Origin of the sequence: Limosilactobacillus ingluviei DSM 15946 (assembly GCF_001435775.1) — a bacterium.
Taxonomy (GTDB): Bacteria; Bacillota; Bacilli; order Lactobacillales; family Lactobacillaceae; genus Limosilactobacillus; species Limosilactobacillus ingluviei.
Genome location: NZ_AZFK01000076.1, coordinates 1 through 56,472, shown reverse-complemented (window position 1 = coordinate 56,472; position 56,472 = coordinate 1). Strand labels below are relative to the sequence as shown.

Genomic DNA, 56,472 nt, shown 5'->3' with positions numbered 1-56,472 from the left:
TCGAAACTAAGTGAGCGACCTTAAAGATTGCCCCACGAGTAGCCGCGTTATCTGGGAGGATAACGGAGCTGTTAATCTTGCCAAGGCCCAGCGCCTTAACAGTCCGACGTTGAGTTGGTTGGCGGTGGGCAGCACTCCGGATTAAAGTAACTTTAACTTTAGCCATGATATGTCCTCCTATTCTGCCAAGTGGTCAACAGAAACGCCACGCAACTTAGCAACTTCTTCCGCACTCTTCAAGGCCTTCAAACCTTCAAAGGTTGCCCGTACAACGTTGATTGGCGTGTTGCTCCCAAGCCGCTTGGAAGTAACGTCGTCAATCCCGGCGAGTTCCATAACGTTACGAACTGCACCCCCAGCAGCAACCCCGGAACCTTCAACAGCAGGCTTAAGCAAAATCTTACCACCGCCGTAAGTACCGATTACTTCGTGAGGAATCGTAGTACCTACTACTGGCACTTCGATCAAGTTCTTTTGTGCTGCGGCAGAAGCCTTCCGAATTGCTTCAGGAACTTCTTGGGCCTTCCCAGTCCCAAAACCAACGTGGCCGTTCTTGTCGCCGACAACAACCAAGGCTGCAAAACGCAGACGACGACCACCCTTAACAACCTTGGTGATCCGGTTGATGGAAACGACTTGATCTTCCAGATCCAACTTAGCTGGATCAATAAATGATGATGATGCCATTACGGGTTATTCCTCCTTTTCTTAGAATTGCAGACCGTTTTCGCGAGCAGCTTCAGCCAAGGCTTGTACCCGACCGTGGTACAGGTAGCCACCCCGGTCGAAAACAACAACGGAAATGTTCTTTTCAACCCCGCGCTTGGCAATCAAAGCACCAACGCCGGCAGCTTGTTCAGACTTGGTCTTGCCACTTACTTCACTGTCCAAAGTTGAGGCACTTGCGAGCGTCACACCCTTTACGTCATCAATCAATTGAGCGTAAATGTTTTTGTTGGAACGGTAAACACTTAAACGTGGGCGCTCTGCAGTACCAGAGATCTTCCCGCGAACGCGCTTGTGGCGACGTTGACGGATCTTGTTCTTATCTGGCTTAGAAATCACAATTTTCACCTCTATAAATTTATTTTATGATTAGTTAACTTGCTAGCAAGTAACGATTACTTACCAGTCTTACCTTCCTTAAGGGAGATGTGTTCGTTTTCGTAGCGAATACCCTTACCCTTGTAAGGTTCTGGTGACCGAACGGCCCGGACTTCAGCAGCGAAGTCCCCAACGGCTTGCTTGTCGATCCCGCTGATTTCGATCGTGGTGTTGTCAGGAACCTTAACGTCCAGATCCGCTGGCTTGTCCATTTCAACCGGGTTGGAGTAACCAACCGTCAAGATCAGCTTGTCACCCTTGAATTGGGCCCGGTAACCAACCCCGACTAACTTCATGGTCTTCTTGAAGCCGTTCGTAACCCCTTCAACCATGTTGTTGACGTTTGCCCGCGTCGTCCCGTGCAGGGCGCGCGTCTTGTTGTCTTCAGCGGAACGTTCAAACTTCACCACGTTGCCTTCAACGCTCATCTTAATCAATGGTGAAATTTCACGGGAAAGCGTACCCTTAGGACCCTTAACCGTAACCACGTCACCGGCTTGAGTAACTTCTACGTTTTCTGGCAGGTCAATTTCTTTGTAACCAATACGACTCATTTCTACACCTCCTAACCGTTAAATTTGATTACCATACGTAAGCGATGACTTCGCCACCGACCTTCTTGGCCCGGGCAACCTTGTCAGTCACAACGCCGTTGGACGTTGAGATAATGGCAATCCCTAAACCATTCAAGACCTTTGGCACAGCATCAGCCTTGACGTAAGAACGCAGCCCTGGCTTGGAAATCCGCTTCAAACCAGAGATAACCCGTTCGCCGTCCTTGCCGTACTTCAAGAAGACACGGATGATGCCTTGCTTGTTGTCATCTACGTATTCAACATCGCGAATGAAGCCTTCTTGCTTCAAGATTTCGGCGATGTCCTTCTTCATCTTTGATGCAGGTGCTTCAACTGATTCGTGGTGTGCCAAGTTGGCGTTCCGAATACGAGTTAAGAAATCTGCAATTGGATCACTCATAGACATCGTGTTTTTTCCTCCTTTTGTCGTTGATTTGTTTACCAACTAGCCTTCTTCATCCCAGGAATTTGACCATCATGGGCAAGTTCACGTAAGCAAATCCGGCATAAGTGGAATTTACGGTAAACTGAGTGCGGACGGCCACAACGTTCGCAACGCGTGTATTCTTGCGTTGAGAACTTGGCTGGACGGTTGCACTTAGCGATCATTGATTTTTTAGCCAATTGTGGAACCTCCTTTTACTTAGCGAATGGCATACCTAATTGTGCCAATAATTCGTGACCTTCTTCGTCGCTGTTAGCAGTCGTAACAATGACGATATCCAGCCCGCGAACCCGCTTAACGTTATCGTAATCAATTTCTGGGAAGATCAGTTGTTCCCGAACCCCTAAAGTGTAGTTACCGCGACCATCGAAGGACTTGTTGGAAACCCCACGGAAGTCACGCACCCGAGGCAATGAAACGTTGATCAGCTTGTCCAAGAAGTCATACATGCGTTCACCACGCAAGGTAACCTTGGCACCAATTTGCATCCCTTCACGCAGACGGAAGCCGGCGATAGACTTCTTTGCCTTCGTAATTAATGGCTTTTGACCTGAGATCAGACCTAATTCTTCGACAGCTTCGTCCAAGTTCTTGGAGTTTTGCGTAGCGTCACCAACCCCCATGTTCAAGACAATCTTGTCAATCTTTGGGGTAGCCATTACAGAAGAGTAGTTAAACTTTTCGATCAGGCTTGGGCGAACTTCATTTTCGTACTTAGCCTTTAAACGGTTTTCCATAATCTAGTTATTCCTCCTTCCCAGAAAAATTAGTCAATTTGCTTGCCTGACTTCTTGGCAATCCGAACCTTCTTGCCATCAACCACTTGGAAGCCAACCCGAGTTGGTTCGTTGGTGGATGGGTCAATCAACATCACGTTTGAAGCTTGAATTGGAGCTTCGGTGTCCACGATGCCGCCGTTAGGGTTCATGCTGGTTGGCTTTTGGTGCTTCTTAATCATGTTAACACCTTCAACGATCACGCGGTTTTCCTTTGCCAAGGTCTTCTTGATCGTGCCTTCCTTGCCCTTATCCTTACCGGTGATGACGCGAACCTTGTCACCTGTCTTTAAAAACATGTGGTAGTGCACCTCCTTATTTTCGGTAATCTTACAGAACTTCTGGGGCCAGTGAGACGATCTTCATGTAGTCGTCATCACGTAACTCACGAGCGATTGGGCCAAAAATACGGGTACCCTTTGGGCTCTTGTCGTTGTTGATCAAAACAGCTGCGTTTTCATCAAACTTGATGTAAGAACCATCCTTCCGGTGCAGACCGTGCTTAGTCCGTACGACAACTGCCTTTACAACGTCACCCTTTTTGACAACGCCACCTGGTGTTGCTTGTTTTACAGTAGCAACAATAATATCACCAATATTACCGGTCTTAACCCGAGAACCACCCAAAATCTTGATAACCAAGATTTCGCGGGCACCAGAGTTATCAGCGACCTTCAACCGACTTTCTTGTTGAATCACGGTTAATGTCCTCCTTCCATCTCTAAGTAAGAATTAAGAATACGAATGTGGTTAAGGTTTACAGGATAACGGCCTTTTCAACAACCTTAACAAGACGGAAACGCTTCTTTGCGGACAATGGCCGCGTTTCCATAATTTGAACGGTGTCACCTACGTGAGCTTCGTTGTTTTCATCGTGGGCGTAGAACTTCTTGGAGTACTTAACCCGCTTGCCGTAAATTGGAGCACTCTTGTAAGTGTCAATTACGACAGTAATCGTCTTGTCCATCTTGTCAGAAACGACACGACCTTGGTACACCTTACGTGCATTACGTTCGTCACTCATGCGCTAATCCTCCTTTTCGTATTCTTATTTGTTTAATTCTTGTTGGCGAAGAACCGTCTTAACCCGTGCAATATCCTTGCGAACGCTCTTAAGGCTTGCAGTGTTTTCCAACTGGCCGGTTGCTAATTGGAAACGTAAGTTAAACAATTGTTCCTTCAATTCCTTTTCCCGGTTCAGCAATTGCTCAGTGGTTAATCCATTCAGTTCTTGTACAAAATCTTTAGTCTTCATTAGATTGTCCACCTACTTCCTCACGCTTTAAAATCTTAGTGCGAACTGGCAGCTTTTGACCGGCAAGGCGAAGGGCTTCGCGGGCAACTTCTTCAGGCACCCCGGCAACTTCAAACATAACCTTACCGCGCTTAACTGGGGCAACCCAACCTTCGGGAGCACCCTTACCATTACCCATCCGGACACCAACACCCTTGCTAGTGTATGAAAGGTGTGGGAAGATCTTGATCCAAACCTTACCACCACGCTTCATGTGACGGGTCATTGCAATACGAGCAGCTTCGATCTGACGGTTAGAAATCCAGTGGGAATCCAACGCTTGCAGACCAAATTCACCAAAGCTAACGGTCTTGCCACCCTTAGCTTCACCACGCATGTGGCCACGTTGAACCTTACGGTGCTTTACACGCTTTGGTACTAACATGTCTTACTTCCCTCCATTCTTCTTTTCTGGCAGAACTTCACCGCGGTAGATCCAGGTCTTGATCCCGAGTTGACCGTAAGTGGTCCGGGCTTCATCCCAGGAGTAGTCGATGTCGGCACGCAGGGTGTGCAGCGGAACCGTCCCTTCAGAGTAGGATTCGATCCGTGACATATCTGCCCCGTTCAAACGCCCAGCAACTTGGATCTTGATCCCCTTAGCACCGGCCCGCATAGCGCGTTGGATAGCACCGCGCATTGCCCGCCGGAAGGCGATCCGGTTTTCAAGTTGTTCAGCAACGTTAACCCCAACCAAGTGAGCATCTAAGTCAGGCTTCTTGATTTCGATTACGTTGATGTGAACCCGCTTGCCAGTTAACTTGTTCAGTTCCAAGCGAAGTGCTTCAACTTCTGAACCACCCTTACCGATGACCATCCCTGGCCGTGCAGTGTGAATTGAAACGTTGACGCGGTTAGCAGCCCGTTCAATTTCGATGGTTGACACAGAGGCATCAGCAAGTCGCTTTTCGATGTATTGACGGATCCGGAGGTCTTCGTTCAAGTAAGCAGCGTAGTTCTTGTCTGCATACCACTTAGCAGTCCATGGACGAATGACCCCAACACGGAAACCATTAGGATTAATCTTTTGACCCACTATTCATTCCTCCTATTTTTCTGTAACAACCACTGTGATGTGACTGGTCCGCTTGTTGATTGGTGAAGCAGAACCCTTGGCACGAGGACGGAACCGCTTTAAGGTTGGTCCTTCGTTGGCAAAGGCTTCGCTAACAACCAATGAAGCCCGATCCAGGTCAAAGTTGTTTTCAGCGTTTGCAACAGCAGATTTTAATACTTTTTCGACGTCTGAAGCAGCACCGTTTGGAGTGAACTTCAGAATAGCAAAGGCTTCAGCAACCGTCTTGTTGCGAATCGTGTCCAAGACAAGGCGTACCTTGCGGGCAGAGATCCGAACCATCTTGGCAGTTGCCTTAGCTGAAGTAACGTTTTCAGCCATTTCTCAATTCCCTCCTTACTTCTTCTTACCAGTCTTCTTGTCGTCAGATGCATGACCATGGAAAGTCCGCGTTGGCACAAATTCACCAAGCTTGTGACCGACCATGTCTTCTTGTACGTACACTGGGACGTGCTTGCGACCATCATAAACTGCAAAGGTTAAACCAATGAAGCTTGGGTAAATGGTAGAGCGACGTGACCAGGTCTTGATGACCGTCTTCTTTTCACTGTCAGCTTGTGCTTCAACCTTCTTTAACAGGTGAGCATCAGCGAACGGTCCCTTTTTCAAACTACGAGCCATTTTTGTACCTCCTCTCGGGTAAGTTTAGATATTAACGAGTGTGTGGACCACGCTTGCGACCACGAACGATGAACTTGTTGGAACGAGCCTTGTGTGAACGAGTCTTCTTACCAACAGTCTTCTTACCCCATGGAGACAGTGGTGATGGTAAACCAACTGGTGCCTTACCTTCCCCACCACCGTGTGGGTGGTCGTTAGGGTTCATTACAGAACCACGAACGTGTGGCCGTTGACCAGCGTAACGTGACCGACCGGCCTTCCCCTTGATCAAGAGGGCGTGTTCGTCGTTCCCCATTGCCCCGATCGTTGCCCGGCAAGCAGCCAGGATCATCCGAACTTCACCAGATGAGAGGCGAACCAATACGTACTTTTCTTCCTTACCCAACAGTTGAGCAGAAGTCCCAGCGGCCCGGGTTAATTGACCACCCTTGCCTGGCTTCAATTCAATGTTGTGAATAACAGTCCCAACTGGGATGTTCTTCAGTGGCAGCGTGTTACCAACCTTGATGTCGGCTTCTGGACCGGATTGAACCGTCATCCCAACCTTAAGCCCCTTTGGTGCCAAGATGTAGGACTTGATCCCGTCAGCGTAGACGATCAATGCGATGTTAGCAGTCCGGTTTGGATCGTATTCGATTGCCTTAACCGTTGCTGGAACATCATCCTTGATCCGCTTGAAGTCGATGATCCGGTATTGACGCTTCGTCCCACCACCACGGTGACGAACAGTCATGTGACCGTAGTTGTTACGACCAGCAGTGTGCTTTAATGGTGCCAGTAATGACTTTTCCGGAGTCGTCTTCGTGATTTCAGCGAAGTCGTATCCGTTCATATTCCGGCGACCATTAGTGGTCCCTTTGTACTTACGAATTCCCACTGTGTTTTCCTCCTAACCTTTAAAAATTATTCGTTGTCATCGCTGAACAACTTGATTTCGTTGGAATCAGCGGACAGCGTAACGATGGCCTTGCGACGGCGCTTCGTGTAGCCGACAAACCGGCCTTGGCGCTTTTGCTTGCCCTTAACGTTCATGATGTTAACCTTCACAACCTTTACATCGAAGATTTCTTCGACCGCATTCTTAACTTGCGTCTTGGTTGCTCGTAAGTCAACGTCGAAAGTGTAGCGCTTAGCGTCCATGGCAGCAGTTGATGCTTCCGTAATTACAGGACGTAAAATGATGTCGCGTGCTTCCATTATGCGAGCACCTCCTCTACTTGAGAAAGAGCTGACTTAGTGATGACGATCTTTTGAGCATCGACAACGTTCAAGATGTTAACCCCGGCTGGAGTAACCACCGTCACGTTAGCCAAGTTCCGTGCAGACAGAGCTGCAAACTTGTCATCGTCAGTTACAACGATCAGCGTCTTTTCGTTGACGTTTAAGTTGTTTAATACACCGGCGAATTCCTTCGTCTTTGGTGCGTCAAAGTTCAACCCATCAACAACTACAAAGCTGTTAGCAGCTACCTTTTCCGTCAAAGCAGACTTGATAGCCAGTTGGCGAACCTTGCGTGGCAGCCGGTAGTTGTAGGAACGAGGGGTTGGGCCAAAGACGATCCCACCACCACGGAATTGTGGGGCGCGAATGGAACCTTGCCGAGCCCGACCAGTCCCCTTTTGCCGCCATGGCTTCTTACCACCACCGCGAACGGCAGAGCGGTTCTTAACGGCGTGAGTCCCTTGGCGCAACGAAGCGCGTTGGCGAAGAATAGCTTCGTATTCTGCGTTTTGGTTAACTTCAACCGCGAAGATCGCATCGTTTAATTCAACAGTACCGTTTTGGCTACCGTCTTGGTTGTATAATGCAACGCTAGTCATATCTTAACTTCCTCCTTTCTTAGTTGTTGTGTTGCTTGCTAAGGCTCTTCTTCGTGTTTGCCTTAACCGAGTTCTTAATCGTTACGTAGGACTTGTTTGCGCCTGGTACGTTCCCCTTGATCAACAGAACGTTGTTTTCCAAGTCAACCTTAACAACCTTCAAGTGTTGCATCGTCCGAGTGTTGTTACCCATCCGACCTGGCAACTTCTTACCCTTGAAGACGTGGTTGATGATCGCACCCAAGGAACCAGGACGCCGGTGGTAACGGGAACCGTGTGCCATAGGCCCACGCCGTTGACCATCTTTGTGAATGTTACCTTGGTAACCATGACCCTTAGTGACACCCGTAACGTCGACCGTTTCGCCTTCTGCGAATACGTCCGCCTTGATTTCGTCACCAACTTTGATGTCGTCTCCTAATTCTGCGTCGCGGATTTCACCGATGAAGCGCTTAGGATTCGTGTTAGCTTTTGCTACATGACCTTGTTCGGCCTTGTTGCTCAAGATTTCGCGCTTGTCATCGAAACCAAGTTGAACGGCGTTGTAACCGTCGTTTTCAACCGTCTTGACTTGCAGAACAACGTTTGGCGTTACATCAATAACAGTAACTGGAACCAATTCACCGTTGTCAGTGAAGACTTGAGTCATGCCGACCTTTTTACCTAAGATTCCCTTGGTCATGAGTACACCTCCAATTTAATTTGATTTTAGTTTATTTAATGTAGTTACGTTTAAAATTAAAGCTTGATTTCAATGTCAACACCACTTGGCAAGTCGAGCTTCATCAAAGCATCAACCGTCTTTGGCGTTGGGTCGATAATGTCGATCAACCGCTTGTGGGTCCGCATTTCAAATTGTTCCCGAGACTTCTTGAACTTGTGTGGTGAACGGATAACCGTGTAGAGAGTCCGTTCAGTAGGAAGCGGGATAGGACCTGAAATTTGAGCACCAGTCCGCTTTGCAGTTTCAACAATCTTGTCAGCTGATTCATCCAAAACGCGGTGTTCGTAAGCCTTTAAACGAATACGAATCTTTTGTTTTGCCATTGTATTCCCTCCTTCGTCAGATTTGAAATTTGACTAGCTCCGTGGAAATTACCGCCACATCCTGTGGCAAAGCAACCGGGTGTGTCGCAACCTTCCACTTCATTGCTTGACCAGCTAAACCGTTGGGGGAGTGGCTTTCTCGCCCCGGTCGTTCAGCACTTTTTCTATAATACTAGAAAGGGCGCGGGAGATCAAGGTTTTTTCGTCAAAAAAGTAAAAAACCGGTTTCGTGTCACTTAACCGCACAAAAAAGCAGGCCCCGGTTGGCCAACCGGCTAACCAAGCCCTGCTTAAAGCAAACTTCTACATATTATATGCACTTCACTATTGCAACTAAAGAGAACGCGCATAGGCTTCATCGTAGTCCTTGGTGCCCACAAAGACTTCGTGCGTGTATGGGTTGATCCCCAATTGCTTAGCCCGTTTAATGATGATCCCCAAGACGATCACGTTGACTGCCAAGGCAATGATCGCAATCACACCCATCGCCACCGGATCTGCCGCCCCTGGGTGCACCGCCGCATTCATCACGCCATCGCGGTACAGGACGGGCAAAACGGCAAATTTCCCGGTATCTTGGAACAGCGGGAAGACTTGAGCAAACATACACCAAATCGATAAAGTAAAGGCCCGGTTTTGAATCCAGCCCCCCTTGTTCCAAAACGCCGCGGCAAAGGTTGGCGCCAGCAACAGGGCAACCCCACAGTACCAAGCGTGGGTTGGCAAGTTGGCGTACGTGTACTCAAAGTTCCACAGATCATAAGCTAAGATAAACAGCCAGGTCATATCAGGCCACAACATATCTTGTTGATTCTTGGAAGAATAAATCGCCCACCAACCAGTCATACAGAAGATGTTTAAAATTCCCGCCAGACCATTGACGATGTTCCACCAGCCGCCATAGAGCCAGACGCCTTCAGAGGACAGCCACCATTGCGATTGGCCGTGTGCCAAGTGCATCAAGCCAGTGATGGCAGATTGGAAGTCACTCCCAACGGCAATTAAGATGTTGATCGCCACGATGACAAACGGGAAGCACTTAAACCAATGCGCTTTGCCCAACCACCAATCGTACTTTAACATCATAAATCCGATACAACCGGCCGTGGCTGCGTACAGTTTAGCATAGTGGAACCAACTGTTCATATGCACATAGGTTTGGTTGTGCAAAGCCCAACTTTGCCCCTGGGCGGCACAAACATAAATCGTAATAAAATAAACCGAAAGAATGGCTGGCAACACCAGGAAGAAGAAAATCCCCCCAGCCTTTGAGCGCCGCGCAATTTCATTGGCTAGTACCAAACCAACAAAGACCATCAACCAACCACAAAATTGCCACAGGGCCCCATCGCCATACACTTGGAATAACATTTTACTCACCCCTCCCCGTTTGTAAGCGTTTTCTTTATACTTATATTATAACAAACGTTAATTTGCGACGCGCGCTCTAATCGGCTACATTCGTCCTCAAGCAGAACAGATTAGAATTTTAATTTCAAATCGGGATAGACTTTGAACCACCCGCCAAGCGCGGTATAATAAAACCAACTTTTGCAACCGATTTCAAAGGAAGGTGTACGCAATGAGGATTAAACCTGTTACATTTGGTAAATCAGAAGTGGTCGCTAATCCGCTCGGCCTGGGAACCAATGCGGTCGGGGGGCATAATCTTTTTCACGCCCTTGACGACCACGCCGGTAAGCAACTGGTCGACGCGGCCATCGCCAATGGGATTAATTTATTAGATACTGCCTATGTTTATGGCTTAGGGCACTCCGAAGAATTGATTGGCGAAGTCATCCAACATCATCACCGCCCAGACTTGGTGATCGCTACCAAAGGGGCGCATGATTTCTCCAGCGGTGAAGAAGTCATCAATAATGACCCCGCCTTTTTGACCGCCCAAGTTGAAGCCAGCTTACGGCGACTGCAAACTGATTACTTGGATATCTACTATATTCACTTCCCTGATCATGACACCCCCAAAGCCGAAGCCGTGGGGGCTTTGCAACGCTTAAAAGAGCAAGGAAAAATCCGGGCGATCGGGGTCTCCAACTTCAGTTTGGCCCAAATTAAAGCCGCCAACGCCGATGGTTATGTCGACGTGGTAGAAGACGAGTTTAGCCTCTTGCACCAAGACCACCTGACTGATGGTCTGCTCGATTACTTGCATGACCACCAGATCAGCTTCGTGCCATACTTCCCCCTGGCGTCTGGTTTGCTGACCGGGAAGTATGATCACCTGGTGGAATTTCCGGCCGATGACATTCGCAGCCAGATTGCTGACTTTAAGGAGCCCCGCTTCAGCCAGATTTTAGCGGCAGTGGAGCAAGTCCGGCCAATTGCCGCGGCCCACAACGCCACCGTCACCCAGGTCATCTTGGCTTGGTACTTGCAAAACCCATTGATCAGCGCCGTGATTCCCGGGGCCAAACGAGCTCAGCAAGTCGAGGCCAACGCCCAAGCAATGAACGTTGCCTTAAGCGACGCCGAGTACCAGACGATTACTGCCGCCTTCAAGGGCTTCCAGGCCACCCGGGCGGGCAAGTCGCTTCAGGATCCCGATTAACACACAAAAAGAAGTTGGGAAAAAAGTCTTAAAAATTCAAAAGCGCTAGAAACCACGTTACTGAAAACGTTGATTTCTAGCGCTTTTTTTGTTGCTACTTGCTAAGATTTAGCCGAAAAGATAGTTTCTTAGGTTGTTTTCTATGCGATCAGATCAATAAATTATTGCACCGTCACACTCTTCGCTAAGTTCCGCGGCTTATCAACATCCAAGCCCTTACCCAAGCTGGTGTAGTAGGCCAACAGTTGCGCTGGTACGACACTTAAGAGCGGGGCAATCATTGGATCAACATCCGGCAAGATGATCGCATCGTCTTCCTTGGCTAAGTGGCGCGCAGCGATCGTTAAGACATTGGCCCCCCGGGCCGCCGTTTCTTCTAAGTTGCTCCGGGTCAAGCCGGCCGTACGGTCCTGGGTGATAATCCCGACCACCGGCGTGTCCTTTTCAATCAAAGCAATCGTCCCGTGCTTTAATTCGCCCGAGGCAAAGCCTTCTGCTTGCACGTAGGAGATTTCCTTTAACTTCAGCGCCGCTTCCAGGGAAACCGCCCAGTCAATCCCCCGCCCAATGTAAAAGGCATTGCGTGGCTTAGCCAGTGCATTGGCCGCAATTGCTTCAATCTCTTCCTTGCTGTCAACCAAGGCTTGCATCCCATTGGCAACCTTGGCCAATTCATCCTTGATATCAAAGCTTTGGGCCGCTTGATTACCCACAAATTCACCTAAGGCCTTGGCTAAGATCGCTTGGACCGCCACTTGGGCCGTGTAGGCCTTGGTGGAGGCCACGGCAATTTCTGGCCCCGCGTACAACAAGAGGGTGTGGGTAGCTTCCCGGGACAGGGTCGACTTATCAACATTGGTAATCGTCAGGCTTGGCCAATGATTTTCGTTGACGTGCACCAGCACTTCCCGGCTGTCCGCCGTTTCCCCACTTTGGGAAAGGAAAATAAAAAAGGGGTTATCACTCAACAGAGGTTGTTCATAAGCAAATTCGGATGAAATGTGAACCGTCGTTGGGACTTGTGCCAACCGTTCAAACAAGCGGGCCCCAATCAAGCCAGCGTGGTAGCTGGTCCCCGCCCCAATAATGTAGAGGTGGTCGGCAGCCTTCATTTGGGCCAACAGTTCGGTATTGATTTGAGGTTGGCCATCCGCCCCCAGGTATTCTTGAACCAGGCGCCGCATTACCGCTGGTTGTTCATCAATTTCCTTGAGCATGTAGAAGGGGTAAGCGCCCTTGTCGGCCGCATCCGGATCCATGTCGACCGTAAAGGTATCCCGGTGCTTTTCTTCATTCGTGAAACTTTCAATCGTCACGTGATCAGGCTTGACGATGACCAATTCATGGTCTTCGATTTCCATGAATTCATTAGTTTGCTTCAACATCGAAATCGCATCGGACCCCACCATGTTGTAACCTTGGCCAATCCCGACCAAGAGCGGACTCTTATTCTTGGCCACGTACAAGGTATCTGGTTGTTCGCGGTCCATCAGGGCAAACGCGTACGAAGAATCCCGCGAGATCAAACGCAAAACCTTTAACAGGGCCGCCTTGGTATCCATTTCGTAGGCGGTCACAAACTTGTCTACCAATTGGACAATGACTTCGGTGTCAGTTTGGCTCTTAAATTGAACATCACTTAAGTATTCTGCTTTAAGATCCTTGTAGTTTTCAATCACCCCGTTGTGAACCAAGTAGAAGCGTTGGTCCGCCGAGTATTGCGGGTGCGCATTGGCTTGGTTCGGTTCCCCGTGGGTGGCCCACCGGGTATGCCCAATTCCGGCTAAGCCTTGTACTTCAGGCGTTAAGGCCCCTTCCAAGTTGGCAATCCGCCCCGCGCGCTTAATCAAAAAATCATGTCCTGCTTGATCGTTAACGTAAATCCCAGCGGAATCATACCCCCGGTATTCCAAGCGCTTTAAACCATCAATCAGGATGGCGACTGACTTATCAGTCCCCGTAACCCCAACAATTCCACACATAATGCTTTTCCATCCTTTTCTATTGGTATAGATCAGTGCTCCAAACCAATTTGTTTAATTTAATCCACTAACTCTTAGTATATTAGTGGGTTTATTAACGCTTGTCAAATATTCTCCCTCTAATTGGTCTAGCGATGAATGGTCAGGTGGTCTAGGCGCTTGCCCACGAAAAAAGCGGGAAGGCCACTGCCTTTCCCGCCACATCGGATGGTTTTATTTAAATTCAGCTTCAGCGACCGCCGCAATCCGGCTGACGTAGTCGTGCACCAATTCCTTGGTTGGCGCTTCGGCCATGATCCGCAAGAGCGGTTCCGTCCCGCTTGGCCGCACCAAAATCCGGCCGTCACCGTTCATTTCCGTTTCCACTTCGGCGATAATCGCTTGCAATTGGGGATTGGTCATTGCCGCTTCCTTATCCGCGACCGTGATGTTGACCAATTCTTGCGGATAAGTGGTCACCTCGGCCGCTAAGTCCTTGAGCGTCCGCCCCGTGGACTTAACCACTTGCAGCAATTGCAAGGCCGTTAGCATCCCATCCCCCGTCGTATTGTGATCCAAGAAGATAATGTGACCGGATTGTTCGCCCCCGAGGTTGTAGCCGTGCTTGAGCATTTCTTCGACCACGTAGCGATCCCCCACCTTGGTCTTGACGCTCTTCATGCCGTGCGCTTCCAGTGCCTTGTACATCCCCAAGTTGCTCATGACCGTTGTAACGACCGTATCTTGCTTTAAGCGGCCGTTTTCTTCCATGTTCTTGCCGCAAATGTACATGATCTTGTCACCATCAACCAGCTTGCCTTCGTGGTCAACGGCAATACACCGGTCGCCATCCCCATCAAAGGCAATCCCCAGATCAGCTTGGTGTTCAACCACGGCGGCTTGTAAGCTGGCCGGGTGCGTTGAACCACAATCTAAGTTCGTATTCAAACCATCTGGTTGATCATGAATCGGAATCAAGTCAACATTTAGGTCAGCAAATAAATTGGCAATAAAGCCGCTCGTTGCCCCATTTGCCGCATCAACGACCACCTTTAACCCGGTCAGATCCGTAGCAATCGTTTGTTCCAAGAAGGACGTATACTTTAAGGCGCCTTCTTTATAATCATCCACGACCCCCAACCCGGCCGCGGCGGGACGGGGCAGTTCATCGGTGGGCGCATCCAAGAGCTGTTCAATTTCGTATTCTAATTCATCAGAAAGTTTGAAACCGTCACTCCCAAAGTACTTGATCCCGTTATATTCAATCGGGTTGTGCGAGGCCGTAATCATCACCCCAGCATCCGCTTCTTGGGCCCGGACCAAATAAGCTACCCCCGGGGTCGTCACCACCCCTAAGCGCAAGACTTCAATTCCAACCGACAAAAGTCCAGCAATCAGGGCACTTTCCAACATCTCCCCCGAAACCCGGGTATCCCGCGAGACTAAGACCTGGGGCCGTTTTCGATCAGAGTGCCGCGTCAGGACGTACCCCCCGGCACGCCCCACCCGAAAGGCCAATTCCGGACTTAATTCTTGGTTTGCAACCCCGCGAACCCCGTCGGTCCCAAAATATTTTAACTTCATTACGAATTTCCTCCAATTCAGCCCCCGCCAAACGACCGGCGGGGCAATTTAATTATTCTTCACTGTTGCTGCTGGCTTTAACGCTCGAACTAGTCTGCGCCTTACTGGTTTGGGTCTGATCAGCCGCGGCTGGGTCGGCCGCCGAACTGGCCGACGCCGAGGTCTCACTGGCCGCCTGGCTGCTGGTGCTGGTTTCACTGGCCGCCTTGCCCGCGTCAATCGGGACCGTCACGTTCAGGGTACTTGGCATGACGACCACGTTAACCGTCCGCCCGCGGCGGTCAATCGCCTGCAAGGTCACCTGGCGATGCAAATCACTGGTAGCATCCTTAGGCACATTCACCATGGCAATCACCTTGACCACCCGTTTAACCTCGCTTTTGGCCCCGGTGACTTGCACGGTATTCAAAGCGGCCTTGGGAGTGCCAACCCGATAGTTGCCATTCACCGTCTTGGCACTCAAGCGCACCTCGACTGGTTTGACCGTCGTCGTGCGCGGTTGAATGTTCACATCGATCGTTGTCGGATTAATCGTGGCGCGCAGCTCGGCGTTTAAGCCCGAAGTCTTCAATTTCACGGTATGCTTGCCACTGCCCAGCTCCCGCAGGTTGGCGTACACCTTAAAGTTTTGGGTATTGGTCGTCGTCGTCACCAACGCAGCTGGCCCACTGATTTTGACCTTCACGTATTGGGGATACCCCGAAACCACGTAACGCTGACTGTCAACCGTCAAATCCAACGGCATCTTCATCGTGACGGTCTTATTAGACATTAACGCCGTCGTATTGCCATCCCGTGTTGTTTGCCGCAAAAAGCCATCCTTGCTGCCATTGACGTACATAAACAGCACTAAGGCCAAAATCAAGGAAATAATGCGGTAAAACCAGGTGCTGTTAAAAAAGCCCTTTTCTTGCTGTTTCACTTGCCAACCCCCTTGATGCGCGTCAACAAATCCGTCAATAAATTGCGGTTGCCAGCCTCTTCTTTATATAATTGCGCCCGCAAAAACTTCAAATAATTCTTTTGGGACATGTTGCGCAACAACTCATTATCCTTGGTCAGAGAAACTTCCCCGGTCTCTTCGGAGATTACAATCGTCAACGCATCCGTCACTTCGGAAATTCCCACGGCCGCCCGGTGACGCGTCCCGAGCTCCTTAGGAATCAGTTTACTGTCCGAAAGCGGTAGGTAGGCCGCCGCCACGGCCACCCGATTGTTTTTGATGATCACGGCCCCGTCATGCAACGGCGTATTCGGAATAAAGGTATTGATCAGCAGGGCCCCGGTGATTTCGGCATCCAGGGGAATCCCGGTCTCAATGTATTCCTCTAAGCCGGTCTCCATTTGAATCGCAATCAACGCCCCAATCCGCCGCTTGGACATGTACTGAATCGCTTGATCCAATTGCTTGATCATTTCTTCTTCAGCTTGGTTGGCGACCCGGTTGCGCGTCAACATCGTGCCCCGCCCCAGGTGCTCCAGCCCCCGCCGAATTTCGGGCTGGAAGATAATTACCATCGCAATTACCCCCCAGTTGATCACTTGGTCCATTACCCACGACACCGTTGATAAGCCCACGTACCACGAAATCAACTTGATGACGATAATAATCAAAATCCCTTTGAAGAGTTGCACCGCGCGGGTCCCCTTCAACAGCACCATCAATTCATAGATGACCAGCCAAATCACTAAAATATCAATCAGGCTGATTAAGTTTCGCCACGTGAGGAGTGTCGCAATCCAATCCATTCCACATTCCTCCCTGCTTAATTGTCTGCCCCATTATAGCACTTTTATTGGCCGGGCCAAACTGGGCTAATCACGACCGATAATCCGGACTTCCGTTTCCAAGTCCACGCCAAACTTGGCCTTCACGGTCGCTTGCACATGCCGAATCACCGCTAAGTAATCCGTGGCCGTCCCGTTCCCAATGTTGACAATAAAGCCCGCGTGCTTGGTGGAGACTTGCGCGCCCCCCACCGTGTAACCTTGCAAGCCGGCATCATGAATCAATTTTCCAGCAAAGTAACCCGTCGGGCGCTTAAAGACACTCCCACATGAAGGCAATTCCAACGGTTGCTTGGCCGCGCGCCGCGCATTCAGGTCGTCCATTTCGGCCTTGATCTGGTCAAAGTCCCCCGGCGTCAGTTGGAAATCAGCCGCCAAGACGACCAAGTTGTCGTCTTGCACCGCACTGTGCCGGTAGCCAAAGTCCAGTTCTTGGTTGGACAGGGTCTTGATTTCGCCGGCCGGAGTCAGGACCGTGGCTGACTTCACCACGTGCTTGGTTTCGCCGCCATACGCCCCGGCATTCATAAAGATGGCGCCCCCGACACTGCCGGGAATCCCGGCCGCAAATTCCAGGCCACTCAAATGATGGTCCCGCGCCACGATCGTCGTATCAATGTAAGCCGCCCCGGCTTGGGCCGTGACGATCGTATCATGAACTTCAATGTGCTTCATCTTGGTTAAAATCATGACCAACCCAGCAATCCCGCCGTCCTTGACGATTAAGTTGCTGGCGTTGCCCAACACCGTTAATGGAATCTGGTGGTCATGGACATAAGTCACAATTGCTTGCACTTGGGCCACTGTTTCCGGGAACACCAGCCAGTCCGCCGGGCCCCCCGTCTTGGTGTGCGTGTACTTGGCCAACGGTTCATTGGCCAATAAGGTCAAGCCCGCAAAAGTGTCTGCCGTTAATTGATAAGTCATGTCTCATTAATTCCTTTCTGTCTGTCACTACCCGCACAGGGCAGGATAAGTTTAACCGTTTCATTATATACCATTGCATCCGGTTTGCACTGGTCGGCACCGATGCTTTATTATTAAATTAACGCAATAAAAACGGAGGCGCCCACATGAATTTTATCGCCATTGATTTTGAAACCGCGTCCGGCAAGCGGTTCAGTGCCTGTTCCTTGGCCCTAACCGTGGTCCGGGACAGTCAAATTACGGATCAATTCTATACCTTGATCAACCCGCAAACGCCTTTTTTCTGGCGGAACGTGCAAATCCACGGCATCCATGAACAGGACGTGGCCAATGCGCCGACTTTTCCCGCGGTGTGGGAACACATCCACTCCTTTTTTACCCCGGAAAAACTAGTCGTTGCCCACAACGCCAGCTTTGATAACAGTGTCTTAAAGAACACGTTGGCCCATTATAACCTGGCTCCGGCGCAATACCTGACCTTGGATACATTGCGGACCAGCCAGGCCCTGTATCCAGAGCTGACCAACCACAAGCTCAATACGGTGGCCGATGCCTTGCAAATCGAATTGCACCATCATCATAACGCCTTAGATGATGCCCAAGCCTGTGCCAATATTTTATTAACCCAGGCGCGGCAATTTGGCCCCAAAAAATTAACCCCCTTTATCAAGCCGGTTCACTAAAACAAGAGTAGCGCTGGAAGGCCGCCCCTCCCAGCGCTACTCTTTTTTAAGGATAAACCATCTTGGTGGCCGGCTTGACCTGCCCATCGGCCGCCGGTTCCAGCAGGGTCCCGACCGTCTGAAAGCCAATATCTTGGTACAGCTTTTTCCCCCAGATATTATGATCAAACACCGTCAACATCAATTGGTCCAAGGTACTGTAATTTTCAAACCAGTACTGACCTTCTTCCATCAGCAAGCGGCCAATCCCTTGGTGCCAGTATCGTTTGGCAATTACCAGCCCCATTTCACCGACCCCTGGCGTGGCGGCTAGATTCATGATGGTTAACACCCCGACGATTTCTGGCCCCAAGCAGGCCAATAAAATCAAACAATCGTCGCGATCTGCCACCGCACTTAGCCGCACCGCTTCTTCAGCGACCGTGACGCGGTCCAAGCCGGGCAGCAAAATTGCGTCACTTTCCGGAGCAACGCCTTGCAAAAAGGCCAATAAGGCCGCCGCATCCGCGCGTTGTGCCAGGCGCATCGTGATTTCTGCTTCAGCCATGGAGCCATTCCTCCACCACGTGGGTCAGGCGCGTGCCATGGGGAACCACCGTTAACCGCCGCTCATTTTCCGTCGCAGTCCGGGTAAAGGTCAGGGATAAGTATTCGGTTGGCAATTCATCGGCCACAAATTGGGCCCACTCAACCACGCTGATTCCATCCCCATCAAAGTACTCTTCTAAGCCCAAGTCCTGGCCACCGCCCGCTTCCAAGCGGTAAACGTCCATGTGGTAAAGCGGCAAGCGGCCGCCTTGGTACTCACGAATGATGGTAAAGGTCGGACTCTTGATCATCTGTTGGATCCCCAGCCCGGCGGCCAACCCCTTCGTAAAGGTTGTTTTGCCCGCCCCCAGGTCACCATTTAAGACCAAAACGTCCCCAGCTTGCAACAGCGGGGCCAAACGGCGACCCAAGGCCATGGTTGCTTCCCGATTTGCTAATGCGATCTTCACGCCCGTCACCCTACTTAACCTGGGCCGCCGTAATCAAAGCGACCTTGTAGACGTCTTCTTCACTCGTGCCCCGGGAAAGGTCGGCAATTGGGGCGTTTAACCCTTGCAAAATTGGGCCCACGGCTTCAAAACCACCAAACCGTTGGGCAATCTTGTAACCAATGTTCCCCGCTTCCAGACTTGGGAAGACAAAGACGTTGGCGTGACCGGCAACCTTGGAACCAGGCGCCTTGAGGGCCCCCACTTCCGGAACAAAGGCCGCATCAAATTGTAATTCCCCGTCCACCGCTAAGGTTGGGGCTTGGGCTTGCACGAGCTTCGTGGCTTCGGCGACCTTGGTTACCATCTCACCCTTGGCTGATCCCTTGGTCGAGAAGGACAGCATCGCTACCTTCGGGTCTAAGCCGAAGAGTTCCGCCGTTTCCGCACTTTGTAAGGCCACCGCCGCCATCGTTTCCGCATCCAATTCGATGTTGATGGCACAGTCGGCAAAGATGTAGCGTTCTTCACCCTTTTGCATGATAAAGGCCCCCGAAATCCGCTTTTGGCCGGGCTTGGTCTTAATAATTTGTAAGGCCGGGCGTACCGTGGCCCCCGTTGAGTGAACCGCCCCTGAGACCATCCCGTCAACTTTGCCTAAGTAAACGAGCATCGTCCCAAAGTACGAAACGTCGGTCAACATTTGGTCAACTTCTTCCGGCGTGTTCTTCCCCTTGCGCCGTTCCAACAGGGCATCATGCATGGCTTGCTTGTCAGCCGCCGGGTAGGTCGCGGGATCCAAGATTTCAATCCCGCTTAAATCAAAGTTGTTTTCACTGGCCACTTGCTTCAGCTCAGCTTGGCTCCCCAATAAGACCGGGTCCACGACTCCATCGGCCTTCAGCCGCACGGCCGCCCCCATAATCCGCTTGTCACTACCTTCCGGGAAAACGATCCGCCGGCCTTGGCCCTTTAAATCTTGTGCTAACTTTTCAAAAATATCCATTGCAAAGACTCCTTTTCTTCCTACGCTTCACCATCAACGGTCGCTGGCAACTGCCAATCAATTGGCGTTTCTCCCATCGCCACCAAGGCTTGATTAGTCCTTGAGAACGGTCGTGAACCAAAGAAGCCCCGGTAGGCTGACAGGGGACTGGGGTGGGCAGATTCCAAAACCAGATTCGTGTCCAAATCAATCAACTGCTTCTTGCGTTGGGCTGCCTTCCCCCACAGGATGAAGACGACGGGTTGCGGCCGTTTGGACAAGGCCATAATTGCCGCATCGGTCAGCGCTTCCCACCCCTTACCTTGGTGCGAGTAGGCTTGACCGGCCCGGACCGTCAACACCGAGTTCAAAAGCAAGACCCCCTGCTCAGCCCACTTTTTTAAGTAACCGTGGTTGACCGGGGGATAGCCCAAGTCCGCTTGCAGCTCCTTATAAATATTTTGTAAGGACGGCGGAATCGCCACCCCCGGCAAGACGGAAAAGCTTAACCCGTGCGCCTGGTGCGGACCGTGGTACGGGTCTTGGCCCAAGATCACTACCTTAACCTGCGAAAACGGGGTCCACTCAAACGCCGTAAAAATGTGATGCATTTCCGGATAAATCGTCTGAGTGGTGTACTCGTGAACCAAAAAATCATGCAAATGTTGATAAGTTGGACTTTCAAATTGGGGCGCCAAGACGGGCCACCAATCATTATGAATCAATTGTTTCAAAATCATGCACCTCGCTTTTAATTTTAGCATACTTCTGCGCGGGACGGGAGAAAAGATGAAACCGCTGACAGGCTGTTCAAAATCAGCGGACACTGATAAAATACAAGGTAATCAGCCAATGAAAGGAGGCACTCCCGTGCGAACGCTCTACATGCGGGATCACGCTACTGATCGTCAACCAGCCACGGTGATTCACGATGAAAACAACCAAGCCGCCTACCTCTTAGCCGGTAAATGGGGCTTGCGGCAAGATGCCCTCTCCTTGTACAACATGCGCGGCGATCTGCTCGCCGAAGTCAGCCAACTGTCATTAGGGCTCTTGCCCAAGTTCGCCCTCTATGTCAACCACCAAAAAGTCGGCGTCGTTGGCAAATCCCTGGGCTTTGTGCGGGAAGTCGTCTACATCCGGGGCTTGAATTGGGTCATTGTCGGCAATGCCCTCACCAATCACTACCGCGTCTTCAAGGGCAGCCACCAGGTCTTTGCCATGGAACCCGCCGCTGAGACCGGTGCCTCTTTTTTGGCCATTACGATTAACCACCCCCAAGACGAACCCTTGGCAATCCTAGTGGCGTGCGTCTTGAACCACTGGGCCAAACGGCCGGATCCCCAGCCATTGCGCCGCAAATTCAAGTGGCGCCCCCAAGCTGAACCAGGCCTGTCAATGGGCACGACCCTCCGTGACTGTCACTGGCAAAAATTACACTAACTTAAACAACGGCGATTTCTCGAACTTGGAGAAATCGCCGTTGTTTGGTTAGTAATGCTTTAAAACGCGCTCGATTTGGCGTTCTTGTTCCCGCCGCTTGATATCATTGCGCTTATCGTACTCATGCTTCCCCTTGGCGACCCCTAACAAGACCTTGGCAAAGCCGTGCTTAAGGTACATCTTTAATGGCACTAAGGTCACTCCTTTAGTGGTGAGCGTTGCCCGCAGCTTTTGCAGCTCTTTTTTGTGCAACAAAAGTTTCCGGTTGCGCAAGGGATCGTGGTTAAAAACATTCCCATTGCTATACTCGTTAATGTGGACGTTCATCAGCCACAGCTCGCCGTTATGAAACTGGGCGTAGCCGTCCTTAAGTTGGACCCGCCGGGCCCGGACCGACTTGATCTCCGTCCCGGTTAGGACCAAGCCGGCTTCGTACGTCGCCGTGATCGCGTAATCATGGCGGGCCTTTTTATTTTGGGCCACTAAATTGGCATCTAACGCGGCTTTTTTCTTTTGAGCCATCGCTGAAACCTCCTTTCAACGTTGCAAGTTGGTTCAATTTAACGGTGACGCCGGCGCCGTTGCCCCGGCTCCCGATCCCCCTTGTGGCGGGTTTGACCGCGGTTGATTTGGTAACTGTTCCGATCCCCATTGTCCCGGCGCCGATCAGAGCGGGAATGATCATCATGCCGACGGTGATCACGCCGGTCATTGTTGCGCCGCCGGTTGCGGCCACCGCCGCGCCGGTCATCTTGGCGGGGCGCCCGCAACTTGGTAACGGGCGCTTCACCCGGGTTAACCAGTTCAAAGTCAACTTCGCGTTGGTCCTTGTCGACCCGCAACAGCTTTACCTTGACCGGCTGGCCAATTTGGAAGATGTGGTGGTTGCGCCGCCCGACCAAGGCCATGTGCTTTTCGATGTATTCGTAGAAATCATCTTGCATCGCGCTGATGTGGATCAGGCCTTCCACCGTATTCTCTAAGGCCACAAACAAACCAAACTTCATGACGGAAGACACGACCGCGTCAAAGGTTTCGCCCACGTGGTCTTCCATGTATTCCGCCTTCTTCATGCTGTCAACGTCACGTTCGGTGTCAATCCCGCGGCGTTCGGCCATGGAAGTATGTTCAGCGATTTCGCCCAACACCGGTTCGTACTTGGCCTTAGCCGCCGCATCGGTACCGTGTTCGGCGTACCAGCGAATTAAGCGGTGAACGGTGGTATCCGGGTACCGCCGAATCGGCGAAGTAAAGTGGGTATAGTACTTGGCGCCCAAGCCAAAGTGGCCGACTTCTTCGTCCGCATACTTGGCTTGCTGCATGCTGCGCAGCATCATTACCTGCACCATTTGCTCTTCGGGGGTCCCGGCCACGTCCTTTAAGACCTTTTGCAGCATCTTTGGCGAAGCAGCACTTAAGTCCCCCTTCATTTGGATCCCAAAAACTGACAGGAATTCCGCAAAACTCTTTAACCGTTCCGCATCCGGGGTCTCGTGGATCCGGTAGAGGAATGGGACGTGGAGTTTAAAGTAGTGCTCTGCTACCGTTTCGTTGGCAGCCAGCATAAAGGATTCAATCATCCGTTCCGACAAGCCCCGGTCGCGCAATTCAATGTCGATCGGGTGGCCGGTCTCATCCACAATAATCTTGGCTTCCGGTGCTTCAAAGTCGATCGCGCCCCGTTGGTGCCGGTGCTTGAGCAAGATCCGGTGCAAGTCGGCCATGGTTTCAAACATCGGCACTAATTCGGCGTACTGGGCCCGGGTCTTTTCATCGTGCGCCTCTAAGATCTTATTAACCGCCTTGTAGGTCATCCGGGCGTGCGAACGGATCACCGACGGGAAGATTTCTTCTTTGACCACTTCACCTTGCGGGTTGATTTCCATTTCACACGACATCGCCAACCGTTCTTCGTTCGGGTTCAAGGAACAAATTCCGTTTGATAAACGCTTCGGCAACATCGGAATGACCCGGTCGGTCAAATAAACCGACGTCCCCCGCTTATAGGCCTCTTGATCCAACGGCGTCCCCGGCTTAACGTAATGCGAGACGTCCGCAATGTGAACCCCTAAGTGGTAGTTGCCGTTTGGCAGTTGCCACGCTACTACGGCGTCGTCCAAGTCCTTGGATTCAATGCTGTCGATCGTGACCAAGGGTTGATCGGTCAAGTCGCGGCGGCCAACTTTTTCTTCGGGTTGCACCGTCAGCGGAATCGCGTTGGCCTGGTCCATTACTTCCTGGGGAAATTCGTGGGGCACATCGTGAGCGTAGACCACTGACAGGATATCAATCCCCGGCTCATCTTTGTCCCCAATCACTTCGGTTACGGCCCCGGTCATAATTTCGGGGGCCTCGTCACTCGGGTAATTGGTAATCGTAGCGGTGACGACTTCATTATCCTGGGGATTAAGGCCTTGGTCGGTCACGTAGAAGCGGTAATTGGTCAACTTCTTGTCCTTGAGGAGGATTTCCCCAATGAAGTTGCCCATCGTCAGGTGCTTAAATTCCCCCACCACGTGATCATAGTGGTGTTCAAGAATTTCGGTCACGGCCCCCTCTGGTCCCTGGTCCTTGGTCGGATCCCCGGCCCGCAAGATCTTTACCTTAACCTGGTCGCCGTTCAAGGCGTGGGCCGTGTGGTCCGGATTGACGTAAATATCCGGCAAATCATCATCATAAGCGACAAAGCCAAAGCCCTTCGGATTGGCGTGGAAGACCCCCACGATTTCTTCTTGTTGGGGAACCAGCTTAAATTCGCCCTGGTCCGTGACTTCTACCAAGCCTTCCCGTTCTAATTTGGCCAGGGCCTGGACCAAGGGGGTAAAATCATCTGCCGAGGCTTTTTTGATCAGGCGGCCAATTTTTTCTGCCGACAGACTGATCGTTGGGTTAAGACCCAAGACTTTTAAAATCTGTTCTTGTAAATCTGTCATTAAAGATTCCTCTCGGTTGTTCATTCATCATAAAAGGCCGTGACAACTGCCACAGCCTCTTCGTGCAATATTTCTTATGTTCGACGCGACGGCTAATGTGATGACGTGTAGATGATCGCCAGCGCCAAGATAAAGAAGAGCGCCCCCACGATGGTGGTGACAATCTGCATTACGGCTTCAAAGCCCCGCGCTTTCCGCCGGGAGAATAAATCCCCGGACCCACCGGTCAAAGCGGACATCGCATCATTATCAGTCTTTGCTGGCTGCATCATTACGCAAGCAATTAGGACCACGCAGTCGATCAAGAAGAGGGTCATTAACATTGAATATTTCCTCCTAATTTCAACCACAACATATCCTAATGATCATACCATATTTCTGGACGTTTGCCTAATTTAACTGCCAAAATTGGCACCGCCCACGAAAATCCCGTACAATGAAGATAGTTAGAAAAAAGATTGGAGGCTTTATTTTGACGACCATTTCAACCGGCCGTCTGCGCTTATTGACGGCCGATTTTGTCTTAATTTCTTTTATGCTCGGTTGTAATGAATTTATGATTGTCGGGAATTTATCCTTGATCGCCAATTCCTTTCACGAATCCTTGGCCCAGATCGCCTGGCTGGTGTCAGCCTTTGCCTGGACCTATGCACTGCTGACCCCGCTCATCACGATGGCCACCGCCCGCTTTGATCGCTTCAAATTGTTGCTGACCTTACTGGGCGTCTTTTTGGTTGGGACCGTAATCAGTTGCTGGGCGCCGAGCTTTAACTGGCTCTTGTTGGCCCGGATCTTAACCGCCTCGGTCGCCGGCTTACTGGAATCCTTGCTGCTGGTCATTGCTTATGATCTGGCGCCGAACCAAGCCAGTGGTTCCCAGATTGTGGCGTGGATTTACACCGGCTTTGGGATTGCCAGTGTCGCCGGGGTGCCGCTTGGGACCTTTATTGCCGCCCATTGGCACTGGCAAGCGGCGTTCTACCTGGTGACCGCCGTCACCGCCGTTGTGGCTGTGGCAACCGTCTTCTTGGTCCCCCACCACCTGCCCGGGACCCCCGGCAGCATCAAGGCCCAATTAAAACTGTTTGGCGACCGGCAAATTTGGCTGGGAATTGGGTTCGTGACCTTTGGGGCGGCCACCTTGTACGGTTACTACACTTACATTCGGCCCTTGCTCCAGGACACGCTGGGCTTTAGCGTCACTGCTTTGACCATCATTTTAGCCGTGCTGGGAATCTTAGACGTGCTCAGCAGTATTTTGTCGGGCCGGCTAGCGGCCAAAAACGGTATGAGGCGGCTGATCCCCGTCTACCTCCTGCAAATCAGCTGTCTGGCCCTCTTCGCGCCGTTGATGCGTAGTCAGCTCGGAGGGCTAACGGTGCTCTTGCTGATGGGCTTTTTGATCCCCCTCTTTAGTGCCCCGGCCCAGGTCCTCTTTTTGAACCGGGCCAACCAGGCCCACCCGGCGGCGGTCACCTTAGCCTCCTCATTAAACGCGATTTTCTATAACGTTGGCATTGCGATTGCCTCATTGAGCGCGGCCCAGACTTTAGAACACTTTGGTCTGCCCGCGCTCGGTTGGAACGCCGAATTTTACTGTCTCTTGGCCACCGGCTGCTTACTGTTACTGGTGCGCCAATTGAAACACACCGCAGCATAAAGCCCAACTGCCCCCGCCGGAGTTGTTCCGACGGGGGCAGTTGTTTATTTGCGGGCACTCTGGTGGGCCGCGGCGTTAATTTGCGCTTGTTCTTGCAAGTGCTGGGCCCCGGTTAATTGAATCACCAGGGTGTCACCAACTTGCAGCTTGGTATCCCCCCGCGGGACCAGTTGATCTTCTCCCCGGTACACCGCCAGAACCAAACTTCCCACCGGCCAGGCAAAGTCCTTGATCGCCATCCCGTCGAGCTGCGCCCCGGCAAAGATGGTCGTCGTCATTTGGGTCAAGCCACGCAATTTGGCGTGGGGCCGCTGGTGGATGAAGTTTTCAAACATCGCGTAGTAAACCGGCCGCCCCCCCAAAAGGTCATCGACCAAGTAGGCGATAATTGCGACCACCGCTAACGGCATCAAGTGCGCCATCGTCCCGACCATTTCGGTAATCAACAGGATCGCCGTAAAGGGCGCCTTAGAAATGCAGGCAAAGTAGCCCGCCATCGCGTAGATCACGTAATTAGGCAGGTAGTGCAGCGGGAGCAGCCCCAGCTGCGCCATCCCCGCGCTGTACACCGCCCCAAAAACTGCCCCCAAGGTCAGGATCGGCAAAAAGATCCCCCCGGGCAGCTCCGAGGCGTATGAAAGCATAGAAAAGACGAACCGCAGGACAAACAACCACACCAACCACAGCAAGCCGGGCTGCATTTGGGAGAGCCCCACAATCAATTCGTTCCCCCCACCCAGGGTTTGCGGCCAGAGCCAGGCAATCGGAATTACCAGGACAAAGGGAATCACCGGGTACCAAGCCGGCTTGAGCCACTTCAGCCGCCGCGTCCAGGCCCCCAAGTTTAAGATCACCAGCTGGTACAAGCGGCCCAAAAGCCCCAACAACAAGCCCAAGACCACTAATTGCCAGTACTGAGCCAGCGGAAAGACGCTTTCGTGCGGAACGTTTAAATCCGGTTTTAAGCCAAAGAATTGCATCGAAACTAGGTTGGCACACAGGGCACTGATGAAGACCGACAGCCAAACCAAGGGCGAAAAATTATGGTAAACCTCTTCGAGGATAAACATTGATGATGCAATCGGGGCATTAAAGGCAGCCGACAGACCCGCGGCCGCCCCGCTGGCAATCCCGACCCGGCGCTCAACCGGCGTGACCTGCCCATGTTCAGCAATCCCCTGGCCAACGGTCGCCCCCAGCTGGATCGAAGGCCCTTCCCGGCCCAAGAACAGACCAGAACCAATACTCAAGATCCCGCCAAAGAATTTCCGCCATAGCACTGGCCACCAGGCTTCTTCAAACTGCCCCATTAATTGACCTTCGACCTGAGGAATCCCGGAACCCTTGATGTTCGGATAGTGTTGGGTCAGATAGCCCAGCAGCAAGGCTAAAATGATTGAGCCCACCGTCCAGGGCAGCAAGCCCCACGGGTGATGGTGAAAGTAACCAAAGGCGGTCTGAACCCCCGTCAACCCCCATTGAATACTCAAACGAAAGAAACTCACCACTAGCCCTGTGACTAGGCCAATCATAATTGCCCGCCCGATCTGGCGGCTGTTACCGTAATTAGGACTGTAAAAGCGCCGGCGCTCCAATTGCATCACCTCAAAATTAATTTCCCTACCGAGTTTACCACGCTTTGCGGTGCTGCGGACGGTGAGAACGGTTGCAAATCCCCGTTATTCGTGAATTTCCAGCGGCAAGCCATCCGGATCAAAGAAAAAGGTCATTTTGCCGTGGGTAAAGGGATCGACCCGGATCGGTTCCGTTTCAATCCCCTTCGCCGTCAAGGCTTGCACGGTCGCCGCGACATCCGCCACGCGAAAGGCCAGGTGACGCAGGCCCAAGGCTTCGGGATACGAGGGCCGCTGGGGTGCCTCGGGGCGAATAAAGAGTTCGATTTCTTGGTCGCCGCAGGCCAGGTCCAGCTTGTAATCACCCCGATCGGGCCGGTAATTTTCCCGGATGAGAGTAAACCCTAGTAAATCAACGTAAAAATGCTTGCTTTTCGCATAATCGCTGCCAATGATGGCCAGGTGATGAATTTCATTAAACATCTTTTTTCCTCCAAAAAAGCAGCCCGCCCAAAAACGAAGGCCGACTGCTGATCATCATTAATTTTCCTTGCGCAAGTTGCCCCGGTAACGAATCAAGTAAACCGCCGTGGCCACCACCAAGACGGCCAACCCGGCAATCACCGAGACCCGGGTATCCGGATTCACAAACATGAAGGCCACAATTACCAACAGGGCCACGATCGCAAAGTAATTTGAGAACGGGTACAGCGGTAATTTAAAGGGGTGGTCAACCATCAGGTTCGGATTGTGCTTGCGGAACTTCAATTCCGCCAACAGAATCACAAACCACGGAATCATCCCTGGCAAGACCGACGAAGAAAAGACGATCACGAACAGATCTGACATCGACTTGTTTTGCGAAGCGGCAATCAAGTCAATGATAAAGCCAAGCAAAATCCCCCCAGAGATTCCTAAGATCGCCGCGTCTGGGACAATCCGCTTGGACAGGCGACCAAAGAGTTTGGGCGCATCGCCTTCGTGGGCCAATTTAAAGAGCATCCGACTGGACGAGTAAATCCCCGAGTTCGCCCCGGACAAGGCCGCCGTTAAAACCACGAAGTTAATGATCGACGCCGCGGCCGTGATCCCAACCTTAGCAAAGGTGGACACAAATGGCGAGCCAAGGGAACTGAGTTGGTTCCACGGGTAGATCGTAACAATCACAAAGATCGCCCCGATGTAGAAGATCAAGATCCGCAAAAGGACGGACTTGACGGATTTAACGACCGCTTTTTGCGGATTAGCCACTTCCCCGGCCGAAATCCCCAGTAATTCAATCCCCTGGTAGGAACCGACAATAATCGACATCGAGAAGAAGAAGCCGCTCACCCCACCGGTGAAGAAACCACCGTGGGACCATAGGTTGGAAAACCCGGTCGGATGGCCGCCGTTACCAAAGCCAAAGAAGATTACCAAGAGGCCCAGGATGATCATAAAGATGATCGTGACAACCTTAATCATCGCAAACCAAAATTCCAAGGAACCATATGATTTGGCACTGGCCAGGTTGGCTAATACCAAAAAGGCAATGATAATCAACCCCGACCAGAGGGGCGAGATCTGCGGCCACCAATACTTCAAGTATTCGGTCGCCGCCACCACTTCGGACATGCCGACGACAATGTATTCAAAGACGTTGGCCCACTTCGCGAGGTAACCCGCCAAGGGGTGCACGTATTCCGTCGCGTAATCCGCAAAGGACCCGGTTCCCGGATTTAAGTAGATCATTTCCCCCAAGGACCGCATCACGATATACAGCAACAGCCCCACAAAAGCGTAAGCTAGCAAGACGGACGGCCCAGTCCACTTAATGGACGCCGTCGAGCCCATAAAGAGGCCGACCCCAATCGCGCCCCCGAGGGAAATCATTTCCATCTGACCCGCCGTCATCGTCCGGCTAAGGGCTGGGGCCCCGATTTTATTCTTTGCCATTTTCTTTCCTCCTATTCGCTGTTGACCCTTGATCTTGGCGCAGATCCCCGTCAATCAGCACTGCTTAAAATTATAGGGGAAGCCATCTAAAAGTTCAATCAACGGCTTCTCATCGATTCTTAATTAAACTAAAAAGCGCCGGTGAGCTTTCAATAATGAAAGCCCCACGGCACTTTTAATTTGGATCGTTAACTGTTGATTAACGGTTTTCGATGTCTTGGCGAGCTTGTTCGCTCAAGTTGTAGAAGGAGTGGATCCCCTTGTATTGAGCCACGTCACCCAGGTTGTCTTCGATCCGCATCAGTTGGTTGTACTTAGCAAGACGGTCCGTCCGGCTCATGGAACCAGTCTTGATTTGGCCAGCGTTCAAGGCCACAACCAAGTCAGCGATCGTCGTGTCTTCGGTTTCACCGGACCGGTGGGAAACAACGGCCGTGTAGCCGGCTTCCTTAGCCATTTCGATGGCTTCAACCGTTTCCGTCAGCGTCCCGATTTGGTTCAGCTTGATTAAGATGGAGTTGGCAGCGCCCATCTTGATCCCCTTAGCCAAGTAGTCGGTGTTGGTTACGAAGAAGTCGTCCCCAACCAATTGAACTTGCTTGCCCAGCTTGTTGGTCAACGTTACCCAGTCGTCCCAGTTGTTTTCGTCAATTGGGTCTTCTACAGATACAACTGGGTACTTAGCGATGATCCCGGACAGGTATTCAATCCATTCTTCGGTGGTGTATTCTTCACCAGTGGACCAACGCAACTTGTACTTCTTGTCTTCGTCGTTCCAAAGTTCAGAAGCAGCCACGTCAAAGGCAATCGCCACATCCTTGCCTGGCTTGTAGCCAGCGTCTTCGATGGCCTTGATCAGGTATTGGAATGGTTCTTCGTTGTTGGCAAAGTCAGGGGCAAACCCACCTTCGTCACCAACAGAAGTTACCTTGCCGTCCTTTTCCAGTTCCTTCTTCAGGGCGTGGAAAGTTTCGGAACCCATCCGGATGGCTTCGCGAACACTCTTTGCCCCAACTGGCATGATCATGAATTCTTGGAAGTCAACCTTGTTGTCGGAGTGTGCCCCACCGTTGATGACGTTCATCATTGGCGTTGGCAAGACGTGCGCGTTGAACCCGCCCAAGTAGTTGTACAGTGGCACTTGGAGTTCGTCAGCGGCAGCCCGGGCAGCAGCCAGGGAAACAGCCAAGATGGCGTTGGCCCCAAGCTTGCCCTTGTTCGGCGTCCCGTCCAACTTGATCATAGCCTTGTCGATCGCGATTTGGTCAGTTACTTCCATCCCAACGATTTCCTTGGCGATGACGTTGTTAACGTTGGCAACGGCCTTCAACACGCCCTTGCCGCCAAAACGGTCCTTGTCGCCGTCACGAAGTTCAACGGCTTCGTGTTCACCAGTTGAAGCCCCGGAAGGCACGATCCCGCGGCCGACACCACCGGCTTCGGTGTAAACTTCGGCTTCAACAGTTGGGTTACCACGTGAGTCGAGGACTTCACGAGCGTAAATATCAGTAATTAATGACATTTTTTTCTCTCCTCTGGAATGGTTTGCATAGTATTTTTACTTACATTGTCCATTGTATTATTTTGTTCAGCTTAAAACAAGTAGGATTGCCCACCCGTTTTGGCGGAACCGCTACCATCGTTGATCTGATCGCCGCAATTTTCGCAACTTTTTTTACGGCGCTTACTTCACAGATCCTTGCGTGGCCCGTTGTTGGTAAAAACGTTCAATCCGGGTATCGGGGATCAACCAAACCACCGCCATGATGGTCAACAGCAAGTAGCTAACGGCCGGCCAGCCAAAGCCACTCAAGGTGGCCAAGAGGTACGTGGCCACGCTGAGCTTGCCCTTTAAATCGCGCCCAAACAAGGCCACCAACGCCGAGTCCCGACCGGCTTGGCGCAAGACGGCGGTCTGCAAAAGGTAATATGAGAGCGAACACATCAACAGCACGCCCCCATAAACCACGGTCGGCGCCGTCGCAAATAAATGGCTGCCCAGCCACTGGGTCGCCCAAGGCATCAAGGACATCCAAAAGATCCAAAAGAGGTTGGCCCACAAAATTTCCCCCGAGGCTTGCTTGAGCGCAGCCACCAGGTGGTGGTGATTATTCCAGTAGATTCCGACGTAAGCGTAACTGAGCAGGTAGGCGACAAAGGTCGGCGCGACCTGCTTTAAGGCCGCAAAGCTAGCCCCGGTGGGTTCGTGCAGCTCCAAGACCATGATCGTGATCACAATCGCCAACACCCCATCACTAAACACTTCCATCCGACTTTTCGGCATCATCTGTCACATTCTTTCCCTTCGATCTTATCAAGCGATTGATCGAGCATCAATTTTGACGTTTCTTGAAGATTGCCGGGAGCACATCGTTATTATTATCTTAACATTAACGAAACGAGGCTTACTTGCATGGAAACCATTCACTTGCCCGGGGGCCAACTGACCCTGGCACAGCTCAGCGCAATTTTTCAAACCATTCCAGTCGAATTTGACTTGCTTGACCAAGACGACATCATCCGCTGGTCCTCAATGAACGACCACCGCCTCTTTACCCGGACCGAAGCCGACCTGGGCAAGCACGTCTTAGCCGTCCACCCCAGCCATTCTAAGGCCCGGGTCCAGGCGGTCTTGGACCAGATGCACCACGGGGAGCGGCAGTCAATTTCGCTCTTGATTACCCACCACGGCCAGCCGGTCAACATCGCCTTTTACGCCCTGCACGATGACCAAGGCGCCTACCTGGGCTGCGTAGAGGTCACCCAACCCGTCGCCAACCACCAAGTCAAGGGGCGCTGGTGGCGCAACTTCAAGCAAATTTTTCGTCATTAACCGCTAAAGCGGGGCCAAAGCAGCTGTGCTCTGGTCCCGCTTTTTTCTACCCGGCGTGGTCAATCACCGTTTCACCATGCACGATCACCTGGCGCAATTCCCGGGCCGTAGTCTGATACATTAAGCGTTCAAACCGGTCCTGCGGGCTTTCGGCCGGCCGGGTAAACCTGTCGCTGACCACCTGCAGATCGGCCAAGCACCCCGCTTGCACCTGCCCGACTGGCAAGTGCAAGGCCCGGGCCCCGCCGAGCGTGGCCAAGTAAAAGGCCGTCGTCATACTGATGCGCGACCCCACGGCCCCGGCATCCTGAGTAGTCACCCCGTCGTTGCGCACCTGGGAAAGGGCAACGGCGTGGCGCAGATTATCGTACAGACTCGGGGAATAACCGCCGGAAATATCGGTTCCAAGTCCCACTTGATTGCCCGCCGCCAGTAATTCCTGCACCGGCAGTACCCCATTACCAAAGTAGGCGTTGGAAATCGGGCAGTGGGCCAAGGCACTCCCCCGCTCGCGCAGCAAGGCCTGGTCTTTTGGGGCCAATTGGGTCCCGTGGGCTAAGACCGCCTTTTCCGTCAACAGGCCAAAGTGGTCCAAGACAGCCGCGTCGTGCATCCCAAAGCGATCGATGGCGTACTGATGCTCCCAGTTGCTTTCACTGACGTGGGTTTGGATCGGCAGATCATACTGGTGCGCCAGGCGGCCTAAGCCGGCCAAGGCTTCATCGCTGCAGGACGGCACGAAGCGCGGGGTAATCACCGGCAGCGGGGCCAGGGGATTTTCCGCCCCGAGCTCTTTGAGTTGGTGGATAAAGCGTTCGGTCGCCGCCACCGCTTCGCCAGCCGAAGCATCGCGGTAGTAGTCCGGCGTCTGGTCGGGATTGTCCATGGCCACCCGGCCAATCGCCGCCCGCAGGCCTTGCTGCATGCATTGGCGGGCCAGCTCCAGGTTGGCGGCGGTATGAATCGTGCCAAAGAAGAGGACCGTCGTCGTCCCCTGGCTTAACAATTCATGGACCAGTTCGTGATAAACCCGTTTGGCAAAGGCCAGATCATCATACTTAGCTTCCAAGGGGAAGGTGTAATCATTCAGCCAGGCTGCTAACGGTTTGTCCAGGGCCAAGCCAGCTTGGGGCCATTGGGGCGCGTGGACGTGCAGATCAACAAAGCCGGGCCAAATCACTTGGTCGGCTGGCAAATGTTCAACCAAGTGCTGGACCTCCGCTGCTTTCAGCCGGGCCGCATAGGACGGATCAGCCGCCGGAGTCACCCGGTCAATCCGGCCGCTGGAATCAATTTCAATCAAGGCTTGGGGTAAGTAGGCAACTTCATTCGCATTTACGGGGGTGTAAGCATCCCCCACTAAGGCACGGGTAATCATTTCGAACTCCCTTCGTCATTTCCATTTGTGATTTGCTGGGCCACCGCCACCATTTGTAAAAAGACCGCCGGATCCAGGCTGGCCCGGCCAATCAAGACCCCATCGATATCGGACTGGGCCAAGAGCGCCGGTAGATTGGTCTGGTTGACACTGCCGCCATAGAGGATCCGGACCCGAGCGGCCGCTGATTCACCATACAGCCTGGCCAGGGTCTGGCGAATCAAATAACACCCTTCGTTCGCTTCGCTCGGGGTCGCGGCCGCCTTGCCGGCCCCGATCGCCCAACTGGGTTCGTAGGCCAAGGTCACTCGGGGCAGTTGGGCCGCAGTCACGCCCGCCAAGCCGGTCAGAACCTGACTGACCACCCACTGGACCCGGTCGCCTTGAACCTGGCGCTTCATCGTTTCATCCACGCACAGCAAGGGGCAGATCCCAGCTTGCAGGGCGGCGTGCACTTTTTGGTTGACGACGGCATCACTTTCGTAAAAGAGCCGGCGCCGCTCCGAGTGACCAAGGATGACGTGCTTAATGCCTAGCTCACGCAGAGCCACGGGACTGGTCTCCCCGGTAAAAGCCCCCTCATCTTGGTAAAAGCAATTTTCCGCCGCAATCTTAAGGTTGGTCCCCCGGGTGCGTTCCACCAGCGATTGCAAAAACAGGGTCGGCACCGCCAGTTCCACCTCCACCTGATCGGCCGGTGGCAACTGCGCCTTGATTCGATCAACGTAGGCCACCGCCTCGGTAATCGTCTTGTACATCTTCCAATTGCCAACAATTAACGGCTTGCGCATTCAATCGCTCCCTTCTTCGGCTTTTTACCAACGTTTTGATCTATTTTACCATAAACGTCCGGTTTGATTGTAAACAAAAAAGAGACGCTCTTTCAAGAGCGCCTCGCATTATAAAAAAATTACTTTTCAGATAAAGCCACGATCCCTGGTAATGGTTGGCCTTCCAAGTAAGTCAAGGAAGCCCCACCACCAGTGGAGATGTGCGTCAGCTTGTCGGCAATCCCGAGTTGCTTAGCGGCCGCCGTGGAGTCACCCCCACCTACGATCGTCGTAGCATCAGACAAGGTCCCGAGGAACTTACCGACTTCCAGCGTCCCCTTGGCAAAGTTCGGCATTTCAAAGACGCCCATTGGCCCGTTCCAAACGACCGTCTTCGCGTCGGCCAGGGTGTTCTTGAAGAGTTCAACGGACTTCGGACCAATGTCTAAGCCCATCCAGCCATCTTCAATGTCGCCTTCAACGACCTTGCTGTCAGCGTCGTTGGCAAACTTGTCGGCTACCACGTCGTCAACTGGCAGGACCAACTTGCCTTCGGCCTTCGCCAGCAAGTCCTTGGCCAAGTCGATCTTGTCTTGTTCAACCAGGGAGTTCCCCACCTTTTCGCCCTTAGCGGCTTTGAAGGTGTAGGCCATCCCCCCACCAACGATGATCTTGTCCGCCTTGGCTAACAGGTTGGTGATCACGCCGATCTTGTCAGAAACCTTGGCACCCCCGAGGATAGCAACGAAGGGGTGAACTGGGTTGTCCACGGCGTCACCCAAGAACTTGATTTCCTTTTCCATCAAGAACCCAGCTGCGGCCTTGCCAGGCATGTTCGTGGCAATCCCCACGTTGGAAGCGTGCTTACGGTGGGCCGTCCCAAAGGCATCGTTGACAAAGACATCCCCTAAGGAAGCCCAGTACTTGCCCAATTCAGGGTCATTGCCGGATTCATGCTTAACGTATTCACCGTCAATTACGTCTTCGTAACGGGTGTTTTGCACAACCAAAACATCACCGTCTTGCATTTGGTCAATGGCTTCTTCCAGTTGTGCCCCACGGGTTACCGGCACAAAGGTTACCGGCTTGTTGAGCAGGTTGGACAGCTTTTCAGCGACTGGCCGCATCGACAGGCCGGGCTTGTCTTCTTCCTTCTTGATCCGGCCCAAGTGGGAGAAGAGAATTGCCTTCCCCTTGTGGTCCAAGACGTACTTGATCGTTGGCAAAGCTGCCACGATCCGGTTGTCATCCCCAACGACTCCGTCTTTAACCGGCACGTTGAAGTCGACCCGCATCAATACCTTTTTACCTTCTAATTGAAGATCTGCTACGGTTAATTTAGCCATAAACTTGCTAACTCCTCTCTTTTTCAAAAAAGGTGGGCGGAGTCGCCTCCTCCCACCTTAAAAAATTTGCCCTTAGCCAACCATTACAGGGTAGCGAAGTGAATCAGGGTCCGGATCATGTTGGAAGTGAACCCGTATTCGTTGTCGTACCAAGCAACCGTCTTAACTAATTGCGTACCGTCTTCGGCTTCCATGATTTCCGTTTGGGATGGGTCAAAGACAGAACCAAACGTGGAGCCGATGATGTCTGAAGATACGATTGGGTCTTCAGTGTAACCGTAAGCTTCGTTGCCTTCGGTTGCCTTCTTCATTGCGGCGTTGATTTCTTCAACCGTGGTCTTCTTGTCCAGGATGGAAACCAATTCAGTCAAGGAACCGTCAACCACACCAACCCTTTGGGCGTGACCAGACAGCTTACCGTTCAATTCAGGGATTACCAGACCGATAGCCTTAGCAGCCCCAGAAGAGTGAGGAATCGTGTTGGTAGAAGCAGTCCGGTTGTTACGCATCTTCTTGCCACGAGGGCCATCCAAGATTGCTTGCGTAGAAGTGAAGGCGTGAACCGTCGTCATCGTCCCAACCTTCAGACCGAAGTCCTTGTTCAAGAAGTAAGCCATTGGGGCCAAGCAAGACGTCGTGCAGGAACCTGCAGAAACGATCTTGTCTTCTGCCTTCAGCGTGTCCAGGTTAACCCCTGGCACAACCGTTGGGATGTTACCAGCTGGGGCAGAAATCAGAACCCGCTTAGCACCGGCATCCAAGTGTGCTTGGGACTTTTCAGCTGAAGTGTAGAAACCAGTACATTCCAGAACGAAGTCAACGCCGTCGTTCTTAACCCAAGGAATGTTCTTAGCGTCGCGTTCAGCGTAAACTGGGTACTTCTTGCCGTCAACGATGATCCCTTCGTCGTAAGCAGAAACTTCACCTGGGAACTTGCCGTGCGTAGAGTCGTACTTCAGCAAGTAAGCCAACATGGAAGGAGTCGTCAAGTCGTTGATGGCAACAACTTCGATGTCGGAAGAGTTCAATTCGTGAATCCGACGGAAAGCCAAACGACCGATCCGGCCGAAACCGTTAATACCAATCTTAACAGTCATACTGTAAGTTCCTCCTTTTAGGAAAACAAATAATTAATGTACGAGTATTATTTTAACACGCTTGCTCAAAAAGTACAGTTTTTCACCCCGAATTCACCAGATTTTGTGAAAAAAGTACAAACGCGCCAGCCCCCGTCAATCGGGAACAAGCGCGTGGTTAAGCTAGTGGTAACGCTACCAAAACGTACCTTGTGATCAAGCTTCGGCACGTAATTTTTCGGCATAGGCATTCAGCTTGCGCAAACGATGGTTGACCCCTGATTTAGAGATTGGGCCGCCCGGCACCAAATTGCCCAGCTCTTTTAAACTGACCTCTTGGTGGGCCAGCCGGGCTCGGGCAATGTCTTGCAACTTGGCAGGCAAGCTGCTTAAGCCGACCCGGGCTTCAATCAGGCGAATATTTTCGACTTGTTTGTTGGAAGCCGTGGCGACCTTATCCATGTTGGCATTTTCGCAGTTGACCAGCCGGTTGACCGAATTGCGCATATCGCGCACGATCCGGATGTTTTCAAATTCCAGCATTGACGAGGTTGCCCCGATCAATTGCAAGAAGTTGGCAATCTTTTCGGCTTCTTTTAAGTAGACGATGTAGCCGCTGCGCCGGCTGGTCGTCCGGGCGTTGAGCCCAAACTGATTGATCAACTTGGCAATCATTTCATTGTGTTCTTCGTACAAAGAATAGATTTCCAAGTGGTAGCGTGACGTTTCCGGATTGTTGACCGAGCCGCCGGCCAAAAAGGCCCCCCGCAAATAGGATTGGACCATCAGGTCGTTTTTTAACATTCCGGTCGGCACCCGTTCCATAATCTTAAAGCCATCCAAAATCCCGAGGGTGCCCAAGATCTCTTGGACCCGGTAGCGCAAGCGCACCACGTAGGTATTGTTCTTTTTCAGTTTCATCTTGCGCCGGACGACGATTTCCGATTCCACGGCAAAAAATTCCTTCAACAGGGAGTAGATCCGCCGGGCAATCGCCGGACTTTCTGTTTGCACCGACAGGACCATTTGCTGGTTGGCAATCCCCAGGGACCCATTCATCCGGATCAAAGCCATCAGTTCCGCCTTGGCATTATCGGCGTGGACCTTGATCCCGGTTAATTCCTTTTTGACTTCACTGGCGTACGACATTTTGAATTCCTCCTTCGGGCTGGCAAATTCCCCGTCGTTGGGAACAAGATGGAAGCAAACTGCTCCAGCCCAATTGCTAAATTTTAGTGGACGTCATGGAGCCGGTTCATCAGCTCCGCGACGACTTTATCCCGGTCATGGAAGGCCCCATTGTCCCGCAGACGTAAGAAATTGGCCGAAATCACCCGGCAACCCTGCGCGCGCAATCCAGTAAAGTCGTGCTGAACGGGCTCAGAGATTTCATTCCACGCCTGAAAGTTAATGTAGTCTTCGGGGACCGGTTGAATGTTGACCAAGACCGTATCGATGAAGTGCTCACCTAAGTGCGCATTGATCACCCGGACGTGATCCGCATCGGTAAAGTGATCGGTCTCGCCCTTTTGGGTCATAATATTGCAGATGTAGACCACTTCCGCCTTGGATTCGCGGACGGCTTGCCCGACGTTTTTGATCACCAGGTTCGGCAAAATACTGGTGAATAAACTCCCGGGGCCGAGGACAATTTGGTCGGCATCGTGGATGGCTTCAATCACCGCGTGCATTGCCGCTGGTTCGTGTTGGTCAGCGTTGTTGGTCGGTGTCACCCAGACCCGCTGGATTTGCTTATGGGCCGCCGTAATTTCCGACTCCCCGCTTAAGGTCGTTCCATCGGTAAACTCGGCGTTTAAGGTTAACGGCTCGTTGGTCACCGGATAGATGTGCCCGCGAATGTCCATCATTTCGGCCAATTCCTGCACGGCTTGGTAGATGTCACCCTTCATTTCCGCTAGGGCCGTAATAATCAGATTGCCAATGGCATGGCCGGCCAAAAACTGGTCGGAGCTGTCAAACCGGTACTGAAAAATATCCCGTTCCAACTTTGGCAAGTTCGTCAAGGCCACCAGGGCATTGCGAATGTCGCCCGGCGGCACCACGTTGACGTAGTTGCGCAGGATCCCGGAAGACCCCCCGTCGTCGGCGACCGTTACCACCGCCGTAATTTCAATATCTTGGTCGCGCAAGCCGCGCAAAATGACTGGCAGCCCGGTCCCGCCACCGATCACCACCACTTTGGGTCGATGTCTCATGAATATCAATTCCTTCTAAAAATTTACTTGGCTTTGGCTACGTCCCGGTGATCCAGGTAAGTATTGTAGCCCGCTGCTTGTAATGCGTGATACAAACGGTTGGCAATCGTCACCGAGCGGTGCTGGCCCCCGGTACAGCCAATCGCAATCGTCAGACTGGACTTGCCTTCTTGGACATAGCCGGGCAAGGCCCCCTTGATCAAGGCCAGGAGGTGTTGGAAAAACTGCTGGGCTTGGTCAAATTGCATTACGTAGTCTTGCACCGGTTGGTCATTACCGGTTAAATGCTTTAACTCCGGCAAATAATACGGGTTGGGCAAGAAACGGACGTCCATAACAATATCGGCGTCCAAGGGCAGGCCATACTTGAAGCCAAATGATTCCACCTGGACGTAGAACGGCGTCTGCCCACTCCCGTCCCCAAAATACTCGGCAATCCGCAAACTGAGCTTGCGCGGGGTCAGCGCAGTGGTGTCAATCTTGACGTCCGCTTCACTGACCAGTTCGGCCATTAACTGCCGCTCCCGTTGAATGCCGGCCAAAACCCCATCGTGTTCAGCCAAGGGGTGGGCCCGCCGCGTTTCTTTATACCGCGAGACCAATTTGACGTCATCCGCGTCCAAAAATAAGACCTTCACGTTCAAATCGGGCAGGGCCCGCAATTTCGCCAGACACGGTAAAATCTGGGTATAAAAGCTCTTGGCCCGGGCGTCCATCACCATCGCCATTTTGGTAAATTCACCAGAGGCCTTGATGACCTTGATAAATTGCGAAGCCAAGCTGGGCAAAATATTGTCAATCACAAAGTAATTCTGATCTTCAAAGGCATGGACGGCGACCGTCTTGCCAGCCCCACTCATCCCCGTGATCACCACGACTTCAAATTGCTGTTCCATCATCCCACTCCTTACTTCGCCTGCTCAAAAACATACTTGAATATCATAGCATACCGGGCGTGTCATTTCACGGATTTTCAACTTACCCGGCCTTTTTTTCTACGGCAGCCGGTGGCCCGCTGCCAAGTAGAGGTCGTACCATTCTTGCCGGGTCAAGGTGACTTCACTGCCGGCGGCACTGGCCGTGATGTGGGCCGACGTCATCGTCCCAATCAAAACCTGGGCCGGCATCGGCAAGCGCAAAATCCAGGCCAGGGCGATTGCATTCTTCGTTACCTGATACTTGGCCGCTAAGCGGGCGAGGACTGCGTTCAAGGGCCCAAAGTCCGGCTGATCAATGAAGGTCCCGGCAAAGGTCCCGTACTGGAAGGGCGACCAGGTCTGCAAGGTCAGCCGCTTGGTCCGCAAGTATTCCAAGAGGCCATCGGTGGTCGCCGCCAGTTCGGTATTGACGTTGAGCCCATCATCAATCATTTGGGTGTGGCCAAGGCCAAACTGGAGCTGATCAACCAACAGGGGCTGGTCCACAGCCGCTTGCAACAGCTCGATTTGGCGAGGTTTGCAATTTGACACCCCAAAGTGGCGCACCTTGCCGCTGGTCTGCAGGACATCAAAGGCCGCCGCTACCTGAGTTGGTTCGACTAAGGGATCCAAGCGGTGAATCAAGAAAAAGTCCAGGTAGTCCACGTGCAAACGGCGTAAGCTCCCTTCGACCGCCGCGATCAGGTGCTGCTGGCTGGCCTCATAGCGGGTCAGGTGGTCAAATTCATCGGCAAAAATGCCCCCCTTGGACTGCAGCCAGATCTGCTCCCGCTCAACCCCCACATGGCGTAAGGCTTGCCCGAAGTGCACTTCGGACGACCCGCGGCCCAATTCGGGATCACGTCCGTAAATGTCGGCTGCATCAAAAAAGTTGATCCCGCTGGCCAACGCGGTTTGCAGCGCCTGATCACACTTGGGCTGGGCTAGATTCCCCATCCGCATAATCCCGAGGGCGACTTGAGAAATCCCCCCACCAACACCCGGCATCGTGATTGTTTTCATTGCTTTTTCCTCCTGCTGTTCTGCTTGTCCCCATTATAGTTGTTTTGCTGACGTTTGAATACGGTTACCGACGGCTCATGGGAAACGAATTAAAAAAAGCCGGGCACCGCCGCACGGGCGACTTCCCAGCTTAAAAACTAACTACGCTTGCTTGGCCCGGGCGGCATCGCGCGCCAACATCTGCTTGAGATATTGGCCGGTGTACGAGCCCGGCACTTGGGCCACGGCCTCCGGAGTCCCAGTAGCCACGATTTGGCCCCCAGCCTCGCCCCCTTCTGGGCCGAGGTCGATTAGGTAATCGGCCGACTTGACCACGTCGAGGTCGTGTTCAATGACTAAGACGGTGTTGCCGGCATCCACCAACCGCTGCAGCACCGCCAACAAGCGCTTGATATCGGCCATGTGCAGCCCGGTCGTCGGTTCGTCCAAAATGTAGAAGCTCTTGCCGTGGGATTGGCGGTGCAATTCACTGGCCAACTTCATCCGTTGGGCTTCCCCCCCTGACAGGGTTGTCGCCGGTTGCCCCAGGTGCACATAGCCCAGACCGACGTCTTCGATCGTTTGCAATTTCCGCCGAATCTTCGGAATCGCACTAAAGAAGTCGAGCGCTTCACTGACCGTCATCTCTAAGACATCGGCAATGTTTTTGCCCTTGTACTCGACTTCCAGGGTTTCAGAATTGTAGCGGGTCCCGTGGCAGACTTCACACGGGACGTAAACGTCGGGGAGGAAATTCATTTCGATCTTAATAATCCCATCCCCGTGGCAGGCTTCACAACGGCCCCCCTTAACGTTGAAGCTAAAGCGCCCCTTGGAATAGCCCCGCACCTTGGCGGCGTTGGTTTGGGCAAAGAGGTCGCGGATGTCATCAAAGACCCCGGTATAGGTCGCCGGGTTCGAGCGCGGCGTCCGGCCGATCGGTGATTGGTCAATATCGATGACCTTTTCAATATTTTCAATGCCGCTGACCGTTTGGTAGCGTCCCGGTTTGGCCGAATTATGATTCAGCTTTTGGGCTAAAATCCGCTTGAGAATTTGGTTGACCAACGTCGATTTCCCAGACCCGGAAACCCCGGTCACACAGATAAAGTCGCCCAGAGGGAATTGGACCGTTAAATCCTTGAGGTTATTTTCCTTCGCCCCGGTCACCGTAATGAAGTGGCCGTTGCCCGGCCGCCGGGTGGCGGGGACTGGAATCTGTTGCTTTCCGGCTAAATATTGCCCGGTCAAGGACTTGCGCGAGCGCATAATCTGCTTGGGAGTACCGGCGGCCATGACCTGGCCCCCCTTTTCCCCGGCCCCGGGGCCAATGTCAATGATGTAATCGGCCGCCCGCATCGTATCCTCGTCGTGTTCGACCACAATCAAGGTATTGCCCAGGTCACGCATCTTTTTTAAGGAGGCAATCAAGCGGTCATTATCGCGTTGGTGCAACCCAATCGATGGTTCATCCAAGACGTACATCACCCCGGACAGATTCGACCCGATCTGGGTGGCCAGCCGGATCCGCTGGGCTTCACCCCCCGACAGGGTCCGGGCCGCTCGGGAGAGAGTTAAATAATCAACCCCGACGTTTTGCATAAAGCTGAGCCGGTCGATGATCTCCTTTAAGATCGGCCGGGCAATTTCTTGTTGGGCCGGCGTCAAGTTCAGGTTGCTAAAGAAAGCCAGTTCCTGGCTGATCGGCAGGTCGCTGACCTCCCCGACGTTGCGGTCGTTGATCTTGACTGCCAGGGCCCGTTCATTTAAGCGGTAGCCGTGGCAGGTCGGACACGGCAATTCGGTCATGTACTTGCGCATCTGTTCGCGGGTAAAGTCGGAATTGGTCTCCCGGTAGCGGCGGCTGACGTTGTTGACCACCCCTTCAAAGGGCACGTCAACGTCCCGGACACCACCAAAATCATTCTCGTAGTGGAAGTGGAAGGTCGTATCCCCATTGCCGTACAGCAATTGCTTTTGTTGGACGGCGGGTAGCTGATCAAACGGGGTATCCAGGTCAATCCCGGCTGACGCACAGAATTGGGCCAGCATTTCTGGGTAGTACTTGGAAGAAATCGGGTTCCACGGTTCCAAAGCGCCCTGGGCCAACGTTTTGGTCCGGTCGGGGATCACCAGGTCTTCGTCAACTTCCAGCTTCAATCCCAAACCTTCGCAGGCTGGACACGCCCCAATCGGCGCATTAAAGGAGAAGAGGCGCGGTTCCAATTCGCCAACCGTAAACCCACAGATTGGGCAGGCGTACTGTTCAGAAAAGAAGAGCGGCGCTTCCCCAATCACATCCACGGTGACGTAGCCGCCACTCAACCGCAAGGCCGCTTCCAAGGAATCAAACAGGCGCGAGCGAATCCCGTCCTTGACCACGATCCGATCGACGACGACGTTGATCTGGTGCTGCTTGTTTTTATCCAATTCGGGCGCTTCTTCAATGTCGTAGGTCTCACCATCGACTTGGACCCGGACAAAACCGTCTTTTTTGATCTGTTCAAAGACCTTCTTTTGGGTCCCCTTCTTATTGCGCACCACCGGGGCCAAAATTTGCAGCTTGCTTCGTTCGGGCAGTTCCAGGATCCGGTTGACCATCTGTTCCGGGGATTGACTGGAAATCGGAATGTGATCGTTCGGGCAGATGGGAGTGCCGACCCGGGCCCACAACAGCCGTAAGAAGTCATTGATTTCAGTGACCGTCCCGACCGTCGAGCGCGGGTTGTGCGACGTCGTCTTCTGGTCGATCGAAATGGCCGGCGACAAGCCATCGATCGAATCAACATCCGGCTTGTCCATTTGACCGAGGAACTGCCGGGCGTAAGCCGACAGACTTTCCACGTAGCGGCGCTGGCCTTCCGCGTATAGGGTATCAAAGGCCAAGGAGCTCTTGCCCGACCCCGATAAACCCGTAATTACGACCAGTTTATTCTTCGGAATGGTTACATCAATGTTTTTGAGGTTGTGGGCCCGGGCCCCTTTAATCACAATCTTGTTGTTAGTGTTTGCCACGGTTGGTTTGTCCCTTTCCTTTCTGTTGTGCCGTTAATTCCATAATCGTATCCCGCAGGGTCGCCGCTTGTTCAAAGTCCAAGCGCTTGGCCGCCGCGCGCATCTGCTCAGTCAGTTCCGCCAGCATTTGGGCTTGGGCCGCGGCCGTTAAGCGGCCGAAGTCTTGGGCGGTAAATTCAGCCGACTGATCGGCTTCGGTGTCTTCCACCTTCTTGACCGCGGAAATCGCCTCTTGAATGGGCTTAATGATCGTCTTAGGGGTGATCCCGTGCTTTTGGTTATAGGCTTCTTGGATTGTCCGCCGCCGCTTGGTCTCATCAATGGCTTTTTGCATCGAATCGGTAATCGTATCGGCGTACATGATTACCGCCCCGTGGGCGTTTCGGGCGGCCCGCCCGATGGTTTGGATCAAGGAGCGTTCATTGCGCAAGAAGCCTTCCTTATCAGCATCCAAGATCGCCACCAAGGAAACTTCGGGAATATCCAGCCCTTCCCGCAACAAATTGATCCCCACCAAGACGTCAAACTTGCCCAAGCGCAGGTCGCGGATAATCTGGGTCCGCTCCAGGGTCTTAATGTCAGAGTGGAGGTATTTGACCTTCAGGCCGAGGTCTTTGAGGTAATCCGACAAGTCCTCAGACATCTTCTTGGTTAGGGTCGTCACCAGCACCCGTTCGTGCTTTTCAATCCGCTGGTTGATCTCCCCGACCAGGTCGTCAATTTGGCCCATGATCGGCCGGACTTCGACCGTTGGATCCAACAGGCCGGTTGGCCGGATGATTTGTTGAACGACCTGGTCGGTTTGGGCTTCTTCGTACGGGCCCGGCGTGGCGGACATGTAGATGACCTGGTGAACGTGCGATTCAAATTCCCCCAGGGTCAACGGCCGGTTATCCAGGGCCGAGGGCAGGCGAAAACCGTAGTCGATCAGCTGCTGCTTGCGGGCCTTGTCCCCATTGTACATCCCCCGCACCTGCGGCATTGTCTGGTGGGATTCGTCGACGACCAATAAGAAATCCTTGGGGAAGAAGTCCAAGAGGGTATACGGCGGCTCGCCCGGTTGCCGGCGGTCCATGTAGCGGGAATAATTTTCGATCCCGTTAGTGTAGCCCATCTCGCGCATCATTTCAATATCGTAGGTGGTCCGTTGTTTGAGGCGTTGGGCTTCCAAGAGCTTACCGGCCTTTTCGAACTTGGCCACCTGGGTATTCATATCCGCTTCGATTTCTGGCAGAGCGACGTCCATGATTTCCTCACTGGTCAAAAAGTGGGTCGCCGGGAAGATCGAAACGTGCTCCAAATCACCGATCACTTCCCCAGTCAAGGCATCGACTTCCCGAATCCGGTCGATTTCATCGCCAAAGAATTCGACCCGCAGGGCCTTTTCCTCCCGTGACGCCGGGAAGATTTCCACCACGTCACCGCGGACCCGGAACCGGCCGCGCTGAAAATCAATGTCGTTGCGGTCAAATTGAATCGTCACCAATTCACGCAGCAGGCGGTCGCGACTGATTTCCTGGCCAACCCGCAGGGAGACGACGTGATTTTGGTATTCGGCCGGCGACCCCAGCCCAAAGATGCTGGAGACGGAAGCCACCACGATCACATCGTTGCGTTCCAACAGCGAAGACGTCGCCGAGTGGCGCAGTTGGTCAATTTCATCGTTAATCGAGGCGTCCTTTTCAATGTAAGTATCACTGGACGGGACGTAGGCTTCCGGTTGGTAGTAATCATAGTAAGAAACAAAGTATTCCACCGCATTGTGGGGGAAGAACTTTTTCATTTCCCCGTATAATTGTCCCGCCAAGGTCTTGTTGTGTGACAAGATCAACGTGGGTTTATTGACGTTTTTAATCACGTTGGAAATCGTAAAGGTCTTCCCGGTCCCCGTCGCCCCCAGCAGGATCTGCGCGGGCTGGCCGGCTTCAATCCCTTTGGTTAAAGCGGCGATTGCTTCGGGCTGATCCCCGGTTGGCTGGTAGTCGGCGACCAGGTCAAACTGCTGGTCCGCTTGACGATAAATCATGGCATCAATCCCCCATTTTCACATCAGTATGCTTTGCTTTATCTAGTGTAGCACGCGAACGTGCTTTCCTAAAACAAATTGGCTGGTTGCAGCAGAAATTTCCCGGGAAATAAAAAACAGCCGGTCGCAACCAGCTGTTGGCTCAATTAGGCGAGCCAGACTTCGCCGACTAACAGCATCGCCCCAAAGACGAGCACGAAGACCACGACCGGCCACACAAAGCGGACCCAGTGGGAGTACTTCATGTCAAGCATTTGCAGGGTGGCCATCACTAACCCGGTCGGTGCCAAGAAGAGCATTGCGTACTGCCCTAATTGGTAGGCCGTGACCACGATGTAGCGTGGAATTTCGACCGTGTCGGCCAGCGGGGCCATAATCGGCATGGCTAAAACGGCCAGCCCGGATGAGGATGGCACGATGAAGCCCAGGACAAAGAAGATCAGCATCATCACAATGATGAAGAGCGAACCTGACATGTGTTCGACCAGTTTCGTCGATTGGTAAAGGATCGTGTCGGAAATGTAGCCGTTGTTTAAGACCAGGTTGATCCCGCGGGCCAACCCGATGATCATCGAAACCCCCACCAGACTGGCAGAACCGTTGGTAAAGGCATCCACGACCCGCTTTTCGCCTAGGCCGTTTTTGCCAAAGCAATTCAAGAAGATGATGATAATGGCGATTGTCAAGAAGGAGGCCGCCATGTTCGGGAAGCCCCAGCCCTTAGCCATCACACCCCAAATCATCATCGGGAAGGCGACGGCAAACAGGGTCAAGGTAATTTTCTTTTTCCAGTCAAAGGCTGGCGAAACGGCATCACTTTCCATCGACCACATCGCATCAAAGGCTTCATGATCTTCGTAGGTGTAAGAGAAGGTCGGATCGGCTTGGACCTTGCGGGCGTACCAATGCAAGTACAAGGTCACGAAAACCGCCGCTACGCCCAGCCCGATCACCCGGCCGAGCAAACCTTGGGTAAAGTTGGTCCCCGCGGCGTTGGAAGCAATCACTACGGAGAACGGGTTGATCGTCGAAAAGGTCGTCCCCACCGAACTGGCCAGGAAAATTGCCCCGACACAGACGATGGAGTCGTAGCCCATCGCTAAGAACACGGGAACCAGGATGGGGTAGAAGGCCACCGCTTCTTCTTCAATTCCACACAGGGTTCCCCCAAGCATCAGCAGGATCGCCACTAAGAAGACCAGGGCAAATTCGCGCCCCTTCGTCTTTTTGGTTAGGGCCATCAGCCCCGCTTCAAAGGAGCCTGATTCCTTAACGACCCCAATCAAGCCCCCTAAAACAAAAATAAAGATCATAATATCAACGGCCTGCATCGTCCCTTCTACCATGCTGGTAAAGACGCTATACAGGCTGGCGGGGTGCTGTTTGAGGCGTTGGTAGGTATTGGGAATCGAGACCGGCTTGGCAATTGCCCCGGACGTAAACTGATTGATGTCAATTTTGACGTTCAACTTATCCAGGGTCTTTTGCGTTGCCGGCAACGTTTCCTTGCTCCCGGTTGGCGAAGTAACTTGAAGATGATTATTAGTGTATTGCAGCTTGGAATAGCTCCCGGCCGGAACTACCCAGGTCAGCATGACCGCAATGACCGTCAGAAAGAATAGAATGGTGAAGGCGCCGGGCATCTTAAGCTTCCAGCGCGGCTTCGGTGCTGTGGAATCCATTGAAATCCCCCTCTCAAACTGTTAATTCCACTTCTTATTTTAGAAACCGCTTACAGGTTGCTTCTCGTTAGATAGCGCTTGTTCGTAAATTCACGCAAAATACTGGGCGAGCAGCGCTTTTGACTACTCCTAACTTCAAAAAACTTCAAAAAAAATCAAAACAAAAAAGTCAGGTCGCCCCGCAACCTGACTTGATTAATCATCAAATTAAGCAAAGATCGTGCAAATACTCCCGATCACGATCAGGGCAATTCCGGCGACCGTAAACTTCATTTCGTGGGCACTCTTGTGTTCATGCAACAACAAAATCCCCCCGAAAGTGGCAATAATCACGTTTAATTGGGTAAAGATGAAGGCCGTGTTGCTCCCCAGTTCGCGGGCCGCAAAGATGTAGGCAAAGGCCGCAATCCCCCAGGACAGGCCCCCAAGAATGTTAAGGTAATTTTCCTTTTGCTTCCAGTTAGCCCCTTTCGTGGTAATTGTTGCATACAAGGTTGCCCCAATAAAGATCCCTAAAACTTCCGGTAAAAAGACCCCAACCGGATCTTGATTCTTAACCAACGGCAAGTTCGGGAACGTCGAATAAATCCAGTACCCGACCGTCGTCATCAGCAAGAATAAAAAGTTCGCTGTAGTTACCTTCTTCTCTGATTGCCCATCGGAAACCGAGGTCATCAAAGCCCCAATGACCACAATGAGCAACGCAATAAACCCAATGATCAATGACTTAGCTCCAGCCCATTGCCCTAAGAACAAGACCCCGATAATCGAGTTCCCAACCAGTTGGAAGACCGTCGAGAGCGGAATCGTGTTAGAAACCCCCATCCGCTTAAAGGAAACGAATTGGCCCACTTGGGCGGTTGACCACAGGGCCCCACAAACTAATGAAAAGAGGAAGGCCGCTAACGATACCTGCGGGCGCATGATCAAAAAGGCAATGATGCCGACAATCGATGCCCCGGCCCCAATCCCAAAGGTTTGGTTTGCCGATGAACCACCAATCTTACCGGTAATGATTGGCATGAACCCCCAGCCTAACGCTGGAATCAATGCAATTAAATAAGCCATGTAAAAAACTCTCCTATAAAAAATCAATTCTCTCTTGTCCCGGTGCGGGACGCCTGGCTAAAACCGGTCGCAACCGGTTTTATCGTTTTAAAATTAAAAAGCGCCGGTTGTTACCAATCAGTGCTTTTTGAAAACGTTTATCATTTTACCGGAAGTGTTAATCGATTGCAAATCATTTATCGCTTTCATTCCCATTTTCATGGTTTTTCTTCACCCCGGTGTGGGGTGCCGATTGCCGGTCCGGGAAGAATAAGGTGAAGGTCGTGCCGTGGTTTAAGCGCGATGTCACGCGGATTTTCCCACCGTGGAGCTTCACTAATTGATGAACGATTGCCATGCCGATCCCCGACTCCCCATACTTGGTGCTCATCCGCGACCGATCAGCTTTATAGAAGCGTTCCCAGATGTGGGCGACCTGCTCGTCGGTCATCCCAATCCCGGTATCTTGGACGGTAAACTCGGTCCCATGCGACACCAAGCGGCCGCCGATCGTAATTGTCCCGTGGTCGGTAAACTGAATCGCATTTTGAATAATGTTGAACAGGATCTGGACAAAGCGGTCGTAATCCGCGTAGACCCGCAGCTCCGGCGGCGCGGTCACCACCAACTGGTTGTCCTTAGCTGCGGCTTTTTTGGTCAGTTGATCGCGGAGGTTGGTAATGACTGCCCCCGCGTCAAAGACCTTGCGATTCAAAGAAATCTGGTTGGTCCGGATCTTTTCGTAATTTAAGTTGTCATTGACCAAGCGGATCAAGCGCTTGGTATCGCGCTGCATCAGTTCAATGCTATGCTTCTTTTCGTCTTCGGGGATTACGTCGTAAGCCAAGCCCTCTAAAATCCCGTTAATAGTAGTTAAGGGGGTCCGCATCTCGTGGGCGGCATTCGCCAGGAACTGCTGGCGCCGCTCCTCTTGTTCCTTGATTTCCTCTTGGGATTCCTGCAGCGAACGGGCCATCACGTTAAAATTATGGCTGAGTTCGTCCAGTTCATCTTTTTGCCGGTTTTCGAGGTGAATATTGTAGTCCCCGCGGGCCACCTGGCGGGTCGCTTTGTTCATAGCGTCAATCCGCCGGGTCAAGGAGCGCGAAACAAAGAAGGAGATCACCAAAGCGACTAACACCGCAATTAAAAAGGAGATCAACAAGTCATTGATGATTTGATTCATATTTTCACGCATCGTCGAAGTAAAGGTGCCAATGGCTACGGCCGCGACTAGCTTTCCCTTGTAAAAGTAGGGTTTGATGACCGTTGTCATCTCGGGCGGAGCCACGAGCTTCTCATCCTTGGGCGAATGGGGCGTCGTTTGCTTGATGGTCACTTTTTTAGTAGTCTTAGCCACATTCGCCCGCTTTTGAATGGCTTGCCCCGTTTTAATCGTTTGCCACTCTTTTGCGCTGATGGTCGGAATATAATCAGGCTCGTTAGTGTAGCGCAAGGCGTGCTTGCCATCATAAATGGCAAACTTCACGTGCTGACGGATCAGCATCCGGGCCTTGGAGTCGACCTGGCTCTTTTCGATCCCGACAATCTGCCCGGTCTTTTTGTTAAAGATGATTTCATCATCATTGATCAAACTGTCCGCATTTTGCGACAGTTGCCGCCACGTATTCAAGTACACCGTCCGGTTGGTGATCCCGACAAACGAAATCGTCAACGTGGTACACAAGACCACCACGACCACCAGGATCCCCAACATTTGTCGCCATACTAAGCGCATCGGTTAACCCTCGATATCAGAATCATCAAACTTGTAACCCACGCCCCACACCGTTTGGATCACCTTGGGGCCAACTTTTTCCATCTTTTGGCGCAACTTCTTGATATGCGCATCGACTGTTCGTTCATCCCCGTAAAATTCATAGTTCCAGACTAATTGGAGCAATTGTTCCCGGGTAAAGACCTGCTTGGGTTTAGAAGCCAGGGCCTTCAACAGGTCAAATTCCTTCGGCGTCAGGTCGTGAATCTGCTTATCGTTTAAGAAGGCTTCCCGGGTCTTGACGTTCATCTTAAAGTGAGCGGTTTGGACGTCAAAATCGCTGGCAACCTTCGAGGCCCGTTGGGTGATTTGCCCCAGTTGAGCCCGCCGGTAAAGGGCCTTGATCCGCGCAATCAGCGTAATCGGTGAGAAGGGCTTGGTAACGTAATCGTCCGCCCCCATTTCCAAGCCCAGCACTTGGTCGGATTCGGAATCGCGGGCCGTCAGCATAATAATCGGCACCGTCGGGGAAACCCGCCGAATGTCGGCCGCCACTTGCATCCCGTCTTTTTTCGGCAGGTTCAAGTCCAAGAGGACGATGTCGATCGTTTCGTGGTCCTTTTCGTATACTTCAACGGCGGCTTCGCCATCGTAGGCAAATTCCGCATCCCACTTCTCCTTTTTAAAGAACATCCCCATCATTTCGCAGACGGATTGGTTGTCTTCAATCATCAGAATTTTCATGAATAATTTCCTCCGTTAGTAAATTTGCATCTATTATAACCAGGAAACCGTGATTTTTTAGTGAATTCCAAAAAGTTGAAATAAAGCTTAAACTTCTGTATACTGTTTGTAACCTAATTTTGGGGATGTTTTTTGGATTCGACGGGTATAGGTCGAGTTCTAATTGCGTTTGAAGGTGGCGCTTGTTAAAACGCTCAGTTTTTAAATTATAACTGCAAACAATAATTCACAATCCTACGCATACGCTGCCTAACCGGTAAGCATGCGTAAATCCGGCCGGGCTCGTCCATGGTGCGGTACCGGGTTTCATTAGCAGTGGACTTACGTTGGTGGCCTCAGCTGGTGGTCAGCAAAAGAGATCTTCCCAGCTCGCCTGCCATGTTAGCCTTGATTAGCGGCGCTTTGGCAGGTTAAATTCAAATAGTTGATCTATGAGCGTAGAGGTTAGGATGGCGATATGCTCGGACAGGGGTTCGACTCCCCTCATCTCCATTTTTAAAGCTTTCAGGAATGTTGAACGGTGGTTAAAACGCCGGTAGCTCAACATTCCTGTTTTTGTTTGAACAGGTAAAAACCGGATTTTACAACAAAAGTGCGGACAACATGGTAATAAAAAAGCCACCCCGCCGCAGCGTGATGACCATGAGAAACAGCGCATCGCAGCTACCTAACTACGAGCGCTGAAGCATTGCTTTTTGATTGTGGTACTATTTCAGCAGGGCTTTCACCACTCGCTTCAAAAGCCACTTAACGAGCCCACTAGGCGCGAACAAGATAACAACACACTCATGAAACATGGAAGGTACCTCCTTCCTACATAAGTCCGGGTCGTGACTCCCGGCTTAAAGTGTGCGTAGCTATTGTACATGTTTTTTTACGTGCTAGAATATGAGTAACAAGATAATTACACCAGTGTGCAGTTTGGCGTCGTGAACCAAACACCAGCTGGTCCGGGCCTCCTTTCAGGGGCCCTTTTTTGTTGGCCAAATACATATTAGAAAAGCAAAAACGGCTGCCAAACTGGCAACCGTTGCTGTTTAATCATCTTCTGCCGATAACCGCTGCTTAGGCCTGCGTTTTCCGCCGGGTGGTGGCTGGCCAACGCCGTTGGACCACCTTCACCCCTTCGACCACCGCAACCATCAACAGCCCGGCGCAAGCGACGATCGCCCACTGGTGGCCATCCAGGTGCGTCGTGTGGAAAATTCCGTTCAGCTGTGGCACGGCCACCGTGGCGATCAGAGCCAAGGCTGAAACAACAATCGCCCCATTGAAGGCCCGGTTGGCCAGGCTCGTACGGGTAAAGACCGTCCCGTGCAGCGATTTGCAGTTAAAGGCGTGAACTAATTGAATCAAGCCTAACGTAATGTAGGCCATCGTCAGTGCATCAGCGTGGGCCAGGGCACTGTTAGCGTGAATTGGGAAGGTCAGCCCGCACCAGTAGACGCCTAAAGTCAGGGCTCCTTCCAGGAGGCCCTGGTAGATAATATTGACCCCGGTGCCGTTAGACAAGAAGCTGGCGTGCAAGCCGCGGGGCGCTTGCTTCATCACGTCCCCTTCAGCTGGCTCGACCCCTAGGGCAATCGCTGGGAAAGTATCGGTTACCAGATTGATCCATAAAATTTGAACCGGCAGCAAAATCGACCAGTTCATGATCGTCATGACAAAGAGGGTCAAGACCTCACCGAGGTTAGCTGATAGCAGGTACTGAATTGCCTTTTGGATGTTGGCAAAGACCTTTCGCCCTTCCCGCACCGCTGCGATGATTGTCGCAAAGTTGTCATCGGCCAGCACCACGTCAGCGGCGTTCTTGGAAACTTCCGTCCCGGTGATCCCCATCCCCACGCCGATGTCGGCCGCCTTGAGGGCTGGCGCATCATTGACCCCGTCCCCAGTCATTGCCACCACCTTGTTGTGGGCCTGCCAAGCTTTGACGATCCGGACCTTGTGTTCTGGCGCCACCCGGGCATAGACGTGGTATTTAGCGACGGTGGCCCGCAATTCCTCATCGCTGAGCTGATTTAATTCCGCCCCGGTGATCGCGCCATCTTCATCGCCGGGCGCCAAAATCCCCAGGCGCTGGGCAATTGTTTGGGCCGTCACCTTGTGATCCCCCGTGATCATCAGCGGTCGAATCCCGGCCTGCTTAGCTTCGGCAATCGCCGCCTTAACTTCCGGACGTGGCGGGTCGATCATCCCGGTCAAGCCGATAAAGATCAAGTGCTGTTCACCGGTTTGGCTGGTCAGGTCCGCTGCGATGGCTGCCATTGGCCGGTAGGCGTAGGCCAGCACCCGTAGGGCCTGCTTGGCCAGCTGAGCGTTAAAGGCAAGGATCTGCTTTTGGTCCGCTGCGGTAATTGGCCGCACCTGGCCGTGATCCAAGATCCGGTCGACCCGGGCCAGCAGTTCATCGACCGCTCCCTTAGTGTAGAGAGTCGGCTGAGCATCATCTTCTACCAACACCGACATCAACTTCCGCTCCGAATCAAAGGGCAGCGAATCGAGCCGGGGGAAGGTCGCCCGAACAGCGGCCAGATCAACGCCTTGGTCCACCCAAAACTGCCATAAGGCCGTTTCGGTCGGGTCCCCCAGCAGGGTGTGATCGGCCCCGAGTTGGGCGTCGTTGGCCAGGATCATCGCCTTTTGCAGTGGGGCACCGGTAGCCGGGTCAAACGTAGCGGCCGCCTGCAGGGTCCCATTGACCATCACTTGCTCGACGGTCATCTGATTTTTAGTCAGCGTCCCGGTCTTATCCGAGGCAATGATCTCGGTCGCCCCCAGGGTTTCTACCGCTGGCAGCTTGCGGATCAAGGCGTTGCGCTTGACCATCGTCTGAGTCCCTAGGGCTAGGGTGATCGTCACAATTGCGGGTAACCCTTCTGGAATTGCCGCCACCGCCAGGGAAATTGCCGTCAGCAGCATGTCTAACAAGCTCTCCCGCCCGGTTCCCATGCCAATTGCAAAGATCGCCACCGCAATTGCCAACACTAAGCCCGACAAGACCTTGCTCAAGTGGGTAATGCTTTTTTGGAGTGGCGTCACCGTTGGTTTGGCATTGTTGAGCAGGCTGGCAATTTGGCCGACCTCAGTAGCCGCACCAGTGGCGACCACGATCCCAGTTGCCGTCCCCGCCGTTACATTGGTGTTCATAAAGCCCATGTTGTGCTGATCACCCAGCACACTGGCATCAGCGCCCAGAGCGGCAGGGTGCTTATCAACCGCCACAGATTCACCAGTCAGGGCGGCCTCTTCGACCTTGAGGTTGTGAGTCGTCAAAAAGCGGACGTCGGCCGGAAGGATATCGCCCGCTTCCAACAAGATCACGTCGCCGACCACCAATTCTTTGCTCGACAGCTGGGTAACCTGCCCATCACGCCAAACGTTGGTCGTCGGCGTACTCAGCTTTTGCAACGCCGCAATCGCGTTTTCCGCCTTCGTCTCTTGAAAGACCCCAAAGACCGCATTCAAGAGCACCACCACTAAGATGATCAGCGCATCGGGGCCCTCGCCCGCCAAAGCCGCCACGCCCGCTGCGACCAACAGAATCAAGATCATCAGATCCTTAAACTGGGCAAGAAATTTTTGGGCCAATGACAGCTGTTTGCCGGCCGGCAAAGTGTTGGGTCCTTGCGCTTGCAAACGGCGTTGAGCCTCGCTGGTCGTCAGTCCTTGCGGCGTCGTGGCCAACTGTTTGATCACTTCCGCCGCTGGAATTTGATAAAACTTGGTCCTCATCAGAATCCCCCCGTTTCCTGAATTGAGTTCATCTCTTGTTTCTATTATAAGATTTATGATGACAGGATGCCATAGCAAAACAAAAACGGCTCCGCTTGGAACCGTCAACCCATATTTTTTCAACCCGCGGCAACCTTACCGCGTCTGCTAACGGAAGGGACAATCAATCCCGCTTCAGGTTCTGCTAAGAAGCTACTCGCAGTCAGGCTAGCTCGGCATCGTTACAACCTGACATTTCACGCCATGGTCCGTCAACCACGCCAACAGATCCTGGCTCTTTAACCACACCGTCGCCGTATTATCGTTGGGGTGGACGCCCAAGAAAGCCGGCGGCTCGGTCAACTCAACGTCGAGATAGTAAGCAACCGGGCCGCCCGGTGCATTCAACAGCCCCAACGGCGTCACGGCCCCCGGCTGTACCCCCAATAAGCGCTGTAAATCAGCGGCCGAAGCAAAACTTAACCGCCGCAAACCTTGCGCCCGCGCAAAGGCCTTGAGATCGACGCGCTTTTCGCCCTTGACCGTCAGTAGGTAGTAATGGCGGTGTTTGTCATCGCGGACAAAGAGGTTCTTGGCATCCTGGTCCGGATAGGGCAAATTCAGGTCGGCCAAGCTGGCCATATCAAAGACGGCGGCGTGTTCGGTAATTTCGTGCCAGTAGCCCCTTTGCTGGAGTAATTGGTAGATCGCTTGCTTATTCAACATCATCGCATCCCCTACTTCCGTTTCTTTTGATAGTGAAACCCAAAACTTTCCAATTCTTCCCGGAAGGCCCACCGCCGGGAATACTTAGCCTGGTAGGCCGCCATCAGCGATTGGGCACTCTGGGCGGTGTGCCACTTAACCTGCGCCGCCCCAAGGCAAGCAATCAAGGCAGGCGTCAGGGTTGCCCATTTTTGGTCGACCAGCTTTAAAAATTGCACCAAATTAATCGGTTCTGAAGCATTTGATTTTTTTGCGGCCATCGATTGTTACCTCCCTTTTCCAAAATCGCCATTTACAAAAATGAGACACGACATATCTAAAAATATGCGCAATAACCCGCGGAAGAAAATGGCAAGCGTTTATCTCTGCAATAAGGCGATTGTACCAAACTATTTAGCATTTATTAATTTATTTTCCACAAACTTTTGCGCATATCTATAAATTAATGTCATTAAGTTAAGGGTAAAAATACGGTTAGTAGGTCACT

60 protein-coding genes and 1 other RNA gene (1 of these 61 only partly in view) are annotated in these 56,472 nt (G+C 52.4%); 6 read left to right on the top strand and 55 right to left on the bottom strand.

Features of this window, described 5'->3' with window-relative positions; genetic code table 11:
* The 21 genes from rpmD to FC43_RS07655 form a co-directional block, all read right to left on the bottom strand.
* A protein-coding gene (gene rpmD, locus FC43_RS07750; RefSeq protein ID WP_019206032.1) for a 50S ribosomal protein L30 crosses the window boundary here: on the bottom strand, positions 1-166 show its 5' portion. 17 nt of this gene lie to the left of the window's left edge; the window shows 166 of its 183 coding nt (coding positions 1-166); the start codon lies at positions 164-166; its stop codon lies off the left edge, out of view.
* An 11-nt stretch (positions 167-177) separates the two neighbouring features.
* Positions 178-687 (bottom strand): 30S ribosomal protein S5, encoded by a 510-nt coding sequence (gene rpsE / locus FC43_RS07745; protein WP_019206033.1) that lies wholly within the window; start codon positions 685-687, stop codon positions 178-180.
* 21 nt (positions 688-708) lie between these two features.
* Positions 709-1,074, bottom strand: a complete 366-nt coding sequence (gene rplR / locus FC43_RS07740; RefSeq protein WP_040469739.1) for a 50S ribosomal protein L18 — start codon at positions 1,072-1,074, stop codon at positions 709-711.
* A 47-nt stretch (positions 1,075-1,121) separates the two neighbouring features.
* Positions 1,122-1,658 carry a 50S ribosomal protein L6 gene (gene rplF / locus FC43_RS07735; RefSeq protein ID WP_019206035.1) on the bottom strand — a complete coding sequence of 179 codons (537 nt, stop codon included), beginning with the start codon at positions 1,656-1,658 and terminating at the stop codon, positions 1,122-1,124.
* A gap of 28 nt (positions 1,659-1,686) precedes the next feature.
* Positions 1,687-2,085, bottom strand: coding sequence for a 30S ribosomal protein S8 (gene rpsH, locus FC43_RS07730; protein ID WP_019206036.1), 399 nt, complete (start codon positions 2,083-2,085; stop codon positions 1,687-1,689).
* Between the two features lie 32 nt (positions 2,086-2,117).
* Positions 2,118-2,303 (bottom strand): type Z 30S ribosomal protein S14, encoded by a 186-nt coding sequence (locus tag FC43_RS10900; RefSeq protein ID WP_081583803.1) that lies wholly within the window; start codon positions 2,301-2,303, stop codon positions 2,118-2,120.
* Positions 2,304-2,318: 15 nt separating this feature from the next.
* Positions 2,319-2,861 (bottom strand): 50S ribosomal protein L5, encoded by a 543-nt coding sequence (rplE, locus tag FC43_RS07725; RefSeq protein WP_056955260.1) that lies wholly within the window; start codon positions 2,859-2,861, stop codon positions 2,319-2,321.
* A 29-nt stretch (positions 2,862-2,890) separates the two neighbouring features.
* Positions 2,891-3,199: a 50S ribosomal protein L24 gene (rplX, locus tag FC43_RS07720; RefSeq protein ID WP_019206038.1), complete on the bottom strand. Its 309-nt coding sequence runs from the start codon at positions 3,197-3,199 to the stop codon at positions 2,891-2,893.
* Positions 3,200-3,230: 31 nt separating this feature from the next.
* The gene (rplN, locus tag FC43_RS07715; RefSeq protein ID WP_019206039.1) at positions 3,231-3,599 is read right to left on the bottom strand and encodes a 50S ribosomal protein L14; all 369 of its coding nucleotides are present in this window, start codon (positions 3,597-3,599) and stop codon (positions 3,231-3,233) included.
* A 58-nt stretch (positions 3,600-3,657) separates the two neighbouring features.
* Positions 3,658-3,924 (bottom strand): 30S ribosomal protein S17, encoded by a 267-nt coding sequence (gene rpsQ, locus FC43_RS07710; RefSeq protein ID WP_019206040.1) that lies wholly within the window; start codon positions 3,922-3,924, stop codon positions 3,658-3,660.
* Between the two features lie 24 nt (positions 3,925-3,948).
* Positions 3,949-4,155 carry a 50S ribosomal protein L29 gene (gene rpmC, locus FC43_RS07705; protein WP_019206041.1) on the bottom strand — a complete coding sequence of 69 codons (207 nt, stop codon included), beginning with the start codon at positions 4,153-4,155 and terminating at the stop codon, positions 3,949-3,951.
* Positions 4,145-4,579 (bottom strand): 50S ribosomal protein L16, encoded by a 435-nt coding sequence (gene rplP / locus FC43_RS07700; RefSeq protein ID WP_019206042.1) that lies wholly within the window; start codon positions 4,577-4,579, stop codon positions 4,145-4,147. The genes rpmC and rplP overlap by 11 nt, the downstream gene beginning before the upstream one ends.
* Before the next feature lie 3 nt (positions 4,580-4,582).
* Entirely contained in the window at positions 4,583-5,230 is a 648-nt protein-coding gene (gene rpsC, locus FC43_RS07695) for a 30S ribosomal protein S3 (RefSeq protein ID WP_019206043.1), read from the bottom strand.
* 12 nt (positions 5,231-5,242) lie between these two features.
* A complete protein-coding gene (rplV, locus tag FC43_RS07690; protein WP_019206044.1) occupies positions 5,243-5,590 on the bottom strand; it encodes a 50S ribosomal protein L22 in 348 nt (115 codons plus the stop codon).
* A 15-nt stretch (positions 5,591-5,605) separates the two neighbouring features.
* A complete protein-coding gene (gene rpsS, locus FC43_RS07685) occupies positions 5,606-5,890 on the bottom strand; it encodes a 30S ribosomal protein S19 (RefSeq protein WP_019206045.1) in 285 nt (94 codons plus the stop codon).
* Between the two features lie 31 nt (positions 5,891-5,921).
* Entirely contained in the window at positions 5,922-6,767 is an 846-nt protein-coding gene (gene rplB / locus FC43_RS07680; RefSeq protein WP_019206046.1) for a 50S ribosomal protein L2, read from the bottom strand.
* Positions 6,768-6,793: 26 nt separating this feature from the next.
* Positions 6,794-7,087: a 50S ribosomal protein L23 gene (rplW, locus tag FC43_RS07675; RefSeq protein ID WP_019206047.1), complete on the bottom strand. Its 294-nt coding sequence runs from the start codon at positions 7,085-7,087 to the stop codon at positions 6,794-6,796.
* The gene (gene rplD / locus FC43_RS07670) at positions 7,087-7,710 is read right to left on the bottom strand and encodes a 50S ribosomal protein L4 (protein ID WP_019206048.1); all 624 of its coding nucleotides are present in this window, start codon (positions 7,708-7,710) and stop codon (positions 7,087-7,089) included. The genes rplW and rplD overlap by 1 nt, the downstream gene beginning before the upstream one ends.
* A gap of 19 nt (positions 7,711-7,729) precedes the next feature.
* Positions 7,730-8,392: a 50S ribosomal protein L3 gene (gene rplC / locus FC43_RS07665; protein WP_019206049.1), complete on the bottom strand. Its 663-nt coding sequence runs from the start codon at positions 8,390-8,392 to the stop codon at positions 7,730-7,732.
* A gap of 56 nt (positions 8,393-8,448) precedes the next feature.
* Positions 8,449-8,757: a 30S ribosomal protein S10 gene (gene rpsJ / locus FC43_RS07660; RefSeq protein WP_019206050.1), complete on the bottom strand. Its 309-nt coding sequence runs from the start codon at positions 8,755-8,757 to the stop codon at positions 8,449-8,451.
* Between the two features lie 333 nt (positions 8,758-9,090).
* Positions 9,091-10,128, bottom strand: a complete 1,038-nt coding sequence (locus tag FC43_RS07655) for a DUF5692 family protein (protein ID WP_056955259.1) — start codon at positions 10,126-10,128, stop codon at positions 9,091-9,093.
* A gap of 211 nt (positions 10,129-10,339) precedes the next feature.
* Between FC43_RS07655 and FC43_RS07650 the strand changes: the two genes are divergently transcribed.
* Entirely contained in the window at positions 10,340-11,326 is a 987-nt protein-coding gene (locus tag FC43_RS07650; RefSeq protein ID WP_056955258.1) for an aldo/keto reductase, read from the top strand.
* A gap of 161 nt (positions 11,327-11,487) precedes the next feature.
* Here the strand turns inward: FC43_RS07650 and glmS are convergent, their stop codons facing one another.
* From glmS to murB, 5 genes are all read right to left on the bottom strand, one after another.
* A complete protein-coding gene (gene glmS / locus FC43_RS07645) occupies positions 11,488-13,308 on the bottom strand; it encodes a glutamine--fructose-6-phosphate transaminase (isomerizing) (protein ID WP_056955257.1) in 1,821 nt (606 codons plus the stop codon).
* A gap of 213 nt (positions 13,309-13,521) precedes the next feature.
* Complete coding sequence (glmM, locus tag FC43_RS07640) at positions 13,522-14,871, bottom strand: phosphoglucosamine mutase (RefSeq protein ID WP_056955256.1); 1,350 nt, start codon at positions 14,869-14,871, stop codon at positions 13,522-13,524.
* Between the two features lie 52 nt (positions 14,872-14,923).
* Positions 14,924-15,793, bottom strand: a complete 870-nt coding sequence (locus tag FC43_RS07635) for a CdaR family protein (RefSeq protein ID WP_056955255.1) — start codon at positions 15,791-15,793, stop codon at positions 14,924-14,926.
* Positions 15,790-16,620, bottom strand: coding sequence for a diadenylate cyclase CdaA (gene cdaA / locus FC43_RS07630; RefSeq protein ID WP_056955254.1), 831 nt, complete (start codon positions 16,618-16,620; stop codon positions 15,790-15,792). Before cdaA ends, FC43_RS07635 begins: the two co-directional genes overlap by 4 nt.
* Positions 16,621-16,686: 66 nt before the next feature.
* Complete coding sequence (gene murB, locus FC43_RS07625; protein ID WP_056955253.1) at positions 16,687-17,586, bottom strand: UDP-N-acetylmuramate dehydrogenase; 900 nt, start codon at positions 17,584-17,586, stop codon at positions 16,687-16,689.
* A 146-nt stretch (positions 17,587-17,732) separates the two neighbouring features.
* On the opposite strand from murB, the gene FC43_RS07620 reads away from it, so the two are divergent.
* Positions 17,733-18,269 (top strand): 3'-5' exonuclease, encoded by a 537-nt coding sequence (locus FC43_RS07620; RefSeq protein WP_056955252.1) that lies wholly within the window; start codon positions 17,733-17,735, stop codon positions 18,267-18,269.
* Between the two features lie 46 nt (positions 18,270-18,315).
* Here FC43_RS07620 and FC43_RS07615 read toward each other — a convergent pair whose 3' ends face one another.
* Genes FC43_RS07615 through FC43_RS07600 form a run of 4 tightly spaced genes read right to left on the bottom strand, consistent with a single transcriptional unit; the run spans position 18,316 to position 20,965 of the window.
* Positions 18,316-18,816: a GNAT family N-acetyltransferase gene (locus FC43_RS07615; RefSeq protein ID WP_019206060.1), complete on the bottom strand. Its 501-nt coding sequence runs from the start codon at positions 18,814-18,816 to the stop codon at positions 18,316-18,318.
* Positions 18,809-19,267 carry a tRNA (adenosine(37)-N6)-threonylcarbamoyltransferase complex ATPase subunit type 1 TsaE gene (tsaE, locus tag FC43_RS07610; protein ID WP_082611487.1) on the bottom strand — a complete coding sequence of 153 codons (459 nt, stop codon included), beginning with the start codon at positions 19,265-19,267 and terminating at the stop codon, positions 18,809-18,811. Before tsaE ends, FC43_RS07615 begins: the two co-directional genes overlap by 8 nt.
* A 10-nt stretch (positions 19,268-19,277) precedes the next feature.
* Positions 19,278-20,252, bottom strand: coding sequence for a phosphate acetyltransferase (pta, locus tag FC43_RS07605; RefSeq protein WP_056955251.1), 975 nt, complete (start codon positions 20,250-20,252; stop codon positions 19,278-19,280).
* Positions 20,253-20,272: 20 nt separating this feature from the next.
* A complete protein-coding gene (locus FC43_RS07600; protein WP_040469956.1) occupies positions 20,273-20,965 on the bottom strand; it encodes a uracil-DNA glycosylase in 693 nt (230 codons plus the stop codon).
* Between the two features lie 136 nt (positions 20,966-21,101).
* Between FC43_RS07600 and FC43_RS07595 the strand changes: the two genes are divergently transcribed.
* Complete coding sequence (locus tag FC43_RS07595) at positions 21,102-21,674, top strand: LURP-one-related/scramblase family protein (RefSeq protein WP_191976438.1); 573 nt, start codon at positions 21,102-21,104, stop codon at positions 21,672-21,674.
* 48 nt (positions 21,675-21,722) lie between these two features.
* Here the strand turns inward: FC43_RS07595 and smpB are convergent, their stop codons facing one another.
* From smpB to secG, 3 genes are all read right to left on the bottom strand, one after another.
* Complete coding sequence (gene smpB / locus FC43_RS07590) at positions 21,723-22,196, bottom strand: SsrA-binding protein SmpB (RefSeq protein ID WP_019206065.1); 474 nt, start codon at positions 22,194-22,196, stop codon at positions 21,723-21,725.
* Positions 22,197-22,234: 38 nt separating this feature from the next.
* Positions 22,235-24,607: a ribonuclease R gene (gene rnr, locus FC43_RS07585; RefSeq protein ID WP_019206066.1), complete on the bottom strand. Its 2,373-nt coding sequence runs from the start codon at positions 24,605-24,607 to the stop codon at positions 22,235-22,237.
* A gap of 92 nt (positions 24,608-24,699) precedes the next feature.
* Positions 24,700-24,930, bottom strand: coding sequence for a preprotein translocase subunit SecG (secG, locus tag FC43_RS07580; RefSeq protein ID WP_019206067.1), 231 nt, complete (start codon positions 24,928-24,930; stop codon positions 24,700-24,702).
* A gap of 149 nt (positions 24,931-25,079) precedes the next feature.
* On the opposite strand from secG, the gene FC43_RS07575 reads away from it, so the two are divergent.
* Complete coding sequence (locus tag FC43_RS07575; protein ID WP_235807606.1) at positions 25,080-26,267, top strand: MFS transporter; 1,188 nt, start codon at positions 25,080-25,082, stop codon at positions 26,265-26,267.
* Positions 26,268-26,311: 44 nt separating this feature from the next.
* On the opposite strand, the gene FC43_RS07570 is transcribed toward FC43_RS07575, so the two are convergent.
* The 5 genes from FC43_RS07570 to FC43_RS07550 form a co-directional block, all read right to left on the bottom strand.
* Positions 26,312-27,868 carry a ClC family H(+)/Cl(-) exchange transporter gene (locus tag FC43_RS07570; RefSeq protein WP_056955250.1) on the bottom strand — a complete coding sequence of 519 codons (1,557 nt, stop codon included), beginning with the start codon at positions 27,866-27,868 and terminating at the stop codon, positions 26,312-26,314.
* 78 nt (positions 27,869-27,946) lie between these two features.
* Positions 27,947-28,324 carry an SMU1112c/YaeR family gloxylase I-like metalloprotein gene (gene gloA2, locus FC43_RS07565; protein ID WP_019206070.1) on the bottom strand — a complete coding sequence of 126 codons (378 nt, stop codon included), beginning with the start codon at positions 28,322-28,324 and terminating at the stop codon, positions 27,947-27,949.
* A gap of 57 nt (positions 28,325-28,381) precedes the next feature.
* Complete coding sequence (locus tag FC43_RS07560; RefSeq protein WP_056955249.1) at positions 28,382-29,776, bottom strand: amino acid permease; 1,395 nt, start codon at positions 29,774-29,776, stop codon at positions 28,382-28,384.
* 199 nt (positions 29,777-29,975) lie between these two features.
* Positions 29,976-31,298 carry a phosphopyruvate hydratase gene (eno, locus tag FC43_RS07555; RefSeq protein ID WP_056955248.1) on the bottom strand — a complete coding sequence of 441 codons (1,323 nt, stop codon included), beginning with the start codon at positions 31,296-31,298 and terminating at the stop codon, positions 29,976-29,978.
* 162 nt (positions 31,299-31,460) lie between these two features.
* Complete coding sequence (locus FC43_RS07550; RefSeq protein WP_235807605.1) at positions 31,461-32,063, bottom strand: TMEM175 family protein; 603 nt, start codon at positions 32,061-32,063, stop codon at positions 31,461-31,463.
* A 126-nt stretch (positions 32,064-32,189) separates the two neighbouring features.
* Between FC43_RS07550 and FC43_RS07545 the strand changes: the two genes are divergently transcribed.
* Positions 32,190-32,609: a PAS domain-containing protein gene (locus FC43_RS07545; protein ID WP_019206074.1), complete on the top strand. Its 420-nt coding sequence runs from the start codon at positions 32,190-32,192 to the stop codon at positions 32,607-32,609.
* 46 nt (positions 32,610-32,655) lie between these two features.
* Here the strand turns inward: FC43_RS07545 and guaD are convergent, their stop codons facing one another.
* From guaD to FC43_RS07475, 14 genes are all read right to left on the bottom strand, one after another.
* A complete protein-coding gene (guaD, locus tag FC43_RS07540; RefSeq protein WP_056955247.1) occupies positions 32,656-33,987 on the bottom strand; it encodes a guanine deaminase in 1,332 nt (443 codons plus the stop codon).
* Positions 33,984-34,778: a triose-phosphate isomerase gene (gene tpiA / locus FC43_RS07535; protein WP_056955246.1), complete on the bottom strand. Its 795-nt coding sequence runs from the start codon at positions 34,776-34,778 to the stop codon at positions 33,984-33,986. The genes guaD and tpiA overlap by 4 nt, the downstream gene beginning before the upstream one ends.
* Before the next feature lie 119 nt (positions 34,779-34,897).
* Entirely contained in the window at positions 34,898-36,103 is a 1,206-nt protein-coding gene (locus tag FC43_RS07530; protein ID WP_056955245.1) for a phosphoglycerate kinase, read from the bottom strand.
* Between the two features lie 83 nt (positions 36,104-36,186).
* A complete protein-coding gene (gap, locus tag FC43_RS07525; RefSeq protein ID WP_019206078.1) occupies positions 36,187-37,200 on the bottom strand; it encodes a type I glyceraldehyde-3-phosphate dehydrogenase in 1,014 nt (337 codons plus the stop codon).
* Between the two features lie 195 nt (positions 37,201-37,395).
* Complete coding sequence (gene whiA / locus FC43_RS07520) at positions 37,396-38,328, bottom strand: DNA-binding protein WhiA (RefSeq protein ID WP_056955244.1); 933 nt, start codon at positions 38,326-38,328, stop codon at positions 37,396-37,398.
* Between the two features lie 83 nt (positions 38,329-38,411).
* Complete coding sequence (locus FC43_RS07515; protein ID WP_040469741.1) at positions 38,412-39,395, bottom strand: gluconeogenesis factor YvcK family protein; 984 nt, start codon at positions 39,393-39,395, stop codon at positions 38,412-38,414.
* A gap of 23 nt (positions 39,396-39,418) precedes the next feature.
* Positions 39,419-40,291 (bottom strand): RNase adapter RapZ, encoded by an 873-nt coding sequence (gene rapZ / locus FC43_RS07510; RefSeq protein WP_056955243.1) that lies wholly within the window; start codon positions 40,289-40,291, stop codon positions 39,419-39,421.
* A gap of 99 nt (positions 40,292-40,390) precedes the next feature.
* Positions 40,391-41,335: an aldo/keto reductase gene (locus FC43_RS07505; RefSeq protein ID WP_056955242.1), complete on the bottom strand. Its 945-nt coding sequence runs from the start codon at positions 41,333-41,335 to the stop codon at positions 40,391-40,393.
* Positions 41,336-41,476: 141 nt separating this feature from the next.
* Complete coding sequence (gene uvrA / locus FC43_RS07500) at positions 41,477-44,329, bottom strand: excinuclease ABC subunit UvrA (RefSeq protein WP_056955241.1); 2,853 nt, start codon at positions 44,327-44,329, stop codon at positions 41,477-41,479.
* Positions 44,316-46,355 carry an excinuclease ABC subunit UvrB gene (uvrB, locus tag FC43_RS07495; protein WP_056955240.1) on the bottom strand — a complete coding sequence of 680 codons (2,040 nt, stop codon included), beginning with the start codon at positions 46,353-46,355 and terminating at the stop codon, positions 44,316-44,318. Before uvrB ends, uvrA begins: the two co-directional genes overlap by 14 nt.
* Before the next feature lie 146 nt (positions 46,356-46,501).
* The gene (locus tag FC43_RS07490) at positions 46,502-48,037 is read right to left on the bottom strand and encodes a YfcC family protein (protein ID WP_019206086.1); all 1,536 of its coding nucleotides are present in this window, start codon (positions 48,035-48,037) and stop codon (positions 46,502-46,504) included.
* 207 nt (positions 48,038-48,244) lie between these two features.
* Entirely contained in the window at positions 48,245-49,105 is an 861-nt protein-coding gene (locus FC43_RS07485) for a GRP family sugar transporter (protein ID WP_056955239.1), read from the bottom strand.
* Between the two features lie 172 nt (positions 49,106-49,277).
* Complete coding sequence (locus tag FC43_RS07480) at positions 49,278-50,822, bottom strand: sensor histidine kinase (protein ID WP_056955238.1); 1,545 nt, start codon at positions 50,820-50,822, stop codon at positions 49,278-49,280.
* A gap of 3 nt (positions 50,823-50,825) precedes the next feature.
* Entirely contained in the window at positions 50,826-51,545 is a 720-nt protein-coding gene (locus tag FC43_RS07475) for a response regulator transcription factor (protein ID WP_056955237.1), read from the bottom strand.
* A gap of 121 nt (positions 51,546-51,666) precedes the next feature.
* Between FC43_RS07475 and ssrA the strand changes: the two genes are divergently transcribed.
* Positions 51,667-52,040, top strand: a transfer-messenger RNA (tmRNA) gene (gene ssrA, locus FC43_RS10895).
* Positions 52,041-52,610: 570 nt separating this feature from the next.
* Here ssrA and FC43_RS07470 read toward each other — a convergent pair.
* The 3 genes from FC43_RS07470 to FC43_RS07460 all read right to left on the bottom strand — a co-directional run bounded on the left by FC43_RS07470 (position 52,611) and on the right by FC43_RS07460 (position 56,245).
* Positions 52,611-55,280: a cation-translocating P-type ATPase gene (locus FC43_RS07470; protein WP_056955236.1), complete on the bottom strand. Its 2,670-nt coding sequence runs from the start codon at positions 55,278-55,280 to the stop codon at positions 52,611-52,613.
* 207 nt (positions 55,281-55,487) lie between these two features.
* Entirely contained in the window at positions 55,488-55,985 is a 498-nt protein-coding gene (locus tag FC43_RS07465; RefSeq protein WP_056955235.1) for a prolyl-tRNA synthetase associated domain-containing protein, read from the bottom strand.
* Between the two features lie 11 nt (positions 55,986-55,996).
* Positions 55,997-56,245, bottom strand: coding sequence for a hypothetical protein (locus FC43_RS07460; protein ID WP_056955234.1), 249 nt, complete (start codon positions 56,243-56,245; stop codon positions 55,997-55,999).
* Positions 56,246-56,472: the final 227 nt, after the last annotated feature.

Coding starts and splice junctions, on each gene's coding strand:
- rpsE (WP_019206033.1), bottom strand. CDS start 687: ATGGCATCATCATCATTTATTGATCCAGCTAAGTTGGATCTGGAAGAT.
- rplF (WP_019206035.1), bottom strand. CDS start 1,658: ATGAGTCGTATTGGTTACAAAGAAATTGACCTGCCAGAAAACGTAGAA.
- rpsH (WP_019206036.1), bottom strand. CDS start 2,085: ATGTCTATGAGTGATCCAATTGCAGATTTCTTAACTCGTATTCGGAAC.
- rplE (WP_056955260.1), bottom strand. CDS start 2,861: ATGGAAAACCGTTTAAAGGCTAAGTACGAAAATGAAGTTCGCCCAAGC.
- rplX (WP_019206038.1), bottom strand. CDS start 3,199: ATGTTTTTAAAGACAGGTGACAAGGTTCGCGTCATCACCGGTAAGGAT.
- rpsQ (WP_019206040.1), bottom strand. CDS start 3,924: ATGAGTGACGAACGTAATGCACGTAAGGTGTACCAAGGTCGTGTCGTT.
- rpmC (WP_019206041.1), bottom strand. CDS start 4,155: ATGAAGACTAAAGATTTTGTACAAGAACTGAATGGATTAACCACTGAG.
- rplP (WP_019206042.1), bottom strand. CDS start 4,579: ATGTTAGTACCAAAGCGTGTAAAGCACCGTAAGGTTCAACGTGGCCAC.
- rplV (WP_019206044.1), bottom strand. CDS start 5,590: ATGGCTGAAAACGTTACTTCAGCTAAGGCAACTGCCAAGATGGTTCGG.
- rpsS (WP_019206045.1), bottom strand. CDS start 5,890: ATGGCTCGTAGTTTGAAAAAGGGACCGTTCGCTGATGCTCACCTGTTA.
- rplW (WP_019206047.1), bottom strand. CDS start 7,087: ATGGAAGCACGCGACATCATTTTACGTCCTGTAATTACGGAAGCATCA.
- rplD (WP_019206048.1), bottom strand. CDS start 7,710: ATGACTAGCGTTGCATTATACAACCAAGACGGTAGCCAAAACGGTACT.
- rplC (WP_019206049.1), bottom strand. CDS start 8,392: ATGACCAAGGGAATCTTAGGTAAAAAGGTCGGCATGACTCAAGTCTTC.
- rpsJ (WP_019206050.1), bottom strand. CDS start 8,757: ATGGCAAAACAAAAGATTCGTATTCGTTTAAAGGCTTACGAACACCGC.
- FC43_RS07655 (WP_056955259.1), bottom strand. CDS start 10,128: ATGTTATTCCAAGTGTATGGCGATGGGGCCCTGTGGCAATTTTGTGGT.
- FC43_RS07650 (WP_056955258.1), top strand. CDS start 10,340: ATGAGGATTAAACCTGTTACATTTGGTAAATCAGAAGTGGTCGCTAAT.
- glmS (WP_056955257.1), bottom strand. CDS start 13,308: ATGTGTGGAATTGTTGGGGTTACGGGGACTGATAAGTCAGTCGCCATC.
- glmM (WP_056955256.1), bottom strand. CDS start 14,871: ATGAAGTTAAAATATTTTGGGACCGACGGGGTTCGCGGGGTTGCAAAC.
- cdaA (WP_056955254.1), bottom strand. CDS start 16,620: ATGGATTGGATTGCGACACTCCTCACGTGGCGAAACTTAATCAGCCTG.
- murB (WP_056955253.1), bottom strand. CDS start 17,586: ATGACTTATCAATTAACGGCAGACACTTTTGCGGGCTTGACCTTATTG.
- FC43_RS07620 (WP_056955252.1), top strand. CDS start 17,733: ATGAATTTTATCGCCATTGATTTTGAAACCGCGTCCGGCAAGCGGTTC.
- FC43_RS07615 (WP_019206060.1), bottom strand. CDS start 18,816: ATGGCTGAAGCAGAAATCACGATGCGCCTGGCACAACGCGCGGATGCG.
- pta (WP_056955251.1), bottom strand. CDS start 20,252: ATGGATATTTTTGAAAAGTTAGCACAAGATTTAAAGGGCCAAGGCCGG.
- smpB (WP_019206065.1), bottom strand. CDS start 22,196: ATGGCTCAAAAGAAAAAAGCCGCGTTAGATGCCAATTTAGTGGCCCAA.
- rnr (WP_019206066.1), bottom strand. CDS start 24,607: ATGACAGATTTACAAGAACAGATTTTAAAAGTCTTGGGTCTTAACCCA.
- secG (WP_019206067.1), bottom strand. CDS start 24,930: ATGTTAATGACCCTCTTCTTGATCGACTGCGTGGTCCTAATTGCTTGC.
- FC43_RS07570 (WP_056955250.1), bottom strand. CDS start 27,868: ATGCAATTGGAGCGCCGGCGCTTTTACAGTCCTAATTACGGTAACAGC.
- gloA2 (WP_019206070.1), bottom strand. CDS start 28,324: ATGTTTAATGAAATTCATCACCTGGCCATCATTGGCAGCGATTATGCG.
- FC43_RS07560 (WP_056955249.1), bottom strand. CDS start 29,776: ATGGCAAAGAATAAAATCGGGGCCCCAGCCCTTAGCCGGACGATGACG.
- eno (WP_056955248.1), bottom strand. CDS start 31,298: ATGTCATTAATTACTGATATTTACGCTCGTGAAGTCCTCGACTCACGT.
- FC43_RS07550 (WP_235807605.1), bottom strand. CDS start 32,063: ATGATGCCGAAAAGTCGGATGGAAGTGTTTAGTGATGGGGTGTTGGCG.
- FC43_RS07545 (WP_019206074.1), top strand. CDS start 32,190: ATGGAAACCATTCACTTGCCCGGGGGCCAACTGACCCTGGCACAGCTC.
- guaD (WP_056955247.1), bottom strand. CDS start 33,987: ATGATTACCCGTGCCTTAGTGGGGGATGCTTACACCCCCGTAAATGCG.
- tpiA (WP_056955246.1), bottom strand. CDS start 34,778: ATGCGCAAGCCGTTAATTGTTGGCAATTGGAAGATGTACAAGACGATT.
- FC43_RS07530 (WP_056955245.1), bottom strand. CDS start 36,103: ATGGCTAAATTAACCGTAGCAGATCTTCAATTAGAAGGTAAAAAGGTA.
- gap (WP_019206078.1), bottom strand. CDS start 37,200: ATGACTGTTAAGATTGGTATTAACGGTTTCGGCCGGATCGGTCGTTTG.
- whiA (WP_056955244.1), bottom strand. CDS start 38,328: ATGTCGTACGCCAGTGAAGTCAAAAAGGAATTAACCGGGATCAAGGTC.
- FC43_RS07515 (WP_040469741.1), bottom strand. CDS start 39,395: ATGAGACATCGACCCAAAGTGGTGGTGATCGGTGGCGGGACCGGGCTG.
- rapZ (WP_056955243.1), bottom strand. CDS start 40,291: ATGGAACAGCAATTTGAAGTCGTGGTGATCACGGGGATGAGTGGGGCT.
- FC43_RS07505 (WP_056955242.1), bottom strand. CDS start 41,335: ATGAAAACAATCACGATGCCGGGTGTTGGTGGGGGGATTTCTCAAGTC.
- uvrB (WP_056955240.1), bottom strand. CDS start 46,355: ATGATTTATCGTCAAGCGGACCAGCAGTTTGACCTGGTCGCCGACTAC.
- FC43_RS07490 (WP_019206086.1), bottom strand. CDS start 48,037: ATGGATTCCACAGCACCGAAGCCGCGCTGGAAGCTTAAGATGCCCGGC.
- FC43_RS07485 (WP_056955239.1), bottom strand. CDS start 49,105: ATGGCTTATTTAATTGCATTGATTCCAGCGTTAGGCTGGGGGTTCATG.
- FC43_RS07480 (WP_056955238.1), bottom strand. CDS start 50,822: ATGCGCTTAGTATGGCGACAAATGTTGGGGATCCTGGTGGTCGTGGTG.
- FC43_RS07475 (WP_056955237.1), bottom strand. CDS start 51,545: ATGAAAATTCTGATGATTGAAGACAACCAATCCGTCTGCGAAATGATG.
- FC43_RS07470 (WP_056955236.1), bottom strand. CDS start 55,280: ATGAGGACCAAGTTTTATCAAATTCCAGCGGCGGAAGTGATCAAACAG.
- FC43_RS07465 (WP_056955235.1), bottom strand. CDS start 55,985: ATGTTGAATAAGCAAGCGATCTACCAATTACTCCAGCAAAGGGGCTAC.
- FC43_RS07460 (WP_056955234.1), bottom strand. CDS start 56,245: ATGGCCGCAAAAAAATCAAATGCTTCAGAACCGATTAATTTGGTGCAA.